Consider the following 57,671-nt stretch of genomic DNA (forward strand, 5'->3'; position numbering starts at 1 on the left):
ACAAAATTTACAAAATCAATACCAATATCGTTATCACGTCATTGTCGTCTTGTGCTCTGACGGGCCCACTTCCGCGCCCCCGCCCCTTCGCGAAGGGACTCCCTCTGGCGTTTCCGGCGGCCGGCGCGGCCGCGCCGACCGCGTGGCGGAACGGCTCGGCCGGTCACTTCCCCAGCAGCCGCCAGGCGGTCGGCAGCGCGCCCATGGCCAGGGCGGCCTTGAGGGCGTCGCCGATCAGGAACGGGGTCAGGCCGGCCGCGACGGCCGCGGACGCCGACATGCCGGTGGCCAGGGCCAGGTAGGGCACGCCGACGGCGTAGACGACCGCCTCGCCCAGCAGCATCGTGCCGGCCATGCGCAGCGCCGAGCGGTCGGCGCCGCGGCGGGCCAGGGCGCCGACGACCGTGGCGGCCAGCAGCATGCCGAGGACGTAGCCGAAGGACGGAGCGGCCGCACCGGAGGCGCCGCCCGCGAACCACGGCACGCCCGCGACGCCCGCGAGCGCGTACAGGGCGAGGGAGAGGAAGCCGCGGCGGGTGCCGAGCGCGGTGCCGACGAGCAGCGCGGCGAAGGTCTGGCCGGTCACCGGCACCGGGGAGCCGGGCACCGGGACGGAGAGCTGGGCGGCGAGACCGGTGAGGGCGGCGCCGCCGACGACGAGAGCGGTGTCGCGCACGCGGGACGCGGGCAGCAGGTCGGCGAGGACCTCGCCGGGACGGGCGGTGGCGGCAGCTGTGCTCATGGGGGCTCCGCGGGGTGTGGGCGGTTCGGGACACGGTGACGCTATCCCAGCGTCCATACGATGATCACCGTCAGTGCTCGACAAAGGGTGGAAGCGGGCCTTGGTGGGCACCGCACAAAGGAGACCGGTGACACGACGGGCGGCGTGACGCCGGTCACTGAGGTGATGTGGTTTCGCCGACGCCGGCGCGGGAGAGGGCGTCTGTAGGGTTCCACCAAAGGACGCCGCCGGAACGGACGACGCGGGGCCACGCCACGAGCGGGAGCGCACGGCCGGGGACACCTCCGGGCGCCGGGTGCTCCGTCGGGAACACGGGACGAAGGCGCGTTCCCCAGGGAGCACCGGACGAGGGGCCGCGTTCCGCCCGGGGGCGCCGGGACGGGGGTCCGGCGCCCCCGGGCGTGACCGGCGGGTCACGTCGCGTACGGCGGGCGTCCGAATGATGGGCGGCCACTCCGCCGGAGCGGTGCCTGCGCCCAGACTGTGGGCGTTTGCCCCCATCCCCGGACCGGACGAGCCGCGCACATGCCCAGCAGCACCACCGTCACGCCCCCCGAGGCGGACGACGTCTCCCTGTCCCACGGCCTGAAGAAGCGCCACCTCTCGATGATCGCGCTCGGCGGCGTCATCGGCGCCGGCCTCTTCGTCGGCTCCGGCGCGGGCATCGCCGCCGCGGGTCCCTCGATCGTCGTGGCCTACGCCCTCTCCGGTCTCCTCGTGATGCTGGTGATGCGGATGCTCGGCGAGATGTCCGCGGCGTACCCGTCGTCGGGCTCCTTCTCCGCGCACGCCGAGCGGGCGTTCGGGCCGTGGGCCGGGTTCACCGCCGGCTGGTCGTTCTGGGTGCTGCTGTGCACGGCGGTCGGCCTGGAGGGCATCGGCGCCGCGAAGATCGTCACCGGCTGGCTGCCGGGCACGCCGGAGTGGGCCTGGGTGGCGCTCTTCATGGTCGTCTTCTGCGGCGCGAACCTCGCCGCGGTGAAGAACTTCGGCGAGTTCGAGTTCTGGTTCGCGGCGCTGAAGGTCGGGGCGATCACCCTGTTCCTCGTTCTCGGCGTGCTGGCCATCGCCGGTGTCCTGCCCGGCACGGACGCGCCGGGTGCGAGCCATCTGAGCGACTTCCTGCCGAACGGCGGCGAGGGCCTGGTGGTCGGCCTGCTCGCCTCGGTGTTCGCCTACGGCGGCCTGGAGACGGTGACGATCGCGGCGGCCGAGTCGGAGGACCCGGTCCGGGGCGTGGCGAGCGCCGTGCGCACGGCGATGTGGCGCATCGCGCTGTTCTACATCGGTTCCATGGCGGTCATCGTCACCCTCGTCCCCTGGGACTCCCCCGAGGTGGTCGCGAAGGGCCCGTACGTCGCCGCCCTCGACCGCCTGGGCATCCCGGGCGCCGGCCAGCTGATGAACGTGGTCGTCCTGGTGGCGCTGCTGAGCGCGATGAACGCCAACATCTACGGGTCCTCCCGCATCGCCTACTCGCTGGTGCGGCGCGGCCAGGGCCCGAAGGCGCTGGCCCGCGTCTCCGGGGGCGTGCCGCGGGCCGCCGTGCTGACGTCCTGCGTCTTCGGTTTCGCCTGCGTGCTGCTCAGCTACTGGCGGCCGGACGACGTGTTCCCCTGGCTGCTCAACATGATCGGCGCGGTGATCCTGGTCGTGTGGATCTTCATCGCGGTCTCGCAACTGCGGCTGCGGCGCCGGCTCGAGCGCGAGACGCCGGAACGGCCGGCCGTGCGGATGTGGGCGTTCCCGTGGCTGACCTGGGTCGCGCTGGCCGGCATGGCCGCGGTCTTCGTCCTGATGGCCCGGGAGCCCGGCACCCGCGTGCAGCTGTACTCGACGGGTGGTATGACACTGTGCTTCGCGCTGGCCGGCTTCATCCGGCAGCGCGCACGCGCCCGGACCTGAGACGGCCCGCCGCTCGCGCGGGCGGGAAGGCGGGAGCCCCCGCGCGTGTGACGCGCGGGGGCTCCCGTTCGGGCGGCGAGGGCGTTCTCCGGGCTGCCGTGCGCACCCGCGCGCCCTACGCTCACGGCATGGTGTTCAAGCGGTGCCCCAACTGCGGTGGCCCCCTGCAGAGGTTCCGTGCCCTCGACGCCGTCGAGAAGGCACACGTCCGCAGGGAGAAGCGGGACTTCCCGCCGGAGGCCTACATCCGCTGCACCCGCGCGGGGTGCAGGCGCTACCAGCGCCGCTACGACTGGGACGACGGCGGCGACCTGCCCGGCGAGTAGGCCGCGCCGGCCACCGCCGCAGCGCTCGTCCACGGGCCGGTCGCGGTCGGGGCGAATGCTCAGAGGTTGCTGAAGTCCGGCCCGGCCGTCCGCGTCCGCTTGATCTCGTAGAAGCCGGGGACCGAGGCGACGGCCAGGGTGCCGTCCCACAGCCGGGCGGCCTCCTCGCCCTTCGGGGCCGGGGTGACGACGGGGCCGAAGAAGGCGATCTGCCGGCCGTCGGAGCCGGGCACCGCGATGACCGGGGTGCCGACCTCCTGGCCCACCTTGTCGATGCCCTCCTTGTGGGAGGCGCGCAGCTCGGCGTCGAAGGCGAAGTCCTCCTGGTCGGCGTACTCGACGAGGTCGGCGGGCAGGCCCGCGTCCTGGAGCGCCCCGGCGATGGCCTCGCGCGTCGGGCCCTCGCCCCGGTTGTGGAAGCGGGTGCCGAGCGCGGTGTAGAGCGGGCCGAGGACGTCCTCGCCGTGCTTCTGCCAGGCCGCGGTCACCACGCGCACCGGCGCCCACGCCTTGGTGGTCAGCATCTCCCGGTACTCCTCGGGCAGCTCGTCGAGCTTGGGCTCGTTGAGCACCGCCAGGCTCATGACGTGCCAGCGGACCTCGATGTCCCGCACCTTCTCCACCTCCAGCACCCACCGGGATGTCATCCAGGCCCAGGGGCACAGGGGGTCGAACCAGAAGTCGACGGGGGTCTTGCCGGACGCGGTCGCGGACTCGGACATCGCTCTCCTCGGGATACGGCAACGGTTACTGCTGTGGAACGCTCAACCCCGCCCCGGCCGGTCCCATTCCCGGCTGCCTCGCGTCAGGGGCACATGGCAGGATCGGTCCTGTCCGTCGTGTCCGACGGGTCCGCCCACGTAGTCGAGTCGTTGCTAGGAGTGCCGCCCGTGCCCGGTGAGAACCTGTCCCGCGACGAGGCCCGGGAGCGGGCCGCCCTGCTGTCGGTCGAGAGCTACGACGTGTCCCTCGACCTGCGCTCCGCGGTGGGCGAGCAGACAGAGGACGGGCCGCGCACCTTCCGGTCCGTGACGACGCTCCGCTTCCGCTGCGCCGAGCCCGGCGCCTCCACCTTCGCCGACCTGATCGCGCCGGCCGTCACCGCCGTCCGGCTCAACGGCCGGGACCTCGACCCCGGCGAGGTCTTCGACGGCGCCCGCGTCCGCCTGGAGGACCTGGCCGCCGACAACGAGCTCGTCGTCGACGCCCGGTGCGCCTACTCGCGCACCGGCGAGGGACTGCACCGCTTCGTCGACCCCGAGGACGGCGAGGTCTACCTCTACACGCAGTACGAGCCGGCGGACTCCCGCCGCGTGTTCGCGTGCTTCGAGCAGCCCGACCTCAAGGCCCCGTTCCGGTTCGAGGTGCGGGCGCCGGAGGGCTGGACCGTGTGGAGCAACGGCGCGGGGGAACGGCACGACGGCGTCTGGCGCTTCGCGGAGACCAAGCCGATCTCGACGTACATCACCTGTGTGGTGGCGGGCCCGTACCACTACGTGACGGACACCTACACCCGCACGTTCGCCGACGGCACCCGGCTGGAGATCCCGCTCGGCGCCCTGTGCCGCAAGGGCCTGGCGAAGCACTTCGACGCCGACGACGTCTTCCTGGTCACCAAGCAGGGCCTGGACTTCTTCCACGACCACTTCGACTACCCGTACCCGTTCGGCAAGTACGACCAGGCGTTCGTGCCGGAGTACAACCTGGGCGCCATGGAGAACCCGGGCCTGGTGACCTTCCGCGAGGAGTACATCTTCCGCGGCAAGGTGACGCAGGCGTCCTACGAGGCCCGGGCGAACGTCATCCTGCACGAGATGGCGCACATGTGGTTCGGCGACCTGGTCACCATGGAGTGGTGGGACGACCTGTGGCTGAAGGAGTCCTTCGCCGACTTCATGGGCTCCTTCTCGCTGGTCGGCGCGACCCGTTTCACGGACGGCTGGATCACCTTCGCCAACCGCCGCAAGGCGTGGGCGTACCGCGCGGACCAGCTGCCCTCGACGCACCCGATCACCGCGGACATCCGCGACCTGCAGGACGCCAAGCTCAACTTCGACGGCATCACGTACGCCAAGGGCGCGTCCGTCCTCAAGCAGCTGGTCGCCTACGTCGGCCGCGACGCCTTCCTGGAGGGGGCGCGGCGCTACTTCAAGCGGCACGCGTACGGCAACACGCGCCTGGGGGACCTGCTGGCGGTCCTGGAGGAGACCAGCGGGCGGGACATGAGCGCATGGGCGCGGGCCTGGCTGCAGACGGCCGGGGTGAACGCGCTGACCCCGCAGGTGCTGCTGGACGCCGAGGGCCGGATCGACGAGCTCGCGGTGCTGCAGGAGGCCGCGGAGAGCCATCCGCAGCTGCGGCCGCACCGGGTGGCGGTGGGACTGTACCGGCGCACGGACGGCGGCGTCCTGGAGCGGTACGCGCGGGCGGAGGCCGACGTGAACGGCCCGCGGACCGTGGTGGCGGAGCTGGCCGGCGCGGACGCTCCCGAGCTGGTGCTGGTCAACGACGACGACCTGACGTACTGCAAGATCCGCTTCGACGAGGCCTCGCTGGAGGCGCTGCGCGCGAACCTGGGCGACCTCACCGACCCCCTGGCCCGGGCGCTGTGCTGGTCGGCGCTGTGGAACATGACGCGGGACGCGCTGCTGCCGGCCCGGGACTTCGTCGGCCTGGTGCTGCGGTTCGCCGGCCGCGAGTCCGACATCGGCGTGCTGCAGATGCTGCACGCGTGGGCCGAGTCGGCGCTGGTGCACTACGCGGCGCCGGACTGGCGGGCGACCGGTGAACGGCTGGTCGCCGAGGGCGCGCTGCGCGAGCTGTGGCAGGCCGAGCCGGGCAGCGAGCACCAGCTCGCCTGGGCGCGGTTCTTCGCCACCGTGGCGTCGGCCCCGGACGACCTGGGACTGCTGCGGGAGCTGCTGGCGGGCACGGCGCGGATCGACGGCCTGGAGGTGGACCAGGAGCTGCGCTGGGCGTTCCTGACGCCGCTGGCCGCGCACGGGATCGCCGACGAGAGGGCGCTGGCGGAGGAGCTGGCCCGCGACGACACCGCCTCCGGCAAGCGCCACCAGGTGCGCTGCCTGGCCGCGCGCCCCTCGGCCGCCGTGAAGGAGCAGGCGTGGGCGCAGGTCGTGGAATCGGACGCACTGTCCAACGCGCTGGTCGAGGCGACGATCGCGGGCTTCGGCCGGCCGTCGCAGCGGGAGCTGCTCGCGCCGTACACGGCCAAGTACTTCGCGGCGATCGAGCGGGTGTGGACCGAGCGGTCGATCCAGATCGGGATGGACGTCGTCCAGGGCCTGTTCCCGTCGTCCCAGGACTCGCCGGAGACGCTCGAGGCGGCCGACGCGTGGCTCGCCGCGCACGAGCAGGCCGCGCCGGCGCTGCGCCGCCTGGTGCTGGAGGCGCGTGACGACCTGGCGCGGACGCTGCGCGGACAGGCGTGCGACGCGGCAGCCGCGGGCACCGGCCGGTAGGGCCGATCTCTGGCCAACGCTCGGGCGCTCGGTGACCGTTACGAAATTCAGTCATGAAGCCCGTAACCCCTGGCCCCTCCCCGGAGGGACCAGGGGTTTTCGGCATCCGAACATCCGTCCTTTAGGGCGAGCTTGTCCAGATTCTTCGACGGACGTGTAACAGCGGTTACGGGGCCGATCCGCTGCGGAAATCTCCGGGTCATGAACCACGACACCCCCCTCTCCCCCCGCCCCCTGTCCCACCTCCCGCAGGCCGACCGGCGGATCCTGACGGCCGGTCAGCTGCGCGCCCACGGCGTCCCGGCCGCGGAGGCGGCCGGTCGCTGCCGCCCGGGCGGCGGCTGGCAGGAGCTCCTGCCCGGCGTCTTCCTGCTCCACCCCGGTCCGCCCACCAGCGAGGACCGGCTGCGCGCGGTCCTGGCCTACGCGGCGCGCGGTCCGCAGGCGGCGGCCGGGGTGCCGGTCCAACCGACCGCCCAGGACCCGCACCACCCCGTGTACGCGGAGGCGCTGGTCACCGGGCTGGCCGCCCTCACCCTGCACGGTTTCGCCTCCGCCCCTCCCCTGCCGTCGCTGGAGCGGATCGACGTCCTGGTGCCGCGCAGGCGCCGGCTGCGCTCGGTGGGCTGCGCGCGGCTGGTCCGCACGGCCAACCTGCCCGCCCCCGAGACGGTCACGGGCCTTCCGGTGGCCCCCGTGCCGCGCGCCCTCGCCGACGCGGTGGCCGGACTGACGGACGCCACTTCGGTGCGGCGGCTGCTGACGGAGGCGGTGCGCGGCGGCCACTGCGAACCGGCGGCCCTGGTGGCCGAGCTGACCCGGGCCCGGCTGCTGGGCCGGCCGCACGTGGTGGACGCGGTGGACTCGCTGCTGGCCGAGGGGCGGGCCGTCGCGGAGGACCGCCTGTACCGGATGGTGCGCGAGTTCGGCCTGCCGGACCCGGTGTGGAACGTGGACCTGCGGCTGCCGGGCGGCCCGCACCTCGGCGGTCTGGACGCCTACTGGCCGGAGGAGGCGGTCGCGGTGGAGCTGGACACCCGTGCCCCGCGCCCCGACGAGGACGCCGTGTGGTCGCAGTACGCCCGCAAGCGGGAGCACCTGGAGCGGCTGGGCATCACGGTCGTCCACATCACGCCCAGGAAGCTGCGGGACGCGATGCGGCAGCAGGCCACGGTGGTCCGCACGGCCCTGATGGCGGCGGGCGACCGCGAGCCCGCCGCGCACGTCGTGGTGCTGCCCCGGTAGTGCCGACGCGAGAACGGACAGCAGGGGAGAGGGAGGGGCCCGCCGGGGGCGTCGGCGGGCCCCTCCCGACGGTCCGCCGAGCGGTCCGGCACCGGAAGCGCTCAGGCGCGCCCCACGGCGGGTCTGTCCCGCCACAGCGTCAGAGCGACGTCGACCAGGCCGACGCGCGTCAGGGCGGGTACCGCGGCGAGGGGGTGCCAGGCGGCCATGTCCGTGGAGCCGCCGGTCTCGTGGCGCAGCTCTCCCCCCACGATCCGGCCCTCGTAGACGAGCCGTACGGCGTGGTGGTCCCTGGCGGAGCGGGTGCCCCGGCGCGGGAGGGCCTGGCGCAAGGAGTCGACGCCGAGCAGGCGGGCGACCTCGGCGCGGTAGCCGGTCTCCTCCGCCACCTCACGCAGCACGGCGTCGTACGGGTCCTCGCCGTGCTCCAGGCCCCCGCCGGGCAGGGTCCACTCCGGGAGGCCGTCGCGGTTGCGGCCGCGGGCGAGCAGGAGCCGGCCGTCACGGACGCACACGGCGTAGGCCGCCACCCTCAACGTCTGGCGCACACCGCGACTTTAGGCCCTGCCGTGCGGATCGGCCCGACGCCGGCCGAAAGGTACCGCACCGCACAGCCGGCCCGGCGCGGGGACCGGCCCGGCTCGCCGCCCGCGACTACCTCCGACTGTTCGCCACCGCCCCGGACCGGATCCGCCGCTGCGTGCACGCGGCGTGCGGCCCGCAGTTCTTCGACACCTCACGGAACGGCACCCGCCGCCGGTGCTCCATGGCGGTGTGCGGCAACCGCGCGAAGGCGTCCCGCCACCGCGCGCGTTCACGCGGCTGAAACGTCCGACCCCGGGGCCCGCCGAACGGGCCGCCATCGAGGGACACATCATCTTTTGACGGCCTATCTCCCCCGTGGCGCATGGCGGAAGTACGCCATGCGTCCCGCCCTGTGACGGTCAACTCTCCCCAAAAACTTGCCTTTGGGTAAAGCTGAGCGATCGTCCGGCCCAGAAATCCGGACCTGAGCGGTCGACCCGATCGCACCTCGCTCGTTCCTTCACCCATTGGGATGCCGATGACCTCCGACCCCTCCCGCGCCCCGCTCACGGGCGCGAGACGCCTGGCCCGCCTCACCGTGGCCGCCGGCGTGGTGGCCGCGCTCTCCGCGGCCGGGCCGATACCCCTGGCCGCCGCCCAGGACAGCCCCACCCCGGGCGACGCGCCCGTCAAGTCCGCGACCGCCAAGCTCGGTTCGGACGACGCGGACCTGCTCGCCGAGGCCAAGGCCGACGGCGCCAAGAACGTCACGATGATGATCGCGACCGCGCCGGGCCGCACCGAGCAGGTCGCCGAGCAGCTGGACGCGGTCGAGGGCGGCTCCGTCGGCCTCACCTACGACCGGCTCGGCTACGTCCGCGCCACCGTCCCGACGGCCAGGGCCGACTCGGCCATCGCCTCCGCCGCCAAGCTGTCCACGGTGCACGCCATCGACCTGCGGCAGGAGATACCGCTCGACGACCCGGCGCCGAACGCGGGCACCGCCAGGGGCGCGGGGGCCAGCGGCGGCACCACGTACGCGGCGCCCGGCCGGAACACCCCCGCGAAGAACCCGTACAACCCGTCCTTCGAGACGGGCGCCGTCGACTTCGTCGCGCAGCACCCGAAGGCGGACGGCCGGGGCGTCACCATCGGCATCCTCGACTCCGGCGTGGACCTCGGCCACCCGGCGCTGCAGGAGACCACCACCGGCGAGCGCAAGATCGTCGACTGGGTGACCGCGACCGACCCGATCCTCGACTCCGACGCCACCTGGCGTCCGATGGTCACGTCCGTGTCCGGGCCCTCCTTCACCTACAGCGGCCAGAGCTGGACGGCCCCGGCGGGCTCCTACCGGATCAGCACCTTCAAGGAGTCCGTCACCGCGGGCGGCGACGCCAAGGGCGACGCCAACCGCGACGGCGACACCACCGACTCCTGGGGCGTGCTGTACGACGCGGCGGCCGGCACGGTCCGCGTCGACCTGAACAACAACGCCGACTTCACCGACGACCAGCCGATGAAGCCGTACAAGGACGGTTACCAGATCGGGTACTTCGGCACCGACGACCCGAAGACGGACGTCGTCGAGCGCCAGCCGTTCGTCGTGCAGATCCGCAAGGACGTGCCGATGGACCCCTACGGCGGGTCCTGGATCGGGAAGAAGGCCGACTTCGTCAACATCGGCGTCATCGAGTCCGAGCACGGCACCCACGTCGCCGGCATCACCGCCGCCAACGGCCTGTTCGGCGGGAAGATGAACGGCGCCGCCCCCGGCGCGAAGATCGTCTCCTCCCGGGCCTGCACCTGGACCGGCGGCTGCACCAACGTCGCGCTCACCGAGGGCATGATCGACCTCGTCGCCAACCGCGGCGTCGACATCGTCAACATGTCGATCGGCGGCCTGCCGGCGCTGAACGACGGCAACAACGCGCGCGCCGAGCTGTACACGCGCCTGATCGACACCTACGGCGTGCAGCTGGTGATATCCGCCGGCAACTCCGGCCCCGGCGCCAACACGATCGGCGACCCGGGCCTGGCCGACAAGGTCGTCTCGGTCGGCGCGGCCATCTCCAAGGAGACCTGGGCCGCCAACTACGGCTCGGCCGTGGAGACCGAGTACGCGATGATGCCCTTCTCCTCGCGCGGTCCGCGTGAGGACGGCGGCTTCACGCCGACCCTGACCGCGCCCGGCGCGGCGATCAACACCACCCAGACCTGGCTGCCGGGCTCCCCGGTCGCCGAGGCCGGCTACGCGCTGCCGGCGGGCTACTCGATGCTCCAGGGCACCTCGATGGCGTCCCCGCAGGCGGCGGGTGCCTCGGCGCTGCTGCTGTCGGCCGCCGGGCAGCAGGGCATCGACCTCACCCCGGCCGTGCTGCGCACCGCGCTGACCTCGACCGCCCACCACATCCCGGGCGTCCAGGCCTACGAGGAGGGCGCGGGCCGCATCGACGTCGTGGACGCCTGGAACGCGATCCGCCACGGCGCGAGCGCCCACACCTACACGGTCAAGGCCCCCGTCGACACGGCGATCGACTACGCCCTGAAGACCCCGGGCTTCGGCACCGGCCTGTACGACCGCGAGGGCGGCCTGAAGGCCGGTGAGCGCAAGACGTACGACGTCACCGTCACCCGCACCTCCGGCCCCGACCGGGCCGTCTGGCACACGCTGCGGCTGGTCAACAACGCGGGCGGCACCTTCCGCGTCGTCGGCTCCCCGCTGGTGAAGCTGGGGCTGAACCAGCCGGTGACCGTCCGCGTCCAGGCCGCCCCGTCGTCGGCGGGCATCAAGAGCGCGATCCTCGAGGTGGACGATCCGTTCACCGTGGGCGTCGACCAGCAGATCCTCACCACGGTCGTGGCGTCGTCGCCGGTCGCGTACACGTACGCGGCGTCCGGCTCGGTGCAGCGCAACAGCACCCGGTCGTACTTCCTGACCGTGCCGGAGGGCGCCAAGTCCCTGGAGGTCGCGATCGGCGGCCTGAAGGACAAGAGCCAGACCCGGTTCATCGCCATCCACCCGTACGGCACTCCGGTCGACAACACCTCCACGCCGTACTGCTACAACAACTACCTCGACGGCAACGGCTGCAAGCCCGACGTGCGCGCCTACGCGGACCCGCAGGCCGGCGTCTGGGAGATCGAGGTCGAGGCGCGCCGCACCTCGCCGCTGCTCGACAACCCCTACCGGCTGGACGTCTCCGTCCTCGGCGCCGTCTTCGACCCGGAGACCGTCACCGTGGCCGAGGCCAAGGTCGGCACGCCGGTCACCGCCTCCTGGACGGTGACGAACAAGTACGCGGCCCTGGAGGGCAAGCTCGCCGGCGGCCCGCTCGGCTCCTCGAAGACGGACCGCCCGACCATCGCGGACGGCGAGACCCGGACCACCACCGTGGTCGTCCCCGAGGGCGCCCAGTCGCTCGACGTGGCCATCGGCAACGTCACGGACACGGCCGCCGACCTGGACCTCACGGTCTACGACGCGAGCGGCGCGCAGGTCGCGCAGTCCGCGGACGGCGACTCGGAGGAGGCGGTGTCCATCGCCAGGCCCGCCGCCGGCACGTACACCGTCAAGGTCGTGGGCTACTCGGTGCCGTCCGGCTCGACCGCCTACGACTACCGGGACGTGTTCTTCTCCGCGACGCTCGGCACCGTCACGGTCGGCGACACGCCGGCGGTGAAGCTGGGCACCGGCGCCTCGGCGACCGTGACCGGCCAGGTCACGGCGGCCGCCGAGGCACCCGAGGGACGTGAGTTCTTCGGCCGCGTCCAGCTCCTCAACGCGCGCGGCACGGTCACGGGCACCGGCAGCGTGAAGATCGAGAAGGTCACGCAGTAGCTCACCGGGCACGGAAGGGGGCGGGCGTCCGTACAGGGCGCCCGCCCCTTTGCCGTGGGCGGGCGAGGGACGCGGGAGGCCGGCCCCGCCCCGATCAGGACCCGCGGGCCGGCACGTCGTCCCGCGCGCGGGCTCGCACGTCCTCCGGGCGCGCGGGCGGGCACGTCGTCCGGGCGGCCGCCGACGACGGCCTCCTCGCCCGCGGTCCGCCGGGGAACGGCGCGCCGGACCTCCCGCCGGGGGCGCCGTCGGGCCCCGGCTGCCACGGAGGCGGGCCGAGGCGTACGTCACATCGCGTATACGCCGGATACCGGCGGGCAGGCACGCACCACAGCACAGCTTGCGGCGCCGTGGCCGCTGTGGGCGAATATCTGCAGTTCACCGTGCGTTGTCACGGAACGACCGCAACCACGCCTGGCGGCGGGGCGTCCTCGTACCGGGTCGCGCGGCGCAAAGGATTGGACAGGTGGGCCGGGGTCGGCCGCATCATGGGAAGGCCTCGGCCGCACAGCAGGTTCGAACACGCAGAGGGAGTCACCGTGAGGGTCGGAATCGTCGGAGCCACCGGTCAGGTCGGCACGGTCATGCGCAGGATCCTCACGGAGCGCGACTTCCCTGCCACCGAGCTGCGCCTGTTCGCCTCGGCCCGCTCGGCCGGCAAGGTGGTCGACGGCGTGACGGTGGAGGACGCGACGGCCGCCGACTACACCGGCCTGGACATCGTGCTGTTCTCCGCGGGCGGCGCGACATCCAGGGCCCTGGCCGAGAAGGTCGCCTCGCAGGGCGCGGTCGTGATCGACAACTCCTCGGCGTGGCGCAGTGACCCGGACGTGCCGCTGGTGGTCTCCGAGGTGAACCCGCACGCGATGATGAACCGGCCCAAGGGCATCATCGCCAATCCGAACTGCACCACGATGGCGGCGATGCCGGTCCTCAGGCCGCTGCACGCGGAGGCGGGCCTCGAGGCCCTGGTCGTGGCGACCTACCAGGCCGTGTCCGGCTCGGGTCTCGCGGGCGTGGCGGAACTGCACGGCCAGACGCAGAAGGTCGCCGCCGAGGCCGACCGGCTGACCCACGACGGCTCGGCGGTCGACTTCCCCGAGCCGGCCGTCTACAAGCGGCCGATCGCCTTCAACGTGCTGCCCTTCGCCGGGAACCTCGTCGACGACGGCCTGAACGAGACCGACGAGGAGCAGAAGCTCCGCAACGAGTCCCGCAAGATCCTGGAGATCCCGGACCTGAAGGTCTCGGGCACCTGCGTGCGCGTCCCGGTCTTCTCCGGCCACTCCCTCCAGGTCAACGCCCGCTTCGCCCGTCCGCTGTCCCCGGAGCGCGCGACGGAGCTGCTGGCCGGCGCTCCCGGTGTCGCCCTCAGCGACATCCCGACCCCGCTGCAGGCGGCCGGCCAGGACCCCTCCTTCGTGGGTCGCATCCGCCGGGACGAGACCGTGGACAACGGTCTCGCCCTGTTCGTCTCCAGCGACAACCTCCGCAAGGGCGCGGCCCTGAACGCCGTGCAGATCGCCGAGCTGGTCGCGGCGGAGCTGCGCGCGTAGCCGGCTCCGGCCCGGTACGAGCCGAGGGGCGGTCACCGTACGGGTGACCGCCCCTCGGCGTGCGTGCCCACCGCGCCGGCCGCCGCACGCCCCGGCGGCACTCGTGGAAAGATGACGCAACCCACACATTCACGAGGAGATGACCGCGTGCCTGGCACAAACCTGACCCGCGAAGAGGCGCAGCAGCGGGCGAAGCTGCTCACCGTTGACTCGTACGAGATCGATCTCGACCTCTCCGGCGCGCAGGGAGAGGGTGCCTCCCCCTCAGCCGAGGCCGGGAGCGGTGGAGGCACCTACCGGTCCGTGACCACCGTGCGCTTCGACGTCGCCGAGGACGGTGCGGAGTCCTTCATCGACCTGGTGGCCCCGACGGTCCACGAGGTCACGCTCAACGGCGACGCCCTGGACCCGGCCGAGGTCTTCCAGGACTCGCGGATCGCCCTTCCCGGCCTGCTGCGGGGCCGCAACGTCCTGCGGGTCGTCGCCGACTGCGCGTACACCAACACCGGTGAGGGCCTGCACCGCTTCGTCGACCCCGTCGACGACCAGGTGTACCTGTACACCCAGTTCGAGGTGCCGGACGCCCGCCGGGTCTTCGCCGCCTTCGAGCAGCCGGACCTGAAGGCCACCTTCCAGTTCACCGTGCGCGCACCCGAGGGCTGGACGGTCGTGTCCAACTCGCCGGCCCCCGAGCCGGAGGACCACGTCTGGACGTTCGCGCCGACGCCCCGGATCTCGACGTACGTGACGGCGCTGATCGCCGGCCCGTACCACTCGGTCCACAGCGTGTACGAGAAGAACGGGCAGCGCGTGCCGCTCGGCATCTACTGCCGGCCCTCACTGGCGGAGTACCTCGACTCCGACGCCATCTTCGAGGTCACCCGGCAGGGCTTCGACTGGTTCCAGGAGAAGTTCGACTACGCGTACCCGTTCGAGAAGTACGACCAGCTCTTCGTGCCGGAGTTCAACGCGGGCGCGATGGAGAACGCCGGTGCGGTGACCATCCGCGACCAGTACGTCTTCCGGTCGAAGGTGACCGACGCGGCGTACGAGATGCGGGCGGAGACCATCCTGCACGAACTGGCCCACATGTGGTTCGGCGACCTGGTCACCATGGAGTGGTGGAACGACCTGTGGCTGAACGAGTCGTTCGCCACCTACACCTCCATCGCCTGCCAGGCCGCGGCGCCCGGCTCGCGGTGGCCGCACTCGTGGACCACGTTCGCCAACTCGATGAAGACCTGGGCGTACCGGCAGGACCAGCTGCCGTCGACGCACCCGATCATGGCGGACATCCGCGACCTGGACGACGTGCTCGTCAACTTCGACGGCATCACGTACGCCAAGGGCGCCTCCGTGCTGAAGCAGCTCGTCGCCTACGTCGGCGAGGACGAGTTCTTCCGGGGCGTGCAGGCGTACTTCAAGCGGCACGCGTTCGGCAACACGCGCCTGGCCGACCTGCTGAGCGCCCTGGAGAAGACCTCCGGCCGCGACCTGAAGACCTGGTCGGGGAAGTGGCTGGAGACGGCGGGCATCAACGTCCTGCGTCCGGAGATCGAGACGGACCAGGAGGACGGCTCAGGCACCATCACCTCCTTCGCCGTCCGCCAGGAGGCCCCGGCGCTCCCGGCCGGCGCGAAGGGCGAGCCGACGCTGCGCCCGCACCGCATCGCGATCGGCCTGTACGACCGCGACCAGGCGAGCGGCAAGCTGGTGCGCACCGACCGGATCGAGCTGGACGTGGACGGCGAGCTGACCGCCGTGCCGCAGTTGGCGGGCCGGAGCCGCCCGGACGTGGTCCTGCTCAACGACGACGACCTGTCGTACGCGAAGGTCCGTCTGGACGAGCGGTCGCTCGCCTTCGTCACCGAGCACCTGGGCGACTTCGAGTCGTCCTTGCCGCGGGCCCTGTGCTGGGCGTCGGCGTGGGACATGACCCGCGACGGCGAGCTCGCCACCCGCGACTACCTGTCCCTGGTGCTGTCCGGGATCGGCAAGGAGTCCGACATCGGCGTCGTGCAGTCGCTGCACCGCCAGGTGAAGCTGGCGATCGACCTGTACTCCGACCCGGCCGTCCGCGAGACCCTCCTCACCCGCTGGACGGACGCCACCCTGGCCCACCTGCGCGCCGCCGAGGCCGGCAGCGACCACCAGCTGGCCTGGGCCCGGGCATTCGCGGCGACGGCCCGCACCCCGGAACAGCTCGACCTGCTGAACGGCCTGCTGGAGGGCTCCCAGACGATCGAGGGCCTGGCCGTCGACACGGAACTGCGCTGGGCGTTCGTGGAACGGCTGGCGGCCGTGGGTCGTTACGACGAGAACGAGATCGCGGGCGAGTACGAGCGGGACCGGACGGCGGCCGGTGAGCGGCACGCGGCCACGGCCCGCGCCGCCCGTCCGACGTCGGAGGCCAAGGCGGAGGCCTGGGCTTCGGTCGTGGAGTCCGACAAGCTGCCGAACGCCGTCCAGGAGGCGGTCATCTCGGGCTTCGTCCAGACCGACCAGCGGGAGCTGCTGGCCCCGTACACGGAGAAGTACTTCGAGGTGCTGCGGGACATCTGGGGCTCCCGGTCCCACGAGATGGCCCAGCAGATCGCGGTCGGCCTGTACCCGTCGATCCAGGTGTCCGAGGACACCCTGCGCACGACGGACGAGTGGCTGGCCTCCGCCGAGCCGAGCGCGGCCCTGCGCCGGCTGGTCTCGGAGTCCCGCGCGGGCGTCGAGCGCGCGCTGAAGGCCCAGGCCGCGGACGCGGCGGCGGCCCGGGCGTAGGGTCCGAGTCACCGAACAGGGGGCGCCCGGCGACCGGCCGGGCGCCCCCTTCCGTTCGGCGCGCGCTGTGGGCGCGGGGGCGCGAGCGGGAGCCGGCGCCGACCGCGGGCGGACCGGACGGCAGACGGCTCGGCCAGGACCTTTCGGCCTTCGAGGGGGTTCCTTGCGGCGGAGATCAGCGGGCCCGGATACTCGTCCCATGAGTGCAGGGCCACAGCAGCGCAGGGACGCGGTCGACGCGATCATCGACCAGTGGACGGCCGTACGGCCCGACCTCGACACCACGGCGGTGCAGGTCTTCGGGCGGATCTTCCGCCTCTCGCGGGCGATGGGCGACCGGATCGAGAAGGCGTACGCCCCCTTCGGCATCTCGCGCGGCGAGTTCGACGTGCTCGCCACCCTGCGGCGGGCCGGTGCCCCCTACACGCTCTCGCCCCGCCAGCTGTCGGCGACGCTCATGCTCACCACGGGCGGCATGACCGGCCGCCTGGACAAGCTGGAACGCGCGGGCCTGCTGCGCCGCTCCCCCGACCCGCACGACCGCCGGGGCCTGCAGGTGACGCTCACCGACAAGGGGCTGCGGCTCATCGACGAGGCGGTCGGCGCCGGCCTCGCCGCGCAGACGGAGGCCCTGTCCGGCCTCGGCGCCGACCAGGCCGACCAACTCGCCGGCCTGCTGAGGCAACTGCTGGCCGAGGCGCAGGACGGCACACCGTGAGGGCCGGGAGTCCGCACCGGGGTGCCTGAGGGCGCCGGGCCCCGCTCACCGGCCCCGCACGGGGGGGGAGGCCCACGGCGGCTTTCCTCGGGCGACTCAGCCCACGTGGGCGGCGACCGCGGCCTCGATCGCGGCCGGGCCGGCCGAGTCCGCCGCCCAGGCGACGTACCCGTCGGGGCGGACCAGGACGGCCGTCCGGCGGTCGCTCGCCCAGCGCACCCCGGTCAGCCGGGCGGCGCGGTCCCGCCCCACCTCGTACGCCTGCGGGGAGATGAGCACGAACCGGCCGCCGCGCAGGGCCTCGTACAGCCGGCTCCCGCCCGCGAGGGCGACGTCCGGGACGCGTGCGCCGGCCAGCGGGTGGGACCCGCGCGGCGCGGGGTACCGGTAGCCGATGCCGGTGACCTGGCCGACCGCCCTGCGGCGGACCGGCGGCACCGTGTTCAGGAAGGCGGCGAGGACGGCGCGCAGGGCGCGGGTCCACGGACGCGCGGCCATGGCGAGCCGGACGATGCCGCCGCTGCTGCGGAGCACCGACCTGCCCACGGGGTGGCGTTCACTCTCGTAGGTGGCGAGGAGCGCCTCGGGCGCGTGGCCGGAGAGGACCTGGGCGAGCTTCCACCCGAGGTTGGCCGCGTCCTGCAGTCCGGTGTTCATCCCCTGGCCGCCGGCGGGTGTGTGGACGTGGGCGGCGTCGCCCGCAAGGAAGACCCGGCCGACCCGGTAGGCGGGCGCCTGACGTTCGTCGCTGTGGAAGCGGGACATCCAGCGGGGGTCGTGCATGCCGTAGTCACGGCCGAGGGCCTGCCGGGTGATCTCCCTGAGCTCGTCGAGGTCGAGGGACTCGCCGTCGGGCAGGTCGCGGCCGCGGTGCCAGCCCATGACGCGGTAGTAGCCGTCACCGAAGGGCGCGATCAGGGCGAAGACGTCACCGACGGCGTTCGCGGCGAGCACCGCCTCGGGCTCCTCTTCGAGCCGGACGTCCGCGAGCAGGAGGGAACGGATCACGGAACGGCCCGGGAAGGGCAGCCCGACGGCCTTCCGGACGGTGCTGTGCAGTCCGTCGGTGCCGACCGCGTACGCGGCCCGCAGCGCCTCCCGCCGCCCGCCGGGCCCGCGGACCTCGACGGTGACGCCGTCCGCGTCCTGGGTGAGCCCCACCACCTCGGTCTCGTACCGGACGTCCACCCCCGTCCCGACCGCCCGCCGCTCCAGGGCCTTCTCCACCTCGTACTGCGGGAGCACGAGGACGTGGGGGAACCGGGAGGGCAGGTCGCGGAGGGAGAGGGCGAGCCCGGCGAAGAGCCTGAGGCGGTCCAGCGCGGTTCCGGCGGCTTCGAGGCCGTCGGCGAGGCCCCGGGCGTCGAGCTGCTCCAGCGCGCGGGCGTGCAGGACGAACGCGCGCGACAGATTGCTGATCCCCGGGGGCCGCTTCTCCAGCAGGGTGACCGGGACGCCCGCGGTGGCGAGGTCGCCGGCGAGCAGGAGGCCCGCGGGTCCGGCTCCGACGACGATCACGCGGCCGGGGGCCGGAGTGGCGGCGGCCGGGGCGGCGGGCCGGGGGGTGGTGGAGGTGCCGGTGGCGGGGGTGCGCGGGGTGGGGTTGCCAGGGCTGCCGGACATGGGGACCTCCCTATGGCCAACACGCGTTGGTCAACGCATGTTGGCAACGTAACGCCGCAGCGCTGGACGTGTCAACGCTTGTTGGCCTACGTTTGTTGTCATGGCCGACAGCACCCCTGCCGACGCGTCCGGCGTCTCCGCTCCCACCCGCTTCTCCCCTACGCCTCGCCCCTCTGGCATCCCCGGCCCGTCCGCGCCCGTCCGCCGCTCCGACGCCACCAGGGCCGCCATCCTCGACGCCGCGCGCCGGCGATTCGCCGCCGACGGGTACGACCGGGCCACCATCCGGGCGATCGCCAGGGACGCGAGCATCGATCCGTCGATGGTGATGCGCTACTACGGCAACAAGGAGGGTCTGTTCGCGGCGGCCGTCTCCCTCGATCTGCGACTGCCGGACCTGGCCGCGCTGCCGCGCGAGGAGGTCGGACGGGCGCTGGTGTCCCACTTCCTGGACGTGTGGGAGGACAACGGCGAGCTGACGGCGATCCTGCGGGTCGGCGTCACGAATCCCGCCGGGGCCGAGCGGTTGCAGGGCGTGTTCCGGGACCAGTTGCTGCCGGCGGCCCGGCAGGTGTGCCCCGACCCGGAGCAGGTGCCGGCGCGGGCGGCGCTGTGCGCAGCCCAGCTGCTCGGGCTTGCCCTGACCCGTTACGTGCTGCGTCTCGCGCCGGCGGTGTCGCTGGCGCGCGAGGAGATCGTGGAGTGGCTGGCGCCGACGGTCCAGCGGTACCTGACCGCGCCGAGCCCGTGAGGCAGGGCGCGTCCGCCGGGCTCGGCGTCATGCCCGAGCGACGCGGGCGCGGCGCGGCAGCGCGTCCACGGCCCGGCGACCGGCGCCCGGCCGGGGAGGGCGGCGCCACGTCGGACGGTCGCCCGGCCGGCGCGGGCGGCCTCCTGGACGCAGCGCACGCCGGGGAAGCGCACGCACGCCGGAAAGACGGTCAGCGAGCATGCCGTCGTACCGACTGTCGAAAGCCGGCCGGTACGGCGGCACGACGAAGCGCCGGCCCCACCGGCGGACGGCGGTGCGCGTCCGCATCGGGCGGGACCGGCGCCCAGGCGTCGGCCTCGGCGTCGGCGTGTGCCGGGGGCCCGGTCCGGGCCTGCCCGGCGCGGAAGAACTCCGTCAGGCCTGGGCCTTGATGCGCACGTTGTCGGTGGTCTCGTCCCGCTTGGCGTGGGACTTGTCCAGCACCATGACCAGGCCCGCGATGACCCCGAACAGGACGAGCGGAAGGGCGACGTAGAGACCCAGCGTCTCGATGACACTCAGGCCCGGGCCGGGGTCGTCACCGTCGTCGCGGGTCAGCGCGAGCGCGGGGGACGACATGAGCAGCATCATCAGCGTCGTACCGGCGGCCAGGGCGCCGGCGCGCAGGGCGTTCTTCTTGTCCACGGTGCAAAAGTAGCGAACGCCCGAAGCGGCCGCGCGCTCGGGGTGCCGCAGGAGGCATCGCGCGCCGCGCGTCCGGCGGGCCCCGGAGGAGGTGCCCCGGACGGCGGGGCGGCGGCGGGGCCGCCCGCCCGCACCCGCACGCCTACGCCCGTCCGCCCGCCGCCCACTCGCCCGCCGGGGCCGGGAGCCCGTTGTCCGCGTCGGGCGGATCGGCGCGCCGAACGGGTCGGCGCCTCCGAGGCGTCGGCACGTCCGACGGGTCGGCCCGTCCGGCGGTCAGGGGACCACGTCCGTCCCCGGACCCGGACCCGGGCCACCGAAACGATCCCACCACCGGCACACCCACCGGCCCACCGTTCGGCCGCCCACCGCCGCCCCGCCCTGAGCCACCCCGCCGATCAGCCGGGCGGCCCGTCCGCCGGGCCGTCAGCAGGGCCGTCCGCCGGCGCACCCGCCGGCCCGTCCGCCGGACCCGCCGGCCCGTCCGCCGGTTCCGTCCCGCCGGGCCGCCCGTGCACCCCTTCCCGCAGGACGTCCGTCAGCGCGTGCAGTCCGGGTGACGCGGCCAGCTGCTCCAGGGTGACCGGGCGGCCCTCCGCGTCGGCGACGGGCAGGCGCCAGTTCGGGTACTGGTCCCACGTGCCGGGCAGGTTCTGCGGGCGGCGGTCGCCGACCGTGTCCGGGAGCCAGACGCCGACCATGCGGGCCGGGGTGCTCAGCAGGAAGCGGTGGACGGCCTGGATCTCGGCCTCCTCCGAGGAGAGGCAGCGGCCCCCGCCCGCGCCCTTGAGCAGGCCCAGTTCCGTCAGCACCGACAGCCACTCGGCGGTGTCCGCGGCGGCCTCCGCGCGCTCCGCCTCCAGCGGCCGGGTGAGCAGTCCGAGACGGTGCCGCAGTTCGACGTGCTCGCCGGTGAGGCGGGCCGCGGTGGACGGCAGGTCGTGGGTGGTGGCGGTGGCCAGGCAGTCGGCGCGCCAGCGTTCGGGGGGCAGGGGGCGGCCGTCGCCCTCCCAGTCCCGCTCGAACCACAGGACGGACGTGCCGAGCACTCCGCGCCGGTCGAGTGTCTCGCGCACCCCGGGCTCGACGGTCCCCAGGTCCTCGCCGATCACCACGGCCCCGGCCCGCGAGGCCTCCAGTACGAGGACGGCGAGCATGGCCTCGGCGTCGTACCGGACGTAGGTGCCCTCGGTCGGCGGCCGGCCCTGCGGCACCCACCAGAGCCGGAACAGTCCCATGACGTGGTCGATGCGCAGGGCGCCCGCGTAGCGGAAGAGGGCGCGCAGCAGGCGGCGGAACGGGGCGTAACCGGACTCGGCCAGACGGTCGGGCCGCCAGGGCGGCAGGCCCCAGTCCTGGCCGCGCGCGTTGAAGGCGTCCGGCGGGGCGCCCACCGACATGCCGGCCGCGAAGTGGTCCTGCTGGGCCCATGCGTCGGCACCGGCCGGGTGCACGCCGACCGCCAGGTCGTGCACCACGCCGACCGGCATACCCGCCTCGCGGGCGCCGCGCTGGGCGGCGGTGAGCTGGACGTCGGTGAGCCAGGCGAGCCAGGAGTGGAAGTCGACCCGCTCCATCAGCCCGGCGCGGGCGCGGGCGGTCTCCGGGGACCGGGGGTCGCGCAGGCCTGCGGGCCAGGTGTGCCAGTCGGAGCCGTGCACCTCGGCCAGGGCGTACCAGGTGGCGTGGTCCTCCAGGGCCTCGCCCTCCTCGGCGAGGAAGTCGGCGTAGGCGGCGCGGCGGCCCGGGCCGAGCGGCACCTGCCGCACCAGCTCAAGGGCCTCCCGTTTGAGCTCCCACACCGCGTCCCGGTCGATGAGCGCGTCCTCCTCCAGGACGGCGGCGCGCAGCCGCGCGGCCCGTTCGAGCAGGTCCCGCACCCGCTCGCGGTCCTCGACGTACGCGAACTCCGGCACGTCCTCGACGCGCAGGTGCACCGGATCGGGGAAGCGGCGGGAGGAGGGGCGGTAGGGGGACGGGTCGGTGGGCGCGCCCGGCACGGCCGCGTGCAGGGGGTTGACCTGGACGAACCCGGCGCCCAGCGCGCGTCCGGCCCAGGCGGTCAGCTCGCCGAGGTCACCGAGGTCGCCCATCCCCCAGGAGCGTTGCGAGAGCAGGGAGTACAGCTGGACGAGCAGGCCGTACGAGCGTCCGGGGGGTGTGGGCAGCCGGGCCGGGGCGACGACCAGGTGGGCCTGCCCGCTGCGGCCGTCGGGCGTGGTGGCGGTGAGCCGGTGGACGCCGGGCGGTAGCCGGTCGGGGGACGGGCGGGTCTCGCCCCGCTCGGTCTCGACGGCCAGGCGGGTTCCCTCGGGCAGGCGGGCGGCGAGCGCCTCCGCGGCCGCCGCGACCGGGACCTCCGCCGCTACCGGCCCGTCCGGCCCGCCGGGCTCCGCCGGGGCCGTCTCCGCGCCGCCCCACCACACCACCGTGGGCGGCAGCAGGCGGTGTTCCGGTTCCCGTTCGCGGGCGGTCAGGGCGGCCCGGGTCGCCTCAGGGGTGCTCGCGTCGACGCCGAGGGCGGCGAGGGCGGCCACGACCGCCGCGGTGGAGGCCGGGACCGTACGCCCCGGCGAGGGACTGTAGGAGGTGGCGACGCCGTGCAGTCCGGCGAGGCGGGTCAGGTCCTCCGTGGGGGGTTCCTCCGGCTGTTCCGCTGTCATCTACGACTCCGCGCCGCGGGGGCCCGGACCGGACGCGTGGGTCTCCTCCTCGGCCGGGGCAGCGAACGCGGAGAAGCACTCGCTGGTCAGGGGCGCGGCCTCGGCGAGCGGGGGCTCGCTGGTCAGCGGCTCGGCGGCCGGCAGCGGGGGCTCGCTGGTCAGCGGGACGTCGGCGTGCGCGCCCTCCGCGCCGGTGCAGCACGGGGAGGGGCCGGCGGGCGGTGCGGGTTCGTCGGCGGAGAACTCCGCCAGGGGTTTGGACAGGGCCGAGAGGAGAAGGTGTGCCGGTGCGGCCACGGGGGCCTCCTTGTCGAGTACGGCATCCAGCGGATGACCGCAGCCCTACCCACTGCGCGGAACGGCAGACGTACGGGAAGGGAGCAGGTGCTCCGGTTCACACGCCCGTCGCCGTCCGTGCCGGTTCGGCCGCGGGGCGTCCGCCGGAACGACCGCACCGTCTCCGCACGCCTTTCCAGGGTGGGGCATTCACGGCACAACGGCCACTGTGATTGACACCCTCACCGCCTGAATGGTGGGCTCGAACCTCCTCGGGTCCGACGTGGGGAAGGCCGAGGACGAGGAGGGGGCACATGCAGCTTCGGCGCGGAAAGGGGGCGGCCGCACTCCTGTTCGCCTTCGCGGCCTCGGCCGTGGGGGGCGCTCCCACCGCCGCGGCGGCGCCACCGGCCCCCGGTACGGCGGCCACCCACCCCGAGCAGCCCGCCACGGCCGCCGATGTCGCCGTCTGGCCGCGCCCGCAGTCCCTGCGCGTGACCGGCGCCCGGGTCACCGTGCCGGACCGGGTCGCCCTGGCCGCCGACGCGACGGCCGACCCGTACGCCCTCGACGCGCTGCGCGAGCTGCTGCGGCGGGCCGGGGTCCGCACGATCACGGAGCTGGGCCCGGCGGACCCCGTCCCGGCGGGGGCGCTGGTGGTGCGGGCCCGCACGGAACGGCCGCACGCCGATCCGCGCCACGCCCTGCCCTCCGGCGGGTACGTCCTCACCAGCGGCCCCGACGGCGTGACGCTCGGCGGCGCCGGCGAGGACGGTCTGTTCCACGCGGTGCAGACACTGCGCCAGCTGGTGCGCGAGGACGGCACGATCCCGGGGGTCACCGTCCGGGACTGGCCCGGCACCGCCGTGCGCGGGACGACGGAGGGCTTCTACGGCACCCCGTGGACACGCGAACAACGGCTCGCACAGCTCGACTTCATGGGCCGCACCAAGCAGAACCGGTACCTGTACGCCCCCGGCGACGACCTCTACCGGCAGGAGCGCTGGCGCGAGCCCTACCCGGCCGGGCAGCGGGCGGCGTTCCGGGAGCTGACCGAGCGGGCCCGCCGCAACCACGTGACGCCCGCCTGGGCGGTGGCCCCGGGCCAGTCGCTGTGCTTCTCCTCGGACGGCGACCTGCGGGCGCTGACGCGCAAGCTGGACGCGATGTGGGCGCTGGGCTTCCGGGCGTTCCAGCTCCAGTTCCAGGACGTCAGCTACACCGAGTGGCACTGCCGCGCGGATGCCGAGCGGTTCGGCTCCGGGCCCGAGGCGGCGGCCCGGGCCCAGGCGCGCGTGGCGAACGCGGTCGCCCGCCACCTGACGGAACGTCACCCGGGGGCCGCCGCGCTGACGCTGATGCCGACCGAGTTCTACGAGGACGGCACGACCCCGTACCGGCGGGCGCTGTCGGCCGCGCTGGACGAGGACGTGCAGGTCGCCTGGACCGGCGTGGGCGTGGTGCCGCGGACCATCACGGGACGCGAACTGGCCGAGACCCGGGCCGCGTTCGGGCACCCGCTGGTCACGATGGACAACTACCCGGTCAACGACTACGCCGGGGACCGCATCTTCCTCGGCCCCTACACCGGCCGCGAACCGGCCGTCGCGGGCGGCTCGGCGGCCCTGCTCGCCAACGCCATGGAACAGGCCGAGGCCTCCCGCATCCCGCTGTTCACGGCGGCCGACTACGCCTGGAACCCGCGCGACTACCGGCCGCAGGAGTCCTGGCGGGCGGCGATCGCCGATCTCGCGGCGGGCGACGGGCGGCGCGAGGAGGCACTCTCGGCGCTCGCCGGCAACGACGCCTCCTCGGTCCTCGGCGGTACCGAGTCGGCGTATCTGCGGCCCCTGATGGCGGCGTTCTGGCGAGCGCGCACGTCGGCGGACCGGGCCGCGTACGACACCGCCGAGCGGCGGCTGCGCGCGGCCTTCACGGTGATGCGGGAGACCCCCCGGCGGCTCGGCCCGGACGGCGGCGGCCTGGCGGCCGAGGTGGCCCCGTGGACGGCCCGGCTGGCCCGCTACGGCGAGGCGGGCACGGCCGCCCTCGACATGCTCGGCGCCCAGCGCGCCGGTGACACCGACCGCGCCTGGACCCGGTACCGGGAGCTGCACGGGCTGCGGGCCGAGCTGAAGCGGGGCCGGGTCACCGTCGGCAAGGGCGTGCTGGAACCCTTCCTGGAACAGGCCCGGACGGCGTACGCGGCCTGGGCGGGGCTCGACCGCGAGCCCGCGGTGGACCGCGACGGCACGGCGGACGGGCGCACGGTCCGCTTCGGCCGGCCCCGGACCCTCGCCGCGGTGACGGTGCTCACCGACCCCGGGACCGGCGGGACGGTCGAGGCCCATGTGCCCGGACGGGGCTGGCACCGCCTCGGGACGCTGCGCGGGACGGGGGCGACGGAGCTCGCACTCGGACGGCCGCCGGCGCCCGGCCCGTCCTCCGCCGCGGCGTCCGGCCCGTCCGGTACGGCGTCCGGCTCCCCGCTCCTGCCGGGGCCCGGCTCCTCCTTCCGTCCGGTACCCGGTCTGCTGTCGGGTCCCGCGACCCCCTTCCCCTACGGCCCGGCCGCCCCCTCGTCCTCGGCGGCCGGACCGGCCTCCGGGCCGGCCGCCGGCGGATCTCCCACCGCCCGCCCCTCCGGCGCGCCCGGCACCGGACTCACCACCGCCGACCCGGTCGACGCCGTCCGGGTGACCGGTCCCGCGCCCTCCCGTGTGCGCCACCTGGTGCCGTGGTTCGCGGACTCCCCCGCCGCGGAGCTGGCGCTGACACCCGCCGAGGCGGGCGCCGGCGGATCGCGGGCGGGGGCCGACGCGGTGGACGCGGAGATCGGGGGCACCGAGCGGCTCACGGCCCGGCTCACCTCCCGGCGCCCGGCCGACCTCCGCGGCAGGGTCACCGCCGAGGCGCCCGCGGGGGTCCGGGTGCGCGTCCCGGCCGCCCCGCTGACCCTGCCGCGCGGCACGACGACGGACGTCCCGGTCGAGGTGAGCGTGGCCCCGGGGTCGCCGGCACGGGCCTACGCCGTCCGCGTCTCCTTCGCGGGCGTGACCCGTACGCTCACGGTCCACGCCTTCCCGCGCACCGGCGGTCCCGACCTGGCCCGGACCGCCCGCGCGAGCTCGTCCGGCGACGAGACGCCCGACTTCCCGGCGTCCGCGGCGAACGACGGCGACCCGTCCACCCGCTGGTCCTCGCCCGTCGACGACGGCGCCTGGTGGCAGGCGGAGCTGGCCCGGCCGGTCCGGCTCGGCCGGGTGGACCTGCGCTGGCAGGACGCGTACCCGGCCGCCTACCGCGTCCAGGTCTCCGCGGACGGCCGCCGCTGGCGCACGGCCGCCACGGTCACGGACGGCCGGGGCGGCCACGAGACGCTGCGGATGGACGAACCGGACGTGCGGTTCGTGCGGGTGCAGGGCCGGAAGCGGGCCACGCCGTACGGCTACTCGCTGTGGTCCGTGGAGGCGTACGCGGTCGCGGACTGACCCCCCGCGCACGGCACGGTTCCCAACAGCCGACCACACACCCGTAATTGGTCACCGCCCACTATTCACTCAGTACCTGTACTGAGTGCATACTGATCTCATGAGCACCCGCCACATCCTGCTGGGGCTGCTCGCCGGAGGGCCGAGCCACGGCTACGACCTCAAGCGACGCCACGACGAACACTTCCCCGAAGCCCGTCCGCTGGCCTACGGGCAGGTCTACACGACCCTGCAGCGTCTGGTCCGCGACCGGCTCGCGGAGGTCGAGGGGACGGACTCCGACGGCGGGCCGGAGCGGACCCTGTACCGCGTCACCGCACTGGGCCGCCGTGAACTGGCCGCCTGGAGCGGCCGGATCACGCCCCCGGCGCCCTTCGTGACGAACGAGATCTTCGCCAAGGTCGTCGTCGCGATCCTCACCGGCGGCGATGCGGCCGGCCACCTGCTGGCGCAGCGGGCCGCCCACATGGAGCGGATGCGGGAGCTGACGGCGGTCAAGACCGCCCCGGGCGCCGGCCTGGCGACCGTGCTCTCGGCGGACTACGCCCTCAACCACCTGGACGCCGACCTGCGCTGGATGACGACCACGCAGGCCCGGCTCACCTCACTGACCGCGGAGGTCGACCGAGCATGACGAACGACCCCGGGCCGCTCCTCGCGGGCCGAGACCTGGTGAAGACCCACGGCAGCACTCCGGCGCTGCGCGGCGCCGGCCTGGAGGTGCGAGCCGGCGAGATCGTCGCCGTCACCGGCGCCAGCGGCAGCGGGAAGTCCACGCTGCTGCACTGCCTGGCCGGCATCGTCCGCCCGGACAGCGGCTCGGTCGCCTACGGCGGCGATCGACTGGACCGGCTGCCGGAGAACCGGCTCAGCGAGCTGCGCCGCACCGAGTTCGGTGTGGTGTTCCAGTTCGGTCAGCTGATCCCCGAGCTGACGGCGCTCGACAACGTGGCGCTGCCGCTGATGCTGGCGGGCACCGCGCGCCGGGAGGCCCGGGAACGGGCCGCCGCGTGGCTGGAGCGGTTCGGCGTGGCGGAGCAGGGCGCGCTGCGGCCCGGGCAGCTGAGCGGCGGCCAGGCCCAGCGGGCGGCGCTGGCGCGTGCGCTGGTGACCGACCCGAGGATCGTCTTCGCGGACGAGCCGACGGGGGCGCTGGACTCCCTGGCGGGCGAGCAGGTGATGACGGCCCTGCTGCGGACCGTCCGCGACCGCGGTACCGCGGTGGTGCTGGTGACGCACGACGCCCGGGTGGCGGCCTACGCCGACCGCGAGGTGCGGCTGCAGGACGGCGTGACGGCCGGGCTGGGGGTGGCGGTGTGAGGACCGACCTGCGGCTGGCCCGGCTGCTCGTCCGGGGGTCGGACCGGCGCGAGTGGTGGCGGATCGGGCTGACGGCGGCGGGCGCGCTGTGGGCGACGGCACTGGGGCTCGCGGCCGCCGTCCTGGCCTCGCTGCGGGGCCGGCACGCGGTGCCCTTCGGCAACGGCCTGCTCGACGCGCCCGGTGAGCGCTCCGGGGTGATCGTCGCCCTGCTCCTGCTGCTGGTGCCGGTGCTCGGCTTCCTCGGACAGTCCGCCCGGGTCGGCGCGGTGCACCGCGACCGGCGGGCGGCCGCGCTGCGGCTCGCGGGCGCGACGCCGGTCCAGGTGCGGCGGATCACCGCGCTGGAGACGGGGCTGGCCTGCTCGCTCGGCTCGGTCGTGGCCACGGCGGGCTGCGTGGCCGCCCTGCCGGCGCTGTCGCAGCGGCCGTCCTGGCCGGCCTGGGCCGGGATCGTGCTGGTCACCGTGGCCGTGCCCGTGCTGGGCACGGCGGCGGGGGTGCTGGCGCTGCGCCGGGTGGTCGCCTCACCGCTCGGCTGGGTGCGGCGGGCCCGGCCGCGCACGGGACGCGGGCCGGCGCTGGCATTCGCGGGAGCGCTGCTGCTGGTCGGCGCCGCCGCGCCGCTGGCCGCCGCCGGTACGGCCGCCGAGGGCCCCGGCAGGGGGTACTGGTCCGGGCCGCTCCTCGTGTTCGGGGCGGTGCTGGCCGCCGGTGCGGGCGCGGTGTGGCTGGTGGGCGCCCTGTCCGCGCTGACCGGGCGCCTGCTGGCGGCCCGGACCGGGTCCCCGGCGGTGCTCATCGCGGCAGAGCGGCTGCGGGAGGACCCGTGGGCGGCGGCCCGGACGCACGCGGCGGTGCTGCTGGTCACGGTCGTCGGTACCGGCTTCGTGGGCGTCCGGCGGACCCTGGTCGCCATCCTGGCGGAGTCCCGCGGCAGGGGAGCGCTGGGGATGCCCCTGTCGTTCTACACGACGGGGCTCGATCTGACCGCCGCCGCGATCGCCGTCGCCCTGGCCATCACCGCGGCCGGGCTGGCCGTGGGCACCGCCGAGTCCGTCGCCACCCGGCGCCGGGGCCTGGCCGCCCAGGTCGCCGCGGGTGTGCCGCGCGCCGTGCTCGCCCGTGCCCTGCTGCTGGAGACCGCGCTTCCGCTGGCCCCCGCCGTCCTGGCGGCGGGCGCCGGAGGCCTGGCGATAGGCGCCGGGTACACGGTGCTCGTCGCCGGGGGACGCTTCGGCGTGCCGGTCCCGTACACCGCGCTGCTGGTGCCGCTCGGCGTGTACGCCGCCTGCCTGCTCGCCGCGGCCGCCTCCCTGCCCCTGCTGCACCGCTCGGTGCGCCCGGGGGAACTGCGGTACGCCTGAGCGTCCGGCCCCGGGGGGACGGGGGTCCACCGGGGCCGGTGACGACGCCCTCCCCGGGGCGCGGGTGGGGACCTGCGCCGGCCTTCGTCGCCTCGGCCGGGGCGGTCCGGCCGAGGCGACGAAGGCCCGGGACCGTCAGGCGGAGATGCCGTCGATCCGGGCCAGGGCGTCGTCCGCGCCGTACGGCTGCAGGTAGGGCAGCCAGCGCGGGTCCCGGTGGCCGGTGCCGATGATGCGCCAGGCCAGTCCGGTGGGCGGAGCGGGTTTGTGGCGCAGCCGCCAGCCCAGTTCCACGAGGTGGCGGTCCGCCTTGACGTGGTTGCAGCGGCGGCAGGAGGCCACCACGTTGTCCCAGACGTGCTTGCCCCCGCGCGAGCGCGGGACGACGTGGTCGACGCTGGTTGCGACGCCACCGCAGTACATGCACCGGCCCCCGTCGCGCGCGAACAGCGCCCTTCGGGTCAGTGGAACGGGTCCCCGATAGGGGACCCGCACGAATCGCTTGAGTCGGACCACGCTGGGAGCGGGGACGGTGACGGTCGCGCTGTGCAGATAGGCGCCGGACTCCTCGAGGCAGACGGCCTTGTTCTCGAGGACGAGGACGAGCGCGCGGCGGAGCGGTACGACGCCGAGCGGCTCGTACGACGCGTTGAGGACCAGGACATGCGGCACGGATGCCTCCTTGTACGCCGGCGGCGCGTGGCTCGCGCCGGGACGATCTGCAGCCAGTCTCCCCTCAGGTCCGGCGAACGCGCCACCATGTCCCGGTAACGGGCTGGGAGTGTTTTCGACCACACGTCACCCGTCCCCCGCACCGCCGGTCGTTCACACGGGCCTGATCAGAGGCGGTCGGGCGCCGCCCTCCTCGGAAGTTCCCGGGAATCCGCACAGCGTGCACCGTTAATGTGGTGCTTCCGCCCGTCCGGTGACCTTGCCGTGACCGAGCCGATACCGACCGCTGCGCCGGAGGGCGGACGCACCTGGAGGTACCTGCCGTGTCCTTGCCCGCCGTCCTACTGGCTGCCGGTCCGTCGCCGTCGCCGTCCCCCTCGGGGACCGTGCCGGTCGTGCCCACGCTCCGGGACGCCCAGCAGAGCGCGACCAACGCGGCCGGCTGGGTCGAGCAGAACTGGTCCACGTGGCTGGCGATCGGCCTCAGGGTCCTGCTGATCCTGGTGATCGCGGCGGTGCTGAGAGTGGTGGTCCGGCGGGCGATCACCAAGCTGATCGACCGGATGAACCGCGGCCCGCAGGGCGGCACCGGCACATCGCTGGGCGGCCTGCTGGTCAACGCGGAGCGGCGCCACCAGCGCTCCCAGGCGATCGCGTCGGTGCTGCGCTCGGTGGCGAGCTTCCTGATCCTCGGCACCGCGGCGCTGATGGTCCTGGCCACCTTCCAGATCAACCTGGCCCCGCTGCTGGCCTCCGCCGGTGTCGCCGGTGTGGCGGTCGGTTTCGGCGCCCGCAACCTGGTGACGGACTTCCTCTCCGGCGTCTTCATGATCCTGGAGGACCAGTACGGCGTCGGCGACACGATCGACGCGGGCGTGGCCTCCGGCGAGGTGATCGAGGTCGGGCTGCGGGTGACCAAGCTGCGTGGCGACAACGGTGAGATCTGGTACGTCCGCAACGGCGAGGTCAAGCGCATCGGCAACCTCTCCCAGGGCTGGGCGACTGCCGGCGTCGACGTGACGGTGAAGGCGTCCGAGAACCTCGACCACCTGAAGTCCACGCTGGACGAGGTGGCCGAGAAGATGAGCAAGGAGGAGCCCTGGAACGAGCTCCTGTGGAGCCCGATCGAGGTGCTCGGCCTGGACAGCGTGCTGCTGGACTCGATGGTGGTGCGCGTCTCCGCGAAGACGATGCCCGGCAAGTCCCTGACCGTCGAACGCGAGCTGCGCTGGCGCATCAAGCGGGCCTTCGAGGCCGCCGACATCCGCATCGTCGGCGGCGCGACCGCCACCGCCGACAGCGACCCGGCCTCCGATCCCGCGGCGGCGGTCGCGGCTCCCTCGGTCTACGCGAACGCGGCGTCACCGCAGTCGGAGGCAGCCTCACCGATAGTCCCGCAGGGCCCGGCGCCCAAGTAGCCCCCACCTCACGCCGCCGCGGGCGCAGCATGTCCTGACGTCTTGACGCCTCCTCCGGCGCGGGCTTAGGTTCCTGCCACGCCGAAAGGAAACCTTCCTAACAGTGTCGGCCCGAGCCGCCCCGCGGTGGACGTCCGCCGACCACGTCGGAAGCCGGGCAGCCGAGAGGCAGGTGTCGACCCGTATGGCAGGAACCGCCGGTACGCCGGGCACCCCGCGTGTCCTGCGCGCCATGAACGACCGCGCCGCCCTGGACCTGCTGCTCGAGCACGGGCCGCTGTCCCGGACCCGGATCGGCAGGCTCACCGGCCTGTCCAAGCCGACCGCCTCCCAGCTGCTCGCCCGGCTGGAGGCGGCCGGCCTGGTGCTGGCCACCGGCACCAGCGAGGGCCGGCCGGGCCCCAACGCGCAGCTGTACGCGGTCAACCCGGCCGCCGCGTACGCCGCCGGGCTGGACGTCACGCCCGCCCGCATCCGCGCCGCCGTCGCCGACGTCACCGGCCGCACGGTGGGCGAGTACGAGCTCCCGGTCCCGGGCCGGCGCGCCTCCCCCGAACCGTCGGCCGCGTCCGAGCGGCGGGGAGCAGCCTCGCCGGTCGTCCGGCAGGTCACCGACGCCCTCGACGGCGCCGTGAAGGCGGCGGGGCTGGCCCGGGACGACGTGCACCGGCTGGTCGTCGGCACGCCCGGCGCCTTCGACCCGGGCACCGGCCGCCTGCGCTACGCCTCCCACCTGCCGGGCTGGCACTCCCCCACCCTGCTCGACGAGCTCGCCGCCGCCCTGCCGATGCCGGTGGAGTACGAGAACGACGTCAACCTCGTCGCCGTCGCCGAGCAGCGTCTCGGCGCGGCCCGCGGCCACCGGGACTTCGTCCTGCTGTGGAACCAGGAGGGCCTCGGTGCCGCCCTCGTCCTCGGCGGGCGGCTGCACCGCGGCTGGACCGGCGGCGCCGGCGAGGTCGGTTTCCTGCCGGTGCCGGGCGCCCCACTGGTCCGCCGGGTGACCCGCGCCAACAGCGGCGGCTACCAGGAACTGGCCGGCTCCCAGGCGCTGCCTGAGCTGGCCCGCGAACTCGGCGTCGGCGACCTGCCGTCGGGCCCGTACGCCGAGGCCGCCGCCGCGCTCGTCGCCCGGGCCGCCGGCCACGCCTCCGGCCCGTACCGGGAGCTGCTGCGGACGTACGCGACCCGGCTCGCCACCGGCCTCGCCTCGCTCGTCTCCGTCCTCGATCCCGAACTCGTGGTCCTCAGCGGCGCCTCGCTCACCGCCGGCGGCGAGGTGCTGCGCGGTCTCGTCCAGGCCGAACTGGAGGAACTGGCCGCGTCCCGGCCGCGTCTGGTCGTCGGCGCCGTGACCGAACACCCCGTGCTGCGCGGCGCGCTGGAGAGCGCGCTCGCGGCCACCCGCGACGAGGTCTTCGACACCTCGCGCTGAACCGCCGCAGCCGCCTCCCCTCCCCCCCGTTTCCCCTCTCATTCCCTCTCACCGCCCCGGCCCGCCCGTCCCAGGGAGACCCAGCCATGCCCGAAGTGTCCCGCAAAACGGCTCTCGTCCTGGCCGCCTCCGCCGCCCTCGCGCTGCTCGCCACCGCCTGCACCGGCCGGTCCGGGGCAGGCGCCGACGACGACGCGTCCCAGGAGACGACCCTCACCTTCTGGCACGCCTGGAGCGCGCCCGGCGAGGTGAGCGCCGTGAAGTCGCTGATCGCGGGATTCGAGAAGGCGCACCCCGCCATCCACGTCCGGGTCGTCGGCAACATGACCGACGACAAGATCAACCAGGCCCTGCGCGCGGGCGGCGACAAGGCGCCGGACGTCATCTCCTCCTTCACCACGAACAACGTGGGGAAGTTCTGCTCCTCGGGCGCGCTGGTGGACCTCGATCCCTTCTTCGAGAAGGCGGGCATCGACCCGGAGCGGACGTTTCCGAAGGCGATGAACGACTACACCCGCTTCCGCGGCGACCGCTGCACGGTGCCGCTGCTGGGCGACGCCTACGGGCTGTACTACAACAGGACCGCCTTCGCGAAGGCGGGCATCCGCAACCCGCCGAGGACCTGGTCCGAGTTCGAGGCGGACGCGAAGAAGCTGACCGTCCGGCAGGGCGACGGCTACCGGCAGCTCGGCTTCATGCCGAACTACCACGGCTGGGAGTCGACGACCGAGCACCTCCTCGCGCAGTTCTCGCCCACGTACTTCGACGCCGAGGGCAGGTCCGACCTGACCGGCGACCCCGCCTTCGAGAAGGGCTTCACCCTGCAGAAGAGGCTGGTCGACGAACTCGGCGGCTACCGGAGGCTGGAGAGGTTCCGCGCCACGCTCGGCGACGAGTGGGGACCCAGGCACCCCTTCCACACCGGCCAGGTCGCCATGCAGCTCGACGGCGAGTGGCGCCTGGGCATGGCCCTGGAGGCCAAGCCGGCGTTCGAGATCGGCGTCGCCCCGATGCCGGTGCCCGACGACCAGGCCGGCCAGTACGGCAAGGGCTACATCACCGGCACCGTCGCCGGGATCGCCGCCACCAGCCGCCACCGGAACGCGGCCTGGGAGCTCGTGAAGTACATGACCACCGACACCGACGCGGTCGTCGGCTTCGCCAACGCGATCCACAACGTGCCCTCCACGCTCGCCGCGCTGAAGTCCCCGAAGCTGACGTACGACCCCCGCTTCAGGACGTTCCTGGACATCGCGGCGAACCCGCACTCGACGACCACGCCGCCCTCCGTCAACGGCGGCCAGTACCTGGTGACCATCCAGCAGTTCGGCTACGACTACGAGAGCGGCCGGGAGAAGGACCTGAGGGCGGGCCTCGCCAGGACGGCGCGGCAGATCGACACGGACATCGCGCAGGCGGAGTAGGCGCCCATGAGCACCGTCACCCCGGCCTCCCGGCGCCGCCGTTCGGCGCTGCGGACCGTCGCGTTCCTGTCCCCCTGGCTGATCGGCTTCTCGGTCTTCTTCGCCTATCCGCTGCTGTCGACCGTCTACTTCTCCTTCATGCACTACGACGGCTTCCGGCCGCCGGTGTGGAGCGGGGCGAAGAACTGGACGTACACCTTCGCCCACTACCCGCTGTTCTGGCCCGCGTTGCGCAACACGCTGTGGCTGGTCGTGGTCACGGTCACCCTGCGGGTCGCCTTCGGGCTCGGCGTCGGCCTGCTCATCACCCGGATCCGGACGGGCACGGGCCTCTTCCGGACGCTGTTCTACCTGCCGTACCTCGCCCCGCCGGTCGCGGCCACCATGGCCTTCGCCTTCCTCCTCAACCCCGGCACCGGACCGGTCGACTCGGTGCTGGAGGCGGCGGGTCTGCCGGCGCCCGGCTGGTTCAGCGACCCGGACTGGTCCAAGCCGGCGCTCACCCTGCTCGCGCTGTGGGGTGTCGGCGATCTGATGGTGATCTTCATGGCCGCGCTGCTCGACGTCCCGAAGGAGCAGTACGAGGCGGCCGAACTCGACGGCGCCTCGCCCTGGCAGCGCTTCCGGTACGTCACGCTGCCGAACATCTCGCCGATCGTGGTGTTCGCCGCGGTCACCGGCGTGATCCAGACGATGCAGTACTACACGCAGCCGCTGGTGGCCGGGAAGGTCGCCTCGGGCGTGATCCAGGGCGCGGGCACCCAGTTCGAGCCGGGCTACCCGGACAAGTCCACCCTCACCCTGCCCCAGCTCGTCTACAACCTCGGCTTCCAGCGCTTCGACTACGGCGCGGCCTGCGTGGTCGCCCTCGTCCTCTTCGCCCTGTCCATGGCGTTCACCGCGCTCCTCATGCGACGCCGTGGCGGTCTCATCCAGGCAGGTGACCGACGATGACCCAGGCGACCCGCGCACTCGACCGGCCGGACGGACGGCAGGCCCCCGTCTCCCCCGCCGAACGCACCGCCCGGCGGCGGGCCGTGCTGGAGTGGATCGCGGTGCACTCCCTCGGGGTGGCGGCCGCCCTCTTCTTCACCCTGCCGTTCGTCTTCGTCGTCCTCACCTCCCTGATGAGCGACAGCCAGGCACTGGGCCGCGACCTGATCCCGCGGACCTGGGAGTGGGGCAACTACGCGAGAGTTCTCCACACCCCGGGCTTCCTCACGTGGTGGCGGAACACCCTGCTCTACGCCGGCCTCGGCACCGTCCTGACCGTCGTGTCGTCCCTCCCGGTGGCCTACGCGCTGGCGAAGTTCCGCTTCCGCGGTCGCAACGTGCTCCTGATGCTGGTGATCGCGACGATGATGCTGCCCCCGCAGGTCGTCGTGATCCCCATGTACCTGGTATGGGCGAAGCAGCTGGGGCTGTCCGGCACCCTGTGGCCGCTCGTCGTGCCGATGGCGTTCGGCGACGCGTTCTCCGTCTTCCTGCTGCGGCAGTTCCTGACCACCATCCCCGACGAGTACCTGGACGCGGCGAAGGCCGACGGCTGCGGGGAGCTGCGCACCCTGCTGAAGGTCGTCCTGCCGATGGCGAGGCCCGGTGTCGCGGCCGTCGCCCTGTTCCAGTTCTTCTACGCCTGGAACGACTACTTCGGCCCGCAGATCTACGCCTCGGAGAACCCCGGCGCCTGGACCCTGTCCTACGGCCTGGAGTCGTTCAAGGGGGCCCACCACACCGACTGGAACCTCACCATGGCGGCGACCGTGCTGGTCATGGCCCCCGTGATCCTCGTGTTCTTCTTCGCCCAGAAGGCGTTCGTCGAGGGCGTCACGCTGACCGGCGTGAAGGGCTGACCCGGTGCGGTGCCGCACCCGGGAACGGCCCCCGGCCCACCGGCCGGCGGCCACCGGATTCCGCACCCGAGAGCTAGGAACTGGCAGATGAAACTCACCGTGGTCGGCGGCGGCTCGACCTACACCCCCGAACTGGTCGACGGCTTCGCCCGCCTGCGCGACACGCTGCCCGTCGAGGAGCTCGTCCTCGTCGACCCGGCGGCGGAACGCCTGGAGCCGGTCGGCGGACTGGCCCGCCGCATCTTCGCCCGCCAGGGCCATGGCGGCCGGGTCGTGACGACCACCGACCTGGAGGCGGGCATCGAGGGGGCCGACGCGGTCCTGCTCCAGCTGCGCGTCGGCGGCCAGGCCGCCCGCGAGCAGGACGAGACCTGGCCGCTGGAGTGCGGCTGCGTCGGCCAGGAGACGACCGGGGCGGGCGGCCTGGCCAAGGCGCTGCGCACGGTCCCGGTCGTCCTCGACATCGCCGAACGCGTCCGCCGCACGAACCCCGACGCCTGGATCATCGACTTCACCAATCCGGTCGGCATCGTCACCCGCGCCCTGCTCCGAGCGGGTCACCGGGCGGTCGGCCTGTGCAACGTGGCGATCGGACTGCAGCGCAGGTTCGCCGGGCTGCTCGGCACCGCGCCCCAGGACGTCCACCTGGACCACGTGGGGCTGAACCACCTCACCTGGGAGACCGGGGTGCGCCTGGGCGGGCCCGAGGGCGACGACGTCCTGCCGGGGCTGCTGGCCGAGCACGGCGACACGATCGCCGGCCACCTCCGGCTGCCCCGCGCGCTGCTGGACCGGCTCGGCGTGGTGCCGTCCTACTACCTGCGCTACTACTACGCCCACGACGAGGTCGTCCGGGAACTGCGCACCAAGCCGTCGAGGGCCGCCGAGGTGGCCGCCATGGAACGGCAGTTGCTGCGGATGTACCGCGACCCCGCGCTCGACGAGAAACCGGCCCTGCTCGCGCGCCGCGGCGGCGCCCACTACTCGGAGGCGGCGGTGGACCTGGCGGCGGCCCTGCTCGGCGCCGGGGGCGGCCCGTACCAGGTCGTCAACACGTACAACAGGGGCACACTGCCCTTCCTGCCGGACGACGCGGTGATCGAGGTGCAGGCGGCCGTCGGCCCGAAGGGACCGGCCCCGCTGCCCGTGACCCCCGTGGACCCGCTGTACGCGGGCCTGATGGCGGGCGTGACGGCGTACGAGGACCTGGCCCTGGAGGCGGCGCTGCGAGGCGGCCGGGACCGCGTCTTCCGCGCCCTGCTGGCCCACCCCCTCGTCGGCCAGTACGCCCTGGCAGAGCAGCTCACCGACCGGCTCGTCGCACACAACCGGGAGCACCTCGCGTGGGCGTGACGGCGAGCGTCCTCGCCATCGACGCCGGCAACAGCAAGACCGACGTCGCGGTCGTCTCGGCCGCCGGGGACGTCCTCGCCACGGCCCGCGGCGCCGGCTTCAGGCCCCCGGTGGTGGGGGTGGACACGGCGGTGGACGCGCTGGCGGGCACGGTCGCCCGCGCCCTGGCGGCGTCCGGCGTCACGTCCGTCGGCCACGTCTCGGCGTGCCTGGCCAACGCGGATCTGCCGGTGGAGGAGGAGCGGCTGGCGGCGGCCCTGCACGCGCGGGGGTGGGGCACCACGGTCGCCGTCCGCAACGACACGTTCGCGATCCTGCGGGCGGGAGTGTCCGAGCCGCGGGGCGTCGCGGTGGTGTGCGGAGCCGGCGTCAACTGCGTCGGCATGCGCCCCGACGGCCGCACCGCCCGGTTCCCGGCGCTGGGCCGCCTCTCCGGCGACTGGGGCGGCGGCTGGGCGCTGGCGGAGGAGGCGATGTGGCACGCGGCCCGGGCGGAGGACGGCCGCGGGGCCCCCACGGCGCTGGCGCGCACGCTGCCCGCGCATTTCGGGCTGGACTCGATGTACGCGCTCATCGAGGCGCTGCACCTGGGGAGCGTCGCGCAGCACCGCCGTCACGAGCTGGCGCCCGTCCTGTTCGCCACGGCGGCGGACGGCGACGCGGTGGCCCGGGGGATCGTCGGGCGCCAGGCGGAGGAGGTGGTGGCGATGGCGACGGTCGCCCTGACCCGGCTGGGCCTGCTGGACGAGGAGACGCCCGTCGTGCTGGGCGGAGGGGTCCTGGCGGCGCGTCATCCGCAGCTGAACGAGCGCATCGCGGAACTGCTGTCGGAGCGGGCGCCGAAGGCGGTGCCGCGGGTGGTGACGGCGCGTCCGGTGCTGGGTGCGGCGCTGCTGGGGCTGGACCGGGTGGGGGCCGGGGCGCCGGCGCGGGAACGGGTGCGGGCGCACTTCGAGGGGTGAGCGCACGGCCGGGCACCGGGCGGGAACGGGACCTGCGGGCACCGCCGTTGGCGCCCACTGCCGCCGTGCGGCATCCCCCGCCCCGCACACCCGACCGGGCCAGGGCCTGACCGGCGGATCGAGTCGGAGGAAACCGGCGGCGCCCTGGAGCCCAGGTGAGCGAGGGCCGGTGCGTCCGGCTGCAGGGCGGAGGAGGGCGTCGACGCGGAGCGTCGACAACCGAGGGCACACACCGCAGACAGGCGTGCCGGCCGTCGCGTCTCCGGCATGATCCACCGGACAGGGCCCAGGGCGCTCGTGGAACCGAACCGACCGCCCTCACGTGTTCATGGGCGGGGGGTGGTGCGGGCGCGGTGCCGCGCGCCGGTCTCGTGCGGCCTCGCGCTGCGATCCGATCAAGATCCAGCGAAGGCCGGTGCGGACGCCGGTCCTGCCAGCGATACTTGCGGCGACGGATGACCACGGGGGAGGTCAGCAGTGACACACACGCCGAGGGGCGACGCGGCACCACCGGGCCCCGGCCGGGCCGCGCCGCCGGCCGTACCGCCACAGAGCGGCCGGCCGGAGCACCCCGGGTCTCCCGGCCACCCGCCTTCCCCCAGCCCGCCGGCCGCGTCCAGCGGTCGCTCCGCCGCGCCGGCCGCCGCGATCCCGGCCCCGCGCCGCACCGCCTTCGCCGAGGGCGCCGACCGCCTGCGCGCGGCCGCCACGACCGAACCCGGCCGCCTCCGCGCCATCGGCGCCGTCCTCGCCCTCCTCGTCGTCGCCTTCGGCGCCGTCACCGCCTGGCAGACCGCCGACCGGGCCGCCGCCGCCGGCGACGTGCTGCACAGCAGCCAGCCCCTCACCTCGGACGCCGCGGACATCTACCGCTCGCTCGCCGACGCCAACACCATGGCGGCGGGCGGCTACCTCGCGGGACCGCAGGAGACGAGGGCGACCCGCGAGCGCTACGAGAAGGACGTGCGCACGGCCGCCGCCAAGCTGGTCACCGCCGCCGCCAACTCCGAACCGGGCTCACCCTCCGCCGCGACGATCGCCCGGCTCAACCAGCTCCTGCCCCGCTACAAGGGCCTGGTGGAGTCGGCGCGGGCCAACAACCGCCAGGGCTTCCCGGTCGGCGGCGCCTACCTGCGCGCCGCCAACGACACCATGCAGCGGCAGATGCTGCCCGAGGCGGAGGACCTGTACGGGAAGGAGAACCAGCGCCTGCGCGCCGACTACGGGGACGCGACCCCGTACCCGTGGGCGGCGATCGCCCTCGGGCTGCTCGCGCTCGCGGCCCTCGCCTGGGCCCAGCGGCGCACCTACCACCGCACCAACCGGGTGCTGAACCACGGCCTGGTCGCGGCCACCGCCGCCACCGCCGTCGCCCTGCTGTGGCTGGTCGTCGGCCACAGCCTCGCCCGGGCGGGCCTCAACGGCTCCTACGCGCACGGCGTCAGCTCGCTGAACGTGCTGCACGACGCCCGCATCGCCTCCCTCAAGGCCCGCAGCGACGAGAACCTCACCCTGGTCAGCCGCGGCGCGGAGACCAGGGAGCTGAAGGACGGCACGGTCATGGACGCCTACGACTGGGCGTACGACCGGGAGATCGACCGGCTCGGCGCGACGCTCGCCCGGGCCCGCGACCTCGCCGACGACAAGGCCGGCCGCCGGCCGGTGCAGGTGGCGAACCAGTCCATGAAGGTCTGGAAGGCCCGCCACGCCGAGGCCCGCCGGGCCAACGACTCGGGCGACTACCAGCAGGCCCGCGACCGGGTCATCGGCACCGCCGCGAAGGACCGGTCGACCGGCGAGTGCTTCGACAACGTCGACTCCTCGCTGGCGAGCGCGCTCGGACACGAGACGGACGAGTTCCGGCAGGCAGCGGGCGACGGCCTGGACGCGATGACCGGCCTGCCGGCGGGCTCCGCGGCGCTCGCGCTGCTCGGTGCCGCAGGCGCCGTCCTGGGCGTCGGGCGCAGGCTGTCGGAGTACCGGTGAAAGGGGGCCTGACGATGCGAGGACGACGGCTGCGGGTGCGCCCGCGGGGCTGGGGCGGTGTCGGGGCGATGGCCGCCGTCTGCGCCCTGGCCGTGGCCTGCGTCCTGCTGCTGCCGCTCACCCGGCCGCACGGCGAGGGACGACCGGCCGGCGCTCCGGGGGCGGGCCGGGCCGCCCCGGCCCGGGCCGAGAGCTGTGTGAACCCGCAGGACCGGAGCCTCGCCCCGTCGGCCGCCGAGGGCGACACCGTCAGGGCCATCAGGAACCGCGGCCACCTGTCGGTCGGCGTCGACCAGAACAGCTACCGCTGGGGCTACCTGAACAACGCCTCCGGCGAGCTGGAGGGCTTCGACATCGACCTCGCCCGCCGCATCGCCCGGGACATCCTCGGCGACGGGAACAAGGTGCAGTTCAAGGCGATCCCCACCAACCAGCGGATGTCCGCCATCCAGAGCGGCCGCGTCGACATGGTGGTCCGCACCATGACGATCACCTGCGACCGGTTGAGGCAAGTGGCCTTCTCCGCGCCGTACTTCTCGACCGGCCAGCAGGTCCTGGCCCCGAAGACGTCGGCGATCACCGGGTACGACGGGTCGCTCGCCGGCGCGCGGGTCTGCTCGGCGAAGGGCTCCACGGCCTACGACCGGCTCGCCGCGGACAGCAGGAGCGGGAGGCTGCCCGCGTCCACCGACATCACCACCACCGTCCCCAACCAGCTGGACTGCCTGGTGCGGCTCCAGCTCGGCGAGGTCGACGCGGTCGTGACGGACGGCGCGCTCGCGGCAAGCCAGGCCGCGCAGGACCCGGCGGTGGCCCTCAAGGGCTCCACCTTCACCACGGAGTTCTACGGCGTGGCGATGCGGCTCGGCGCCGACGACCTGGTACGCCAGGTCAACCGGACACTGGACGGCTACCGAACGGACGGGGGCTGGAAGACGTCGTACGACAAGTGGCTCTCCCCGACGCTGGGTAGGAACTCGGCGTCGGCGGTCCCGCCGGCGGCGCACTACGGGTGACCTGCCGTCGCAGGCGTACGACGGACACACCACAACGCAGCGAGAGGTGATCGATGGGCGTCACGGACCCCGCCGGGCCGGTGATGGACCGGGACGAGGTGGACCGTGCGCTGGCGCGGCTCGGCGCGGAGCACGAGGCGATCGAGACCTCGCTCCTCGCCCTGCAGGACCACGCGGGCCGCAGACTCCTCGAAGGAGCCGAGCTCACCGGCGTCACCAAGGAGCGCTGGGCCGCCACGGAGGCGTCGATCACGCTGCTGTGGACGTACTTCGACGCCTACACCCGCACGCTGCGCACCGCCCGCGACATCCGCGCCCGCCGCCGCTGGTCCAGCCGCGAGGACCTGGTGGAGCTGACCGGGCTGCTGCGCGGCGAGTCCGTCACGGTCGCGGGCGCCGCCACGGCGGCCGCGGGCGCAGCCGCCGGGCAGGGTGCTCCGGCCCGGCTCAGCGAGCGGTACTCGCTTCAGGCGCTCGTGGACCGGATGAACGAGCTGTACGCGGCCGGCCTCGACATGGTCGTCGCCGCCGACGCCGTGTGGTCGGCGCTGCCCGCCCGTATCGATTTACTCGCCGCGGAACTCGGGCGCACCCGCCGGCTCGCGCACTCGGTCGGCGTCCGCCCCGGCGAGCATCCGGCGGGCGACGACCTGGAACGCATCACGCGGACCCTGACGAGGCTGCGCGAGGAGGTCGTCTCCGACCCGCTCGCCCACTGGGTCCCGGCGCAGGGCAGTTCGGCGCCGGGCGGCGGGAAGCCGGACACCACGGTGTACGACCGTGAGGCGCGGGCGCTGGAGGAGGTGCGCCGGGAGATCGACGCGGTGCTCGGGGTGCGGCAGGACGCCGAGCAGCGGCTGATCAGGCTCCGGGACGTGCTCTCGCGCGCGGACCGCACGCTCGCCGAGGCGCGGGCCGCGCGCGGCGAGGTCCTGGCGAAGATCGCCGCCACCGAGGTGCCGGTCGTCAGCGGCCCCCCGACGGCGCTGATGGAACGGCTGGCGACGGCCGCCGAGTACCGCCGGCAGGGCCAGTGGCACCGCCTGTCACCGCTGCTGGAGTCCCTGGAGCAGAAGGCGGAGGACGAACTGCTGCGCGCCCGCGAGTCGTTGACGGCGGTCACGGCGCCGCTGGCGGTCCGCGCCGAGCTGCGGGGCCGGCTCGACGCGTACCGGGCGAAGGTGGCCCGGCACGGGCTCGCGGAGGACCCGCTGCTGGCCGAGCGGTACGACGCGGCCCGCAGGATGCTGTGGAGCGCGCCCTGCGACCTGCGGGTGGCCGAGCAGGCCGTGCTGCGCTACCAGCGGACGGCCGCCGAGCTGCTCGGCGGCGCGCCGCGGGTGCCGGAGCAGGACGGGTCCGGGGACCACGGGGGGCCGGGGGCGTGAGCGCCGGGAAGGACACGGTGTGATGGGTCAGGCGGGAGAGAGCTGTCAGCGGCCCGGCTGCGACGGGTCGTACGAGGACGTGGGCGGCGGCGAGTTGTACTGCGGCACCTGCGGCCTTGCCCCGGTGCTCGCCCCGGACGGGACGGTGGGCCCGCAGCCCACCGGTGTCACCGCGGGCGACGGGGGCCCGGCGGGCGGCGGAAGTCCGGCGGGCGACGGGGGCCTGGTGGGCGGCGGTGCGGACTCCGGGGTGCGCACCGTCCGCTCCTCCTCCGGCACGTCCTCGCAGTCGTCGAGGTCGCGCCGCTCGGTTTCGGGCCGGCTCTCGCGGTCCGTGCCGGGCCGCGGTACCGGCCGCTCGGTGTCGGTGCGCGGCTCCGGCTCGGCCGGCGACTCCTCCGGCCGCGGTCGGCTGGGCGCCGGGCTGGTGCGGGTGCCGCAGGTGCCGCGGCCCGATCCGCGGTCGATGGTGCTGGCCAACCCCGAGGTCCCCGAGCGGAAGCGGTTCTGCTCGCGCTCGGACTGCGGAGCCCCGGTGGGGCGCGCCCGCGGCGACCGGCCGGGCCGCACGGAGGGCTTCTGCACCAAGTGCGGGCACCCGTACTCGTTCGTGCCCAAGCTGAGGTCCGGCGACGTCGTCCACGGCCAGTACGAGGTGGCGGGCTGTCTGGCGCACGGCGGCCTGGGCTGGATCTACCTCGCCGTGGACCGCGCGGTCTCCGACCGGTGGGTGGTCCTGAAGGGCCTGCTGGACACCGGCGACGAGGACGCGATGGCGGCCGCGATCTCCGAGCGTCGCTTCCTCGCGGAGATCGAGCACGCCAACATCGTGCGGATCTACAACTTCGTGGAGCACCTGGACCAGCGCACCGGCTCCCTCGACGGCTACATCGTGATGGAGTACGTCGGCGGCAGGTCGCTGAAGGAGATCGCCAACTCCCGCCGCACGCCGGACGGCAGGCGTGACCCGCTGCCGGTGGAGCAGGCGTGCGCGTACGGCATCGAGGCGCTGGAGGCCCTCGGCCACCTGCACAGCCGCAACCTGCTGTACTGCGACTTCAAGGTCGACAACGCGATCCAGACCGAGGACCAGCTCAAGCTGATCGACATGGGCGCGGTGCGCCGGATCGACGACGAGGAGTCGGCCATCTACGGCACGGTCGGCTACCAGGCGCCGGAGGTAGCGGAGGTCGGCCCGTCGGTGGCCTCCGACCTGTACACGGTCGGCCGTACGCTCGCCGTGCTGAGCTTCGACTTCCAGGGCTACACGAACGTCTACGCGGACCGCCTGCCCGACCCGGACACCATCGAGGTCCTCAGCCGGTACGAGTCCTTCTACCGGCTCCTGGTGCGCGCCACCGACCCCGATCCGGCCCGCCGGTTCGCCTCCGCGCAGGAGATGGCGGAGCAGCTGACGGGAGTGCTCCGGGAGGTCGTGTCCCTGCGGACGGGACAGGCGCGGCCGGCGCTGTCGACGCTGTTCGGGCCCGAACCGAGAGTGGCCGACACGGAGTTGTTCCCGGCGCTGGACGGCGACGTGTCGCGGCTGGGGGCGCGGGCGCCGCGCGGGCGCCGGCGCGCGGCCGTGGCCGCCGGGGCGGCCACGGGTGCGGTGGTCGCGGGCGCGGTGGCCGGGCTGCCGGACGGTACCGCGCCGGAGACCGGCGGCAGCGGCACGCCCGGCATCGTCAGACCCGTCGACGCCCCGGCCGCGGCCCTCGCCCTGCCGGTGCCGCACGTCGACCCCTCCGACCCGAACGCGGGTTTCCTCGCGGGGCTGTTGGCGTCCTCACCGGCCGAGCTGGCGGGGGCGCTGGCGGCGGCCCCGTCGCCGTCGGCCGAGACACGGCTGCGCCAGGTCCGCGCCCGGCTGGAGAACGGCGAGCCGGCCGCCGCGCTGAAGGCGCTGCGGAGCCTGGAGGAGGACGACCCCGGCGACTGGCGGGTCGTCTGGTACCGCGGGCTGACCGCCCTCGTCACCGGCGACCACGAGGACGCGGCCGTCGCCTTCGACGCGATCTACGACGCCTTCCCCGGCGAGATCGCCCCGAAGCTGGCGCTCGGCCTGTGCGCGGAGGTGCTCGGGCAGCTCGACAACGCCGCCGAGTACTACCGCCTGGTGTGGTCGGCCGACCCCAGTCACGTCAGCGCCGCCTGGGGCCTCGCCCGCGTCCAGCTCGCGGCCGGTGACCGGCGCGGGGCCGTGCGGACCCTGGAGTCGGTGCCGGAGTCCTCCATCCACTACACGGCCGCACGCGTGGCGGCCGTGCGGGCGCGGCTGCGCCACCGCTCGGCGGCCGCGTCCGACACGCCGTTCCTGGACGACCTGACCGCCGCCGCCCGGCAGGTCGAGGCGCTGCGGGCGTACGGTTTGGACCCGGCGCGCCGCGAGCAGTTGTCGGCGGAAGTCCTCGGCTCGGCCCTGGACTGGGTACTCTCCGGGGGCCGGGACTCCGCCCCGGCCGGCCGGCGGGTACTGCTCGGCAGCGATCTGGACGAGCGGGGACTCCGCTTCGGCCTGGAGCGCGCGTACCGCACGCTGGCCCGGCTGGCGACCGGCGGTGAGGAGAGGATCGACCTGGTGGAACGTGCCAACCGTTACCGCCCCCGGACATGGGTGTAGTTGATGTCGCAGATGCCCCAGCAGGCCGCCTGGTCGACGTGCCCGAGCTGCCAGGAGCCGCTCGAGCCGGGTGACCGTTTCTGCGGTGCGTGCGGACACGAGCTGTCCGCGACCGCCTCGCCACCCGGCGACACGCCGACGCTCACCATGAACGGCCAGGTGCCCCGCCCGGCGGCGCCGGCCGGGCCGGCCGAAGACGCCGAGGGCCCGGCCTGGCCGGTCGCACCGCAGTCCGACAGCTCCGGGAACCCGGGCCGGACGCACCTGCCGACCGACCTGCCGGACACGGACTCGGGCGGCTCCCCGCTGCCCCCGGAGGTCCCCGCGGCGCCGGAGGCCGCGCCGCCGCCGGAGGCCCCGCAGGTGCCGGCGCCCGGTTCCCCGCCGGGCCCGGGCGCCGCCCCGGGGGTGCGGTTCGACCGCCGGCCGGAGCCGGACGAGTACCCGCTGCAGGCACCGGACCCGCGCGCGGCCGCGGCCGCGGCCGGCGCGGAAGGCGCGGCCGGCGCGCAGGGCGGGGCCGGCGCGCAGGGCGGGGCCGGCGCGGCTCCCGGCGTGTGCGTGGCCTGCCGGGCGGGCCGGGTCGACACCGACGGCTACTGCGAGAACTGCGGGCACGCCCAGCCCCGCGAGCGCGACCACATGGAGCAGGATGCGGGACCGGTCGCCGCGGTCAGCGACCGGGGCCTGCGCCACCACCGCAACGAGGACGCGTTCGCCGTCGGCACCACCGCGCTGCCCGACGGCTCCCCGGCGACCGTGGCGATCGTCTGTGACGGCGTGTCGTCGGCGACCCGCCCGGACGAGGCCTCGCTCGCGGCGTCGCGGGCGGCGAGCGAGAGCCTGCTGGCCGCCCTGCCCCGCGGCGCGCACCCGCAGCAGGCGATGCACGACGCCATCGTCGCGGCCGCGCACGCGGTCAACGCGCTGGCCGAGGAGCCCGCGACGGCCCGCGAGCACACCCCGCACCAGAACGCGCCCGCCTGCACGCTCGTCGCCGCCGTCGTCACCGCCGGCCTGCTCGTGGTCGGCTGGGTCGGCGACAGCCGCGCCTACTGGGTGCCGGTGGACCGCGACGCGCCCGCGGCCCGGCTCACCGAGGACGACTCCTGGGCCGCGCAGATGGTCGCCGCGGGCCTGATGAGCGAGGCCGAGGCCTACGCCGACGAACGCGCGCACGCGATCACCGGCTGGCTCGGCGCGGACGCCTACGAACTGGAGCCCCACACCGCCGCGTTCAAGCCGGACCGGCCGGGTGTCGTGGTGGTCTGCACGGACGGGCTGTGGAACTACGCGGAGACGGCCGGGGAGATGACCGAGGTCCTCCCCCTCGACGCCGCTGCGCGCCCCCTGCACAGCGCCCGGGTGCTGGTCGGTCACGCCCTGGACGGCGGGGGCCACGACAACGTAACAGTGGCCGTCCTGCCGTTCCCCGCCCCGCCGCAGGGGGCAGGATCGGCCTGAGAGCCGTACGCCGGGCCGCACCGCGGGGAGCCGCGGCCCGGCGCTCACCAGGGGGCAGGTCCCCGGCAGGGGGCCGGGGAAAGCGGTCACGGGGAGGCGCCAAGAGGCCGGAGGGGACCGGTCCGTGTCGATACGTCGTCCCCGTTCGCGGGGCTCAGAGGGGGGATCTGAGAAGGCCATGGCCAATTTCACGAAGTCGAACGACCCGCGGTTCTCGGTGGACGTGTACCAGAACGAGTACCTGCCGGAGGGCGGCCGCGAGGTCAACGCCGTCATCACGGTGACCGCGACCGGCGGCGGCGCCCTGGGCGGCGCGGCCGCCGCACCGCACGCGTACGCACCCGGCCGGGGGCCGTCCGCCGCCGTGGCGCTCATGGTCGACTGCTCGGGTTCGATGGACTACCCGCCGGCGAAGATGCGCAACGCGCGCGACGCCACGGCAGCCGCCATCGACACCCTGCGGGACGGTGTGCACTTCGCGGTCATCGGCGGCACGCACGTGGCCACGGAGGTCTACCCCGGCGGCGGGCGGCTCGCCGTCGCCGGCACCACCACCCGCGCACAGGCCAAGCAGGCGCTGCGCAGGCTGAGCGCGGGCGGCGGCACGGCCATCGGCACCTGGCTCCGGCTGGCCGACCGGCTGCTGTCGCCGGCGGACGCCGCCATCCGGCACGGCATCCTGCTCACCGACGGCCGCAACGAGCACGAGTCGGCGGAGGACCTCAGGGCCACGCTCGACGCCTGCGCCGGGCGCTTCACCTGCGACGCCCGCGGCGTGGGTACCGACTGGGAGGTGAGAGAGGTCACAGCGGTCGCCTCCGCGCTGTTCGGCACCGCCGACATCGTCGCCGACCCGGCGGGCCTGGCCGCCGACTTCACGCGGATGATGGAGACGGCGATGGGCAAGGAGGTCGCGGACGTCGCCCTGCGGGTGTGGACGCCGGTCGGTGCAGGCATCAGGTTCCTCAAGCAGGTCGCGCCGACGATGGAGGAGCTGACCGGCCGCCGCGTCGACGCGGGCCCACGGGCGGGCGACTACCCCACCGGATCGTGGGGCGACGAGTCCCGCGACTACCACCTGTGCGTGGAGGTCCCCGCCGCGGACGTCGGGCGGGAGATGCTCGCCGCCCGCGTCTCCGTGGTCGTGCCGCAGCGCGCAGGCGCCTCCCCCGGGGCCGGCGGCGGGGACGGCGGCGTGCGGAACCTCGGCGCACAGGGCCTGGTGCGCGCCGTGTGGACCGACGACGTGGCCGCCTCCACCTCGATCAACCCCCAGGTCGCCCACTACACCGGCCAGGCCGAACTGGCACAGGCCATCCAGCAGGGGATGGAACTGCGCAAAGCGGGAGACATCGACGGCGCGACGGCCCGACTGGGCCGGGCGGTCCAGCTGGCCGGCGCCTCGGGCAACGCGGACACTGCGAAACTGCTTGCGAAGGTGGTGGACGTGGTCGACGCCGCGGCAGGTACTGTGCGACTCAAGGCGAAGGTCGCGGAGGCCGACGAGATGACTCTCGAAACCCGGTCGACGAAGACCGTTCGTGTGAAGAAGTGACGCGGTGGCCGTACGACACGCCACCGGCCCACAGCGAGCCTGACCCCCTCGGGGTCGGAGAAATCCGGTCGAAGCGGCCGGAAGAGGAAAGGGGGAAGCGCCGACATGCCGACATGCCCGAACGGACACCAGTCGGGTTCCGACGATTGGTGCGAGGTGTGCGGTCACCGCATGGCCGGTGCCGTGCCTCCGCTCCCCCCGCCGCCCCCGGCGGGCGGCTACGGCTTTCCGCCGGCGCCCGGCCCGGCCGACGGATCCGGCCGTCCCGGCGGCCACGGCCGCCCCGGGGGCGCCGGGGGGCACCCGCACCCGTCCTCCGGACCGGAACCCGAGCTCTGCCCGCAGTGCCGCACGCCCCGCGAGGGCGGAGCGCCGTTCTGCGAGGAGTGCCGGTGGAACTTCCTCACCAACACGGCGACCTCCTACACCCCGGCCGCGCCGCGCCCGCCGGCGTCCGGCCAGGCCCCCCGCTTCCCGCAGCCGCCCGGCCCGGCCTTCGGCAACGACTCCTACGAGTACCAGGGCTCCCGGCCCTCGCAGGTGAACCGGCCCGCCGAGCCGATCCCGCCGGGCCCGCCCTTCGGCGGCGAGCCCTCGGGCCGCGCCGGGGCGCCGGGCCCCTCGGGCTTCGGCGGCGGTCCCGGCCCCTCCGGCTTTGGTCCCGACCCGTCGCGGCCGGGTCCCCCGCCGGGCGGCCCGGGTGCCACCGGGGGCGCTCCGCAGGCCTTCCAGCAGGCCGGCCCGCCGGCCCCGCCCGCCTTCCCGCAGGAGACCGGCCGGCCGCAGCAGGGCGGCTCCCCCTTCGGCGACGACGACTGGGTGATCTCCCCGCCGTCGTCGGGCGGCCGGGGCGGCTACGGCCACCCGCAGCCCGGCTCCACCCAGGCCCCGCCCGGTCCGGGCGGGGGCCGCGGCGGGTACGGCTACCCGCAGCCCGGCTCCCCGCAGGCCCCGTCCGGCCCCGGCTTCCCGCAGCAGCCGCAGCAGCCGGCCGTCTGGACGGCGACGATCGGACCGGACCGCGAGTACTTCATGGCGATGATGCAGCGTTCCGGCCCCGAGGCGGCGGGCCTCAACCTGCCCGCGTACTCGCCCGAGCAGCAGCGGACGCTCACCGGCAACCAGGTCACCATCGGCCGCCGCCGGCACTCCACCGGCGACACCCCGGACATCGACCTGTCGGTGCCGCCGGAGGACCCGGGCGTCTCGCACCAGCACGCGGTCCTGGTCCAGCAGCCGGACGGCAGCTGGGCGGTCGTCGACCAGAACTCGACGAACGGCACCACGGTCAACGGCTCCGACGAGCCGATCCAGCCGTTCGTGCCGGTGCCGCTCCGGGACGGCGACCGCGTGCACGTGGGCGCCTGGACGACGATCACGGTCCGGCAGGGCCACGGCGGCTGACCGGGCGGCGCGGGCCCCCGGGCCGTCTCGCCGGTGACCGGCCCGCGGGCCGGTCACCGGTGCCGGCAAGCCGGCCGGTTCGTCGCCGCGACCATGCGAGCCGGCCCGTCGGCGCAATGACGTGAGCCCATCCGTCGGCGTGGCGACGGGGGCCGAGCCGGCACGGCCCGCCCGGCCCTGGCGGGCCGCCTCTTCGGGGCATCGCTTCCGCAGTCGTCGCCCGGAGCTCAGGCGGCGGGCGGTCAGGGCACCGGGCCGGGTGCCGGCGTTCCACGACCTACGGCCCCGGTTCCGGTCCACGGCCCCCTGGGCAGCGCCTCGCCGCAGCGCACGGGCGGCCCCGCCCCACGGTCACTCCGGCAGCGGCCAGGTGTGGGGTCCCTCGGGGTCGTCCAGCCACGCCCACGCGCGTCCGCCGCCGACCGTGATCCCGTACCGCGTACGCGCCGGGCGGCCCTCGCTCTCCCACAGGGCGTGGGCCCGCGTCGCGTCGAGCCGGCCGCGGGTCAGGGCCAGCAGGAAACGGAACAGCTCGTGCTCCCGTGCGCCCTGCGGCAGCCCGGCCGGCTGGACCGCCGGCAGGTCGGGCCTGCCCTCGCCGCGCAGCGGCACGAAGTGGGCGGGCGTGTCCAGGAAGCCGCCCTCGGCGTGCGCGGTGTCCCGGACCGTGAGCAGGGCCAGCCCGGTGGCGATCGGCATCAGGATCCGGGCGCCGGGGGCGCACTGGGCGAGCCAGGCGCGCGGGACCGAGGTCACCGCGCAGGTGGCGACGACACGGTCGAAGGGCGCGCGTTCGGGCACCCCGCGGGCACCGTCGCCGGTGACGACGACCGGGCGGTGCCCGGCCGCAGCCAGGTGCCGGCGCGCCGACTCGGTGATCTCCGGGTCGAGGTCGACCGTGGTGACGAGGCCGTCGTCGCCGAGCCGGTGGGCGAGCAGGGCCGCGTTGTAGCCGGTGCCCGTGCCGATCTCCAGGACCCGGTTGCCGTCCTCCACCCGCAGCGCGGCCAGCATCCTCGCCATGAGCGACGGCTGGCTGCTGGCGGAGATCTGTTCGCCGTCGCGCAGCCGGGTGGCCAGCGGCGCGTCCGTGTAGGCACCGCGCAGCCAGCGCTCGCGCGCCTGCGGGTCCGGGCTCTCTCCCCACCGCCGCTCGTAGCCGCCGCGCACGCCGACGTAGTAGTACGGCACGAAGAGGTGGCGCGGCACCGTCGCGAAGGCCTCCCGCCATCCCGGGTCGGCCGCCCAGGCCCCGCTCGCCTCGATCTCCCGGACCAGGTCCGCCCGCGCCGCGGCGGCGAGGCCGGTCTGCTCCCTGTCGGCTGCCTGCGTACCCATGGGTCCACTGTGCTGCGGGAAGCCCTCCGAGGCGAGCACCGGCCGCGGGTCGCCGGTGCCGGGTCACGGTGGCGGGTCACCGTGACGGGTCACCGGCGGGAGACGGCGGGAGCGGCTGGTCCTGGCCCCGGGGCCTCCGTCCGGCCGTCTGAGACCATGGACGGGTGAATGAGATTCCGCGCGGCACGCTGCAGGAGCAGACCTTCTACGAGCAGGTCGGCGGGGAGGAGACCTTCCGCCGGCTCGTCCACCGTTTCTACCGGGGAGTCGCCGGTGATCCCGAGCTGCGGGCCATGTACCCCGAGGAGGACCTCGGCCCGGCCGAGGAGCGGCTCAGGCTGTTCCTGATCCAGTACTGGGGTGGCCCCACCACCTACAGCGAGCGGCGCGGCCATCCGCGGCTGCGCATGCGGCACGCTCCTTTCAAGGTCGACCGTTCGGCGCACGACGCGTGGCTGCGGCACATGCGGGTCGCCGTCGACGAGCTCGGCCTGCCGGAGGAGCACGAGCGGACGCTGTGGAAGTACCTGACGTACGCGGCCGCGTCGATGGTGAACACCCCGGACTGACGCCGCGCGCCGCGCCGCCCGCGCCGCCCACCCCGATGGGCGGCGGCACCGGGCCGGACGGCGGACCGAGGGCTGTCCCGCAATCCCGGGCGAGCGCACGACGGCAGCCACGGCACCTCGCCGTGTTGCCGGATCGCCCGAATACGCCCAGTGTGAGGGCGACCTTCCGCCGTGCGACGCACCGCATCCGACGCCGCGCGCTGATCCACCGCGGATTACGGACAGCCCTCGGTTCACGCATTCCGATCACCAGGTTCCGGATGACGATCACAATCCGGTCAAGCTCGGTACACCGGCGCTTACCCCGGCCCGGTCCCCTCTGACAGCATCGCCGGGAGGTCTGGGCAACGGCGGGGGGCCGAGTGACGGGGAACGCGGGTTTCGTCCTGTCGCGTGCGCGGGCGCACCGCCTGCTCCTCGCCGCCGTACTGCTCTCCGTCCTGCTGACCACGGCCGTCCTGGCGACGCTGACCGCGTACTCCGGCGCGATCGGGGACGCGGCGCTGCGCCACTCCCTGAGCGACCCGCGCAACGCGGCCGACGCCACCCTGATCGTGAAGGCGGACGTGCCGCGCGCCGGCCGTGCGGCCGCCGACGCCGCCGTACGGAAGGAGGGCCGCGCGGCCTTCGACGGGCTGCCGGTGACCGTGCGGACGCTGCTGCGGTCCGGCCCCTACGCCCTCCCCCGCTCCCCCCGGTCCTCCCCTGCGGGCGGCGCCGCGGCGGACCCGGACCTGACGTACCTCGCGGCCCTGGACCGCGCCCAGGTGCGGATCGCCGCGGGACGCATGCCCGGCCGGGGCACGGGCGACCTCGAGGTCGCGCTGCCGGAGACCGCCGCCGGGCGGCTGGGGCTGCGCCCCGGGTCCCGGCTCACCCTCACCGACCGGCTCGGCGGCTCCCCGGCCCACGTCCGGGTCACCGGTCTGTACCGGCCCGTCGACGCGGAGGCGCCGTACTGGCGGCTGGACCCCCTCGACGGCCGCGGGATCCGCAAGGTCGACTTCACCATGTACGGCCCGATGCTCACCGATCCCGGCGTGCTGGCCGGCGGGGCGGTCAGCGAGGGGCAGTCGGCGTGGCAGGTGTCGGCCGACTTCTCCGCGCTGACCACGGGGCGGATCGACGCGCTGCGGGACGCGGTCCGCGCGGGCGGCACCTCCCTGGGCTCGGCGGACGCGCTGGGCGGCGCGCCGGTCGTCACCACCGCGCTGCCCGACGTGCTCGACCGCATCGACCGCTCCCTGTTCGTGTCCCGTTCGACCCTGCTGATCGCCGCGCTCCAGCTCGCGCTGCTCGCCGGCTGTGCCCTGCTGCTCGTGGCCCGGCTGCTGAGCACCGAACGCGCCCCGGAGACCAGGCTGCTGCTGGCCCGCGGCGGCTCCCGCGCCCGGGTCGCGGGCCTCGCCGCCGCGGAGGCGCTGCTGCTGGCCGTGCCGTCGGTGGTCTGCGCGCCGCTGCTGGCCGGGCCGCTGACGCGGCTGCTGGCCGAGCAGGGCGCCCTGGCCCGGATCGGGCTGCGCCCGGAGACCTCGGCGCTCGGCCGGCCCGGGGTGTGGCTGGTGGCGGTGGGCGTGGCGCTCGGCTGCGCGTCGGCGGTGACGCTGCCCGTGCTGACGTCGTCGTTCACCGCCGGGCGCACCCGGACGCTGCCGGCGCCGCTCCGCGCGGGCGCGGACCTCGGACTGCTGGCGGTCGCGGCCGTCGCCTACTGGCGGCTGGACAGCCAGCCCTCGGGCGCGGCCGGCGACGGCGCCCTCGGCGTCGACCCGCTGGTCGTCGTCGCGCCCGCGCTCGCCCTGCTGGCCGGGACGGTGCTGACGCTGCGGCTGCTGCCGCCGGTGGCCCGGCTCGCCGAGCGCCGCGCGGCCCGGGGCCGCGGGCTGCCCGCCGCGCTCGCGGGCTGGCAGTTCGGGCGCCGCCCGATGCGGGGAGCCGGTCCGGTGCTGCTGCTCGTGCTCGCCGTCGCGCTGGGCATACTGGCGATCGGCCAGGGCGCCTCCTGGGACCGGTCCCAGGACGACCAGGCCGACTTCCGGGCCGGGACGCCGGTGCGCGTGCTGGCCGCCGGGGAGGGCGACCTCGGCCGCACGGAGCAGTACGCGGCCGTCCCGGACGTCCGCGCGGTCGCCCCCGCCGTCCGTACGGCGCTCCAGCTGTCCGGCGACCGCACGGCGAGCGTGCTGGCGGTCGACACCGCGCACGCGGCGGACGCCGTGCTGATGCGGTCCGACCTGGCGCCCGCAGCCGCCCGTCCGCTCGGCGAGGGACTGGCGCCGAAGGGAGTGACCGCAGGGGCCGGCGTCCCCTCGGGCACCGTCCGGTTGCGACTGACGGCGGCCGTCCAGGGCGCGGCCACAGGCACGACGGCGGACACGGCGCTCACCCTGGAGGACCGCTACGGCACCCCCTACCGCCTGCCGGCCGGCCGGCTCAGCGCCGACGGCCGCGCCCACACCCTCCCCGTCCCCCTTCCCCCGTCCGCCGGACCGCTCACCCTCACCGCCCTGGACCTGACCCTGATCCAGCCCGTCGGCAGCGCGGAGCGGCACCGCCTGGCCATCACGCGGCTGACCGCCACGGACGCCCACGGGACAGCGCGGCAGCTCGCCCTGCCCACCGCCTGGAAGGCCACGTCCAGCAGCAGCGACCCCCTCTCCTCGCCGGACCGGACCACCCGCCCGGTCCCGCCGCCGCGCGTGACGTCGTCCCGGCCGCTGACCGTCGCCTACGGCACGGGGTACGTGCCGGCCGAGGAGAGCTCCCTCGTCGCGGCGCTGACCGTACGGCTCCAGGTTCCCCAGCCCGCGGTGCCCGCGATCACGGCCGTGGCCACCGACCGGTTCCTGACCTCGGCGGGCGCCCGCGTCGGACAGCGCGTGGAGGTGATCCTCGGCGGGCGGAACCTTCCCGTGCGCATCGTGCGCGCCGTGCGCGAACTGCCGACCGCGGGCGGCGCCGACGGCCCGGCCGCCACCGGGTCCGCCGGGCCGGACGGGGGCGGGTCGGACGGCGGGGCCCTGCTGGTCGACCTGCGGTCGGTGAACCGGGCACTGCAGGCGCGCTACGGCGAGAGCGTCGCACCCACCGAGTGGTGGCTGCGCACGGGTCCGGGCACCGCCCCGAAGGTCGCGGCGGCCCTGCGCGCCCTGCCCGACCTTGATCCGACGCAGGTGGTGGTGCGCGACGAGATCGCCGCGCAGCTGCGCAACGACCCGTTCGGCGCCGGCGCCGCCGCCGCGTTCGCCGCGGCTGCCGTGGTGGCCGCCGCGCTGGCCGCGGTGGGCTTCGCGGTGAGCGCGGCGGGGTCGCTGCGGGAGCGGGACGCCGAGTTCGCCGTGCTGCGCGCCCTGGGCGCCCCGCGGCGCCGGCTGGCCCGCACGATCGCCGCCGAGCAGGGGGTGCTCGTCACCCTGGCGCTGATGGTGGGCGTCGCCCTGGGGACGGTGCTGACGCGGGCCGTCGTCCCGCTGATCGTGCTCACCGCACAGGCCACCAGACCGGTCCCCACGGTGCTCGTGGAACTGCCGGCCACGCGGGTGGCCGTGCTGCTGGCGGCCGTCGCCGTCGCCCCGCTCGCGGTCACGGCGGCGCTGATGTTCCGCCGCACCGACCCGGCGGCCTCGCTCCGCAATCGGGGAGGTGAATGAGGTGCGCCCCGTCGTCGCACCCTGGGTCCGTGTCCGCCTGCGCACCGCACCCGGCGCCGCCCTCGCCCTGGCGCTGCTGGTGGCGGTGACCGCGTGCCTGGCCGCCGCGTTCCCGCGGGCACTGGACCGGTACGAGGACGCCGGCCTGGTCCGCGCGGTCGACCGGGCCGGCGCGACGCGCACCACCGTGGGCCTGTACGCCCCGCAGCCCGATCCCCGGCTCCCGCGGCAGCATCGCGAACGGTCCCTGCGCCCCGACGTCCTGGGCCGGCAGTACACCGGCCTCCTCGGCGCGGTGGACCGGCCCCTCGTTGTCGACCCCGGCCAGTCCGCGTACGGCGTGATCACCCGGGAGAAGCTCGCCGTACCGGACCCGTTCATCCCGAGGCCCAGCGGTCTGCCCGCGCAGATGGTCCTGGCCGCGCAGAGCGACCTGGCCGGTCACGCCACGGTGCGCGCGGGCCGTCTGCCGCGGGCGCCCGGCACGGTGACCGCGACGGCCACCGACGTGGAGGCCGCCGTCACCGCGGAGACCGCCCGGCGCCTGCACATCGGGGTGGGGTCGGTGATCCATGTGCCGGCGGCGGTCCACCCCTCCCTCGCCGTCCACGTCACCGGCATCCTCGACCCACGCGTTCCCCAGGGCTCCTACTGGGCCGCCGAACCCGTCCTGCGCACGCCGTTCCTGGCGCGCCTGCTCTCCTCGGACCCCGATCCGCCGAAGTACTGGGTCGGCGCCCTGCTGCTCGCCCCCGAGGCGGCCCCCGCCCTGCTGGGCACGGCCGGCAGCCCCGTCCGCTACTGGCACCTGGCACCCGACCCCGGCGCCCTGCACGCCCGCGACCTGCGAGGCCTGAAGTCCGCCGTCGCCGGGCTGGAGTCCGGACCGGGCCTGGAGCGGCTGCGCCGCCTCGTCCACCCGGACGCGGGGGCCGGCACGGACCTCGACGACGTCCTCCTCTCCTACGGTGCCCTCCGCGGCGGCATCGCCCCGCTGATCGCCGTCGCCGCCCTCGGCACCGCGACGGTCGCAGCGATCGTCCTGATGATGCTCGGCGGCCTCACCGCCGACCGCCGCCGCTCCGAACTCGCGCTGCTGCGCGCCCGCGGCGCCTCCCTGCGGGGGCTCACCGGCCGGCTGCTCGCCGAGACCGCGGTGGTCGCCGTCCCCGGGGGCGCGCTCGGTCTCGCGGCGGCCCTGCTCACCGTTCCCGAGGGCCGCCTCCCGTACGCGGTCGCGGCGGCCGCGGCGGTCACCGCCGTCGCCTGCGCCGCCCTTCCGCTGCGCGCGGCGGTCGCGCACCGTGCCGCCCGCCTCCACGCTGGGCGCGAGGACGCGGTGTCCGTACGTCCCTCCCGGCGCCGCATGGTCGTCGAGCTGACGCTGCTGATCCTGGCGGTGGGGGCCGTCGAGGCGCTGCGGCGGCGGGGCGTCGCGCCGGCCCCGGACGCCTCCCGGACCTCCGGTGACCAGCTGGTGGCCCTGGCGCCGGTGCTGGTCGGGGTGATCGCGGCACTGCTCCTGGTCCGCCTGTATCCGCTGCCACTGCGCCGGCTGGCACGCCCGGCCGGACGGCTGCGCGGACTGGTGGCCCACCTGTCGCTGGCCCGCGCGGGCCGTACGTCCGTCTCCGCGGTGCTGCCCCTGCTGGCGCTGCTGACCGCGCTCACCACCGCGGCCTTCGGCGGTTCGGTCCTGGCCGGGGTGAACGCGGCCCGCGACGAGGCGGCGGTGCGTGCCATCGGAGCGGACGCCCGCGTGGAGGGGATCACCGAACTGCCGGCCGGACTGCCCGGCAAGGTCCGCCGGACGCGGGGCGTGCGGCAGGTCACCGAGCTGAGCATCGCCTACCAGGCGCGGCCGGAAGAGGGCGAGAGACCGCTGCCGCTCGCGGGCGTGGACCCCGTCGGCTACGCGGCCCTCGCCGCGCGCACCGGTCTCGGGCCCTTCCCGCGCGGCGAACTCCAACGGCCGGCCGGTGGCACCCCGCTCCCGGCACTGGCGTCCCCGGCGGTGGCCAGGATCTACGGATCACGCCCCTTCCCGGTCCGGCTGGGGGACGGCACCCTCGTCACCGTACGGATCGCCCTCGTCCGGGAGCGGACCCCCGCCGTGTCCGGCGCCGACTTCCTGGTCGTCGACCGGGCCGGGCTCAGCCGCGAGGCCGCCCTGCCGACCGCGTTGCTCGTCACCGGCCCGGGGGTGGACGCCGACGCCCTGCGCCGGACGGCGGGCGACGCCGCGGCCGTGCAGGTCCGGTCCGAGGAACGGGCCCAGTACGTCGGCTCGCCCCTGCAGTCCGGTGCCGAGCGCAT

At 75.0% G+C, this 57,671-nt stretch carries 39 protein-coding genes and 1 pseudogene (1 of these 40 running past the window's edge); 31 read left to right on the plus strand and 9 right to left on the minus strand.

Going from position 1 to position 57,671, the window contains the following annotated elements; all coding sequences use genetic code 11:
- Nucleotides 1–163: 163 nt before the first annotated feature.
- Nucleotides 164–742, minus strand: a complete 579-nt coding sequence (locus ACWDNY_RS07210) for a biotin transporter BioY (protein WP_451644724.1) — start codon at nucleotides 740–742, stop codon at nucleotides 164–166.
- 525 nt (nucleotides 743–1,267) lie between these two features.
- Here ACWDNY_RS07210 and ACWDNY_RS07215 point away from each other — a divergent pair.
- Together ACWDNY_RS07215 and ACWDNY_RS07220 are read left to right on the plus strand one after the other, a co-directional pair.
- Nucleotides 1,268–2,647, plus strand: a complete 1,380-nt coding sequence (locus tag ACWDNY_RS07215) for an amino acid permease (protein WP_451644725.1) — start codon at nucleotides 1,268–1,270, stop codon at nucleotides 2,645–2,647.
- A gap of 128 nt (nucleotides 2,648–2,775) precedes the next feature.
- Nucleotides 2,776–2,973: a hypothetical protein gene (locus tag ACWDNY_RS07220; RefSeq protein ID WP_451644726.1), complete on the plus strand. Its 198-nt coding sequence runs from the start codon at nucleotides 2,776–2,778 to the stop codon at nucleotides 2,971–2,973.
- A 59-nt stretch (nucleotides 2,974–3,032) separates the two neighbouring features.
- Here the strand turns inward: ACWDNY_RS07220 and ACWDNY_RS07225 are convergent, their stop codons facing one another.
- Nucleotides 3,033–3,695: a mycothiol-dependent nitroreductase Rv2466c family protein gene (locus ACWDNY_RS07225; protein ID WP_451644727.1), complete on the minus strand. Its 663-nt coding sequence runs from the start codon at nucleotides 3,693–3,695 to the stop codon at nucleotides 3,033–3,035.
- A 168-nt stretch (nucleotides 3,696–3,863) separates the two neighbouring features.
- Between ACWDNY_RS07225 and pepN (ACWDNY_RS07230) the strand changes: the two genes are divergently transcribed.
- Entirely contained in the window at nucleotides 3,864–6,452 is a 2,589-nt protein-coding gene (pepN, locus tag ACWDNY_RS07230; protein WP_451644803.1) for an aminopeptidase N, read from the plus strand.
- A gap of 201 nt (nucleotides 6,453–6,653) precedes the next feature.
- Nucleotides 6,654–7,697, plus strand: coding sequence for a hypothetical protein (locus tag ACWDNY_RS07235; RefSeq protein WP_451644728.1), 1,044 nt, complete (start codon nucleotides 6,654–6,656; stop codon nucleotides 7,695–7,697).
- Between the two features lie 101 nt (nucleotides 7,698–7,798).
- Here the strand turns inward: ACWDNY_RS07235 and ACWDNY_RS07240 are convergent, their stop codons facing one another.
- A complete protein-coding gene (locus ACWDNY_RS07240) occupies nucleotides 7,799–8,245 on the minus strand; it encodes an NUDIX hydrolase (RefSeq protein ID WP_451644729.1) in 447 nt (148 codons plus the stop codon).
- 71 nt (nucleotides 8,246–8,316) lie between these two features.
- On the opposite strand from ACWDNY_RS07240, the pseudogene ACWDNY_RS07245 reads away from it, so the two are divergent.
- The 5 genes and pseudogenes from ACWDNY_RS07245 to ACWDNY_RS07265 all read left to right on the plus strand — a co-directional run.
- Nucleotides 8,317–8,523 (plus strand): annotated as a pseudogene (locus ACWDNY_RS07245) (CGNR zinc finger domain-containing protein); the annotation flags it as partial.
- Nucleotides 8,524–8,760: 237 nt separating this feature from the next.
- A complete protein-coding gene (locus ACWDNY_RS07250; protein ID WP_451644804.1) occupies nucleotides 8,761–12,063 on the plus strand; it encodes a S8 family serine peptidase in 3,303 nt (1,100 codons plus the stop codon).
- Nucleotides 12,064–12,602: 539 nt separating this feature from the next.
- A complete protein-coding gene (locus ACWDNY_RS07255; protein ID WP_451644730.1) occupies nucleotides 12,603–13,619 on the plus strand; it encodes an aspartate-semialdehyde dehydrogenase in 1,017 nt (338 codons plus the stop codon).
- 147 nt (nucleotides 13,620–13,766) lie between these two features.
- The gene (pepN, locus tag ACWDNY_RS07260; RefSeq protein WP_451644731.1) at nucleotides 13,767–16,391 is read left to right on the plus strand and encodes an aminopeptidase N; all 2,625 of its coding nucleotides are present in this window, start codon (nucleotides 13,767–13,769) and stop codon (nucleotides 16,389–16,391) included.
- A gap of 199 nt (nucleotides 16,392–16,590) precedes the next feature.
- Nucleotides 16,591–17,109 carry a MarR family winged helix-turn-helix transcriptional regulator gene (locus ACWDNY_RS07265; RefSeq protein WP_451644732.1) on the plus strand — a complete coding sequence of 173 codons (519 nt, stop codon included), beginning with the start codon at nucleotides 16,591–16,593 and terminating at the stop codon, nucleotides 17,107–17,109.
- A gap of 96 nt (nucleotides 17,110–17,205) precedes the next feature.
- Here ACWDNY_RS07265 and ACWDNY_RS07270 read toward each other — a convergent pair whose 3' ends face one another.
- Complete coding sequence (locus tag ACWDNY_RS07270) at nucleotides 17,206–18,732, minus strand: FAD-dependent monooxygenase (protein WP_451644733.1); 1,527 nt, start codon at nucleotides 18,730–18,732, stop codon at nucleotides 17,206–17,208.
- Between the two features lie 100 nt (nucleotides 18,733–18,832).
- Between ACWDNY_RS07270 and ACWDNY_RS07275 the strand changes: the two genes are divergently transcribed.
- Complete coding sequence (locus ACWDNY_RS07275; RefSeq protein WP_451644734.1) at nucleotides 18,833–19,483, plus strand: TetR/AcrR family transcriptional regulator; 651 nt, start codon at nucleotides 18,833–18,835, stop codon at nucleotides 19,481–19,483.
- A gap of 375 nt (nucleotides 19,484–19,858) precedes the next feature.
- Here ACWDNY_RS07275 and ACWDNY_RS07280 read toward each other — a convergent pair whose 3' ends face one another.
- From ACWDNY_RS07280 to ACWDNY_RS07290, 3 genes are all read right to left on the minus strand, one after another.
- On the minus strand, nucleotides 19,859–20,128 hold the full coding sequence (locus ACWDNY_RS07280; RefSeq protein ID WP_451644735.1) for a hypothetical protein: 270 nt from the start codon (nucleotides 20,126–20,128) through the stop codon (nucleotides 19,859–19,861).
- A 398-nt stretch (nucleotides 20,129–20,526) separates the two neighbouring features.
- Complete coding sequence (malQ, locus tag ACWDNY_RS07285; RefSeq protein ID WP_451644736.1) at nucleotides 20,527–22,791, minus strand: 4-alpha-glucanotransferase; 2,265 nt, start codon at nucleotides 22,789–22,791, stop codon at nucleotides 20,527–20,529.
- Nucleotides 22,792–23,088, minus strand: a complete 297-nt coding sequence (locus ACWDNY_RS07290) for a hypothetical protein (RefSeq protein ID WP_451644737.1) — start codon at nucleotides 23,086–23,088, stop codon at nucleotides 22,792–22,794. It lies immediately after the preceding gene.
- A 293-nt stretch (nucleotides 23,089–23,381) separates the two neighbouring features.
- Here ACWDNY_RS07290 and ACWDNY_RS07295 point away from each other — a divergent pair, with 293 nt between their 5' ends.
- The 4 genes from ACWDNY_RS07295 (at nucleotide 23,382) to ACWDNY_RS07310 (ending at nucleotide 29,245) form a co-directional block, all read left to right on the plus strand.
- On the plus strand, nucleotides 23,382–26,558 hold the full coding sequence (locus tag ACWDNY_RS07295) for a beta-N-acetylglucosaminidase domain-containing protein (protein ID WP_451644738.1): 3,177 nt from the start codon (nucleotides 23,382–23,384) through the stop codon (nucleotides 26,556–26,558).
- 100 nt (nucleotides 26,559–26,658) lie between these two features.
- Nucleotides 26,659–27,192 carry a PadR family transcriptional regulator gene (locus ACWDNY_RS07300; RefSeq protein WP_451644739.1) on the plus strand — a complete coding sequence of 178 codons (534 nt, stop codon included), beginning with the start codon at nucleotides 26,659–26,661 and terminating at the stop codon, nucleotides 27,190–27,192.
- Nucleotides 27,189–27,878 carry an ABC transporter ATP-binding protein gene (locus ACWDNY_RS07305; protein WP_451644740.1) on the plus strand — a complete coding sequence of 230 codons (690 nt, stop codon included), beginning with the start codon at nucleotides 27,189–27,191 and terminating at the stop codon, nucleotides 27,876–27,878. Before ACWDNY_RS07300 ends, ACWDNY_RS07305 begins: the two co-directional genes overlap by 4 nt.
- A complete protein-coding gene (locus ACWDNY_RS07310; RefSeq protein ID WP_451644741.1) occupies nucleotides 27,875–29,245 on the plus strand; it encodes an FtsX-like permease family protein in 1,371 nt (456 codons plus the stop codon). The genes ACWDNY_RS07305 and ACWDNY_RS07310 overlap by 4 nt, the downstream gene beginning before the upstream one ends.
- A gap of 135 nt (nucleotides 29,246–29,380) precedes the next feature.
- On the opposite strand, the gene ACWDNY_RS07315 is transcribed toward ACWDNY_RS07310, so the two are convergent.
- Complete coding sequence (locus ACWDNY_RS07315; protein ID WP_356856578.1) at nucleotides 29,381–29,917, minus strand: HNH endonuclease; 537 nt, start codon at nucleotides 29,915–29,917, stop codon at nucleotides 29,381–29,383.
- A gap of 323 nt (nucleotides 29,918–30,240) precedes the next feature.
- Between ACWDNY_RS07315 and ACWDNY_RS07320 the strand changes: the two genes are divergently transcribed.
- The 14 genes from ACWDNY_RS07320 to ACWDNY_RS07385 all read left to right on the plus strand — a co-directional run bounded on the left by ACWDNY_RS07320 (nucleotide 30,241) and on the right by ACWDNY_RS07385 (nucleotide 49,798).
- Nucleotides 30,241–31,335 carry a mechanosensitive ion channel family protein gene (locus tag ACWDNY_RS07320; RefSeq protein ID WP_451644742.1) on the plus strand — a complete coding sequence of 365 codons (1,095 nt, stop codon included), beginning with the start codon at nucleotides 30,241–30,243 and terminating at the stop codon, nucleotides 31,333–31,335.
- A 184-nt stretch (nucleotides 31,336–31,519) separates the two neighbouring features.
- Nucleotides 31,520–32,770, plus strand: coding sequence for an ROK family transcriptional regulator (locus tag ACWDNY_RS07325; protein ID WP_451644743.1), 1,251 nt, complete (start codon nucleotides 31,520–31,522; stop codon nucleotides 32,768–32,770).
- An 86-nt stretch (nucleotides 32,771–32,856) separates the two neighbouring features.
- Nucleotides 32,857–34,194, plus strand: a complete 1,338-nt coding sequence (locus tag ACWDNY_RS07330) for an ABC transporter substrate-binding protein (RefSeq protein ID WP_451644744.1) — start codon at nucleotides 32,857–32,859, stop codon at nucleotides 34,192–34,194.
- 6 nt (nucleotides 34,195–34,200) lie between these two features.
- Entirely contained in the window at nucleotides 34,201–35,148 is a 948-nt protein-coding gene (locus ACWDNY_RS07335; protein ID WP_451644745.1) for a carbohydrate ABC transporter permease, read from the plus strand.
- Nucleotides 35,145–36,047: a carbohydrate ABC transporter permease gene (locus tag ACWDNY_RS07340; protein ID WP_451644746.1), complete on the plus strand. Its 903-nt coding sequence runs from the start codon at nucleotides 35,145–35,147 to the stop codon at nucleotides 36,045–36,047. The genes ACWDNY_RS07335 and ACWDNY_RS07340 overlap by 4 nt, the downstream gene beginning before the upstream one ends.
- 87 nt (nucleotides 36,048–36,134) lie before the next feature.
- Nucleotides 36,135–37,400: a 6-phospho-beta-glucosidase gene (locus ACWDNY_RS07345; RefSeq protein WP_451644747.1), complete on the plus strand. Its 1,266-nt coding sequence runs from the start codon at nucleotides 36,135–36,137 to the stop codon at nucleotides 37,398–37,400.
- Complete coding sequence (locus ACWDNY_RS07350) at nucleotides 37,391–38,362, plus strand: N-acetylglucosamine kinase (RefSeq protein WP_451644748.1); 972 nt, start codon at nucleotides 37,391–37,393, stop codon at nucleotides 38,360–38,362. Before ACWDNY_RS07345 ends, ACWDNY_RS07350 begins: the two co-directional genes overlap by 10 nt.
- A gap of 477 nt (nucleotides 38,363–38,839) precedes the next feature.
- Entirely contained in the window at nucleotides 38,840–40,348 is a 1,509-nt protein-coding gene (locus tag ACWDNY_RS07355) for a hypothetical protein (RefSeq protein ID WP_451644749.1), read from the plus strand.
- 14 nt (nucleotides 40,349–40,362) lie between these two features.
- The gene (locus ACWDNY_RS07360; RefSeq protein ID WP_451644750.1) at nucleotides 40,363–41,364 is read left to right on the plus strand and encodes a glutamate ABC transporter substrate-binding protein; all 1,002 of its coding nucleotides are present in this window, start codon (nucleotides 40,363–40,365) and stop codon (nucleotides 41,362–41,364) included.
- Nucleotides 41,365–41,417: 53 nt separating this feature from the next.
- Nucleotides 41,418–42,752, plus strand: a complete 1,335-nt coding sequence (locus tag ACWDNY_RS07365) for a hypothetical protein (protein WP_451644751.1) — start codon at nucleotides 41,418–41,420, stop codon at nucleotides 42,750–42,752.
- Nucleotides 42,753–42,774: 22 nt separating this feature from the next.
- Nucleotides 42,775–45,375: a tetratricopeptide repeat protein gene (locus ACWDNY_RS07370; RefSeq protein ID WP_451644752.1), complete on the plus strand. Its 2,601-nt coding sequence runs from the start codon at nucleotides 42,775–42,777 to the stop codon at nucleotides 45,373–45,375.
- A gap of 3 nt (nucleotides 45,376–45,378) precedes the next feature.
- Nucleotides 45,379–46,839: a protein phosphatase 2C domain-containing protein gene (locus ACWDNY_RS07375; protein ID WP_451644753.1), complete on the plus strand. Its 1,461-nt coding sequence runs from the start codon at nucleotides 45,379–45,381 to the stop codon at nucleotides 46,837–46,839.
- 178 nt (nucleotides 46,840–47,017) lie between these two features.
- The gene (locus ACWDNY_RS07380) at nucleotides 47,018–48,394 is read left to right on the plus strand and encodes a vWA domain-containing protein (protein ID WP_451644754.1); all 1,377 of its coding nucleotides are present in this window, start codon (nucleotides 47,018–47,020) and stop codon (nucleotides 48,392–48,394) included.
- Between the two features lie 105 nt (nucleotides 48,395–48,499).
- Nucleotides 48,500–49,798 carry an FHA domain-containing protein gene (locus ACWDNY_RS07385; RefSeq protein ID WP_451644755.1) on the plus strand — a complete coding sequence of 433 codons (1,299 nt, stop codon included), beginning with the start codon at nucleotides 48,500–48,502 and terminating at the stop codon, nucleotides 49,796–49,798.
- A gap of 351 nt (nucleotides 49,799–50,149) precedes the next feature.
- Here ACWDNY_RS07385 and ACWDNY_RS07390 read toward each other — a convergent pair whose 3' ends face one another.
- Complete coding sequence (locus tag ACWDNY_RS07390) at nucleotides 50,150–51,136, minus strand: methyltransferase domain-containing protein (protein WP_451644756.1); 987 nt, start codon at nucleotides 51,134–51,136, stop codon at nucleotides 50,150–50,152.
- 164 nt (nucleotides 51,137–51,300) lie between these two features.
- On the opposite strand from ACWDNY_RS07390, the gene ACWDNY_RS07395 reads away from it, so the two are divergent.
- The 3 genes from ACWDNY_RS07395 to ACWDNY_RS07405 form a co-directional block, all read left to right on the plus strand.
- Nucleotides 51,301–51,705, plus strand: coding sequence for a globin (locus tag ACWDNY_RS07395; protein ID WP_451644757.1), 405 nt, complete (start codon nucleotides 51,301–51,303; stop codon nucleotides 51,703–51,705).
- A gap of 362 nt (nucleotides 51,706–52,067) precedes the next feature.
- Nucleotides 52,068–55,355: an FtsX-like permease family protein gene (locus tag ACWDNY_RS07400; protein WP_451644758.1), complete on the plus strand. Its 3,288-nt coding sequence runs from the start codon at nucleotides 52,068–52,070 to the stop codon at nucleotides 55,353–55,355.
- Between the two features lies 1 nt (nucleotide 55,356).
- On the plus strand, nucleotides 55,357–57,671 hold the 5' portion of the coding sequence (locus ACWDNY_RS07405; RefSeq protein WP_451644805.1) for an FtsX-like permease family protein. It continues 433 nt past the right edge of the window; only the first 2,315 of its 2,748 coding nucleotides appear in the window; the start codon lies at nucleotides 55,357–55,359; its stop codon lies beyond the right edge, outside the window.

Source organism: Streptomyces sp. NPDC003697 (genome assembly GCF_053587115.1).

Bases quoted from the DNA above. Each gene is read 5' to 3' on its own strand.
- ACWDNY_RS07210 (WP_451644724.1), bottom strand. From the start codon at position 742: ATGAGCACAGCTGCCGCCACCGCCCGTCCCGGCGAGGTCCTCGCCGAC.
- ACWDNY_RS07215 (WP_451644725.1), top strand. From the start codon at position 1,268: ATGCCCAGCAGCACCACCGTCACGCCCCCCGAGGCGGACGACGTCTCC.
- ACWDNY_RS07220 (WP_451644726.1), top strand. From the start codon at position 2,776: ATGGTGTTCAAGCGGTGCCCCAACTGCGGTGGCCCCCTGCAGAGGTTC.
- ACWDNY_RS07225 (WP_451644727.1), bottom strand. From the start codon at position 3,695: ATGTCCGAGTCCGCGACCGCGTCCGGCAAGACCCCCGTCGACTTCTGG.
- ACWDNY_RS07235 (WP_451644728.1), top strand. From the start codon at position 6,654: ATGAACCACGACACCCCCCTCTCCCCCCGCCCCCTGTCCCACCTCCCG.
- ACWDNY_RS07250 (WP_451644804.1), top strand. From the start codon at position 8,761: ATGACCTCCGACCCCTCCCGCGCCCCGCTCACGGGCGCGAGACGCCTG.
- ACWDNY_RS07265 (WP_451644732.1), top strand. From the start codon at position 16,591: ATGAGTGCAGGGCCACAGCAGCGCAGGGACGCGGTCGACGCGATCATC.
- ACWDNY_RS07270 (WP_451644733.1), bottom strand. From the start codon at position 18,732: ATGTCCGGCAGCCCTGGCAACCCCACCCCGCGCACCCCCGCCACCGGC.
- ACWDNY_RS07275 (WP_451644734.1), top strand. From the start codon at position 18,833: ATGGCCGACAGCACCCCTGCCGACGCGTCCGGCGTCTCCGCTCCCACC.
- malQ (WP_451644736.1), bottom strand. From the start codon at position 22,791: ATGACAGCGGAACAGCCGGAGGAACCCCCCACGGAGGACCTGACCCGC.
- ACWDNY_RS07295 (WP_451644738.1), top strand. From the start codon at position 23,382: ATGCAGCTTCGGCGCGGAAAGGGGGCGGCCGCACTCCTGTTCGCCTTC.
- ACWDNY_RS07300 (WP_451644739.1), top strand. From the start codon at position 26,659: ATGAGCACCCGCCACATCCTGCTGGGGCTGCTCGCCGGAGGGCCGAGC.
- ACWDNY_RS07305 (WP_451644740.1), top strand. From the start codon at position 27,189: ATGACGAACGACCCCGGGCCGCTCCTCGCGGGCCGAGACCTGGTGAAG.
- ACWDNY_RS07325 (WP_451644743.1), top strand. From the start codon at position 31,520: ATGGCAGGAACCGCCGGTACGCCGGGCACCCCGCGTGTCCTGCGCGCC.
- ACWDNY_RS07330 (WP_451644744.1), top strand. From the start codon at position 32,857: ATGCCCGAAGTGTCCCGCAAAACGGCTCTCGTCCTGGCCGCCTCCGCC.
- ACWDNY_RS07335 (WP_451644745.1), top strand. From the start codon at position 34,201: ATGAGCACCGTCACCCCGGCCTCCCGGCGCCGCCGTTCGGCGCTGCGG.
- ACWDNY_RS07340 (WP_451644746.1), top strand. From the start codon at position 35,145: ATGACCCAGGCGACCCGCGCACTCGACCGGCCGGACGGACGGCAGGCC.
- ACWDNY_RS07345 (WP_451644747.1), top strand. From the start codon at position 36,135: ATGAAACTCACCGTGGTCGGCGGCGGCTCGACCTACACCCCCGAACTG.
- ACWDNY_RS07360 (WP_451644750.1), top strand. From the start codon at position 40,363: ATGCGAGGACGACGGCTGCGGGTGCGCCCGCGGGGCTGGGGCGGTGTC.
- ACWDNY_RS07365 (WP_451644751.1), top strand. From the start codon at position 41,418: ATGGGCGTCACGGACCCCGCCGGGCCGGTGATGGACCGGGACGAGGTG.
- ACWDNY_RS07370 (WP_451644752.1), top strand. From the start codon at position 42,775: ATGGGTCAGGCGGGAGAGAGCTGTCAGCGGCCCGGCTGCGACGGGTCG.
- ACWDNY_RS07375 (WP_451644753.1), top strand. From the start codon at position 45,379: ATGTCGCAGATGCCCCAGCAGGCCGCCTGGTCGACGTGCCCGAGCTGC.
- ACWDNY_RS07380 (WP_451644754.1), top strand. From the start codon at position 47,018: ATGGCCAATTTCACGAAGTCGAACGACCCGCGGTTCTCGGTGGACGTG.
- ACWDNY_RS07385 (WP_451644755.1), top strand. From the start codon at position 48,500: ATGCCGACATGCCCGAACGGACACCAGTCGGGTTCCGACGATTGGTGC.
- ACWDNY_RS07390 (WP_451644756.1), bottom strand. From the start codon at position 51,136: ATGGGTACGCAGGCAGCCGACAGGGAGCAGACCGGCCTCGCCGCCGCG.